General features: G+C 55.6%; 54 protein-coding genes, 1 other RNA gene, 1 pseudogene and 1 other annotated feature (1 of these 57 cut by a window edge). Of the genes and pseudogenes, 34 read left to right on the top strand and 22 right to left on the bottom strand.

Translation table 11 applies throughout. The annotated features are described in order from the left end of the window. The 3 genes in view from CRO87_RS16370 to CRO87_RS16360 are tightly spaced (at most 45 nt apart) and all read left to right on the top strand, a layout consistent with a single transcriptional unit that may run on beyond the window. Positions 1–11 carry the final stretch of an ABC transporter ATP-binding protein gene (locus CRO87_RS16370; protein ID WP_097163995.1) on the top strand. The gene continues 1,000 nt to the left of window position 1, outside the view, so only the last 11 of its 1,011 coding nucleotides appear in the window; its start codon lies off the left edge, out of view; the stop codon is at positions 9–11. Beyond that, positions 8–1,012, top strand: a complete 1,005-nt coding sequence (gene oppF, locus CRO87_RS16365; RefSeq protein WP_097163994.1) for a murein tripeptide/oligopeptide ABC transporter ATP-binding protein OppF — start codon at positions 8–10, stop codon at positions 1,010–1,012. Before CRO87_RS16370 ends, oppF begins: the two co-directional genes overlap by 4 nt. Before the next feature lie 45 nt (positions 1,013–1,057). Further along, positions 1,058–1,891: an ion transporter gene (locus tag CRO87_RS16360; RefSeq protein WP_255252516.1), complete on the top strand. Its 834-nt coding sequence runs from the start codon at positions 1,058–1,060 to the stop codon at positions 1,889–1,891. Positions 1,892–1,935: 44 nt separating this feature from the next. On the opposite strand, the gene CRO87_RS16355 is transcribed toward CRO87_RS16360, so the two are convergent. Together CRO87_RS16355 and cls are read right to left on the bottom strand one after the other, a co-directional pair. Continuing rightward, positions 1,936–2,265: an HI1450 family dsDNA-mimic protein gene (locus tag CRO87_RS16355; RefSeq protein ID WP_097163992.1), complete on the bottom strand. Its 330-nt coding sequence runs from the start codon at positions 2,263–2,265 to the stop codon at positions 1,936–1,938. A 34-nt stretch (positions 2,266–2,299) separates the two neighbouring features. After that, on the bottom strand, positions 2,300–3,760 hold the full coding sequence (gene cls, locus CRO87_RS16350; RefSeq protein ID WP_097163991.1) for a cardiolipin synthase: 1,461 nt from the start codon (positions 3,758–3,760) through the stop codon (positions 2,300–2,302). Positions 3,761–3,898: 138 nt separating this feature from the next. Here cls and CRO87_RS22595 point away from each other — a divergent pair, with 138 nt between their 5' ends. After that, positions 3,899–4,072, top strand: coding sequence for a YciY family protein (locus CRO87_RS22595; protein ID WP_097163990.1), 174 nt, complete (start codon positions 3,899–3,901; stop codon positions 4,070–4,072). A 47-nt stretch (positions 4,073–4,119) separates the two neighbouring features. On the opposite strand, the gene CRO87_RS16340 is transcribed toward CRO87_RS22595, so the two are convergent. Further along, the gene (locus CRO87_RS16340; protein ID WP_097163989.1) at positions 4,120–4,416 is read right to left on the bottom strand and encodes a YciI family protein; all 297 of its coding nucleotides are present in this window, start codon (positions 4,414–4,416) and stop codon (positions 4,120–4,122) included. Between the two features lie 221 nt (positions 4,417–4,637). Between CRO87_RS16340 and tonB the strand changes: the two genes are divergently transcribed. Continuing rightward, a complete protein-coding gene (gene tonB, locus CRO87_RS16335; RefSeq protein ID WP_217992674.1) occupies positions 4,638–5,357 on the top strand; it encodes a TonB system transport protein TonB in 720 nt (239 codons plus the stop codon). Positions 5,358–5,402: 45 nt separating this feature from the next. Here tonB and CRO87_RS16330 read toward each other — a convergent pair whose 3' ends face one another. The 3 genes from CRO87_RS16330 to pfkB all read right to left on the bottom strand — a co-directional run bounded on the left by CRO87_RS16330 (position 5,403) and on the right by pfkB (position 7,672). After that, positions 5,403–6,260: a fructosamine kinase family protein gene (locus tag CRO87_RS16330; RefSeq protein ID WP_097163987.1), complete on the bottom strand. Its 858-nt coding sequence runs from the start codon at positions 6,258–6,260 to the stop codon at positions 5,403–5,405. Positions 6,261–6,347: 87 nt separating this feature from the next. Further along, positions 6,348–6,650 (bottom strand): type V toxin-antitoxin system endoribonuclease antitoxin GhoS, encoded by a 303-nt coding sequence (ghoS, locus tag CRO87_RS16325; protein ID WP_097163986.1) that lies wholly within the window; start codon positions 6,648–6,650, stop codon positions 6,348–6,350. 89 nt (positions 6,651–6,739) lie between these two features. After that, on the bottom strand, positions 6,740–7,672 hold the full coding sequence (gene pfkB / locus CRO87_RS16320; protein WP_097163985.1) for a 6-phosphofructokinase II: 933 nt from the start codon (positions 7,670–7,672) through the stop codon (positions 6,740–6,742). 315 nt (positions 7,673–7,987) lie between these two features. Here pfkB and CRO87_RS16315 point away from each other — a divergent pair, with 315 nt between their 5' ends. Next, positions 7,988–8,746 (top strand): YdiY family protein, encoded by a 759-nt coding sequence (locus CRO87_RS16315; protein WP_097163984.1) that lies wholly within the window; start codon positions 7,988–7,990, stop codon positions 8,744–8,746. Between the two features lie 38 nt (positions 8,747–8,784). Here the strand turns inward: CRO87_RS16315 and CRO87_RS16310 are convergent, their stop codons facing one another. Further along, entirely contained in the window at positions 8,785–9,315 is a 531-nt protein-coding gene (locus CRO87_RS16310) for a DedA family protein (RefSeq protein WP_097163983.1), read from the bottom strand. A gap of 84 nt (positions 9,316–9,399) precedes the next feature. Between CRO87_RS16310 and CRO87_RS16305 the strand changes: the two genes are divergently transcribed. Then, positions 9,400–10,176, top strand: a complete 777-nt coding sequence (locus CRO87_RS16305) for a LamB/YcsF family protein (protein ID WP_097163982.1) — start codon at positions 9,400–9,402, stop codon at positions 10,174–10,176. Between the two features lie 15 nt (positions 10,177–10,191). On the opposite strand, the gene CRO87_RS16300 is transcribed toward CRO87_RS16305, so the two are convergent. Continuing rightward, positions 10,192–11,418: a mechanosensitive ion channel family protein gene (locus tag CRO87_RS16300; protein ID WP_097163981.1), complete on the bottom strand. Its 1,227-nt coding sequence runs from the start codon at positions 11,416–11,418 to the stop codon at positions 10,192–10,194. Positions 11,419–11,518: 100 nt separating this feature from the next. Between CRO87_RS16300 and CRO87_RS22960 the strand changes: the two are divergent. The 15 genes and pseudogenes from CRO87_RS22960 (at position 11,519) to selO (ending at position 24,596) form a co-directional block, all read left to right on the top strand. After that, positions 11,519–11,719, top strand: a pseudogene (locus CRO87_RS22960) (Cro/CI family transcriptional regulator). A gap of 253 nt (positions 11,720–11,972) precedes the next feature. Then, positions 11,973–13,901 carry a threonine--tRNA ligase gene (gene thrS, locus CRO87_RS16290; RefSeq protein WP_097163980.1) on the top strand — a complete coding sequence of 643 codons (1,929 nt, stop codon included), beginning with the start codon at positions 11,973–11,975 and terminating at the stop codon, positions 13,899–13,901. Positions 13,902–13,904: 3 nt separating this feature from the next. Beyond that, positions 13,905–14,447: a translation initiation factor IF-3 gene (infC, locus tag CRO87_RS16285; RefSeq protein WP_097163979.1), complete on the top strand. Its 543-nt coding sequence runs from the start codon at positions 13,905–13,907 to the stop codon at positions 14,445–14,447. Positions 14,448–14,543: 96 nt separating this feature from the next. Beyond that, positions 14,544–14,741: a 50S ribosomal protein L35 gene (gene rpmI, locus CRO87_RS16280; protein WP_003030583.1), complete on the top strand. Its 198-nt coding sequence runs from the start codon at positions 14,544–14,546 to the stop codon at positions 14,739–14,741. A gap of 53 nt (positions 14,742–14,794) precedes the next feature. Next, positions 14,795–15,151 (top strand): 50S ribosomal protein L20, encoded by a 357-nt coding sequence (rplT, locus tag CRO87_RS16275; protein ID WP_000124852.1) that lies wholly within the window; start codon positions 14,795–14,797, stop codon positions 15,149–15,151. 143 nt (positions 15,152–15,294) lie between these two features. Continuing rightward, positions 15,295–15,419, top strand: a sequence feature (Phe leader region). Beyond that, complete coding sequence (gene pheM / locus CRO87_RS22785) at positions 15,300–15,344, top strand: pheST operon leader peptide PheM (protein WP_001386830.1); 45 nt, start codon at positions 15,300–15,302, stop codon at positions 15,342–15,344. It overlaps the preceding feature by 45 nt. A 40-nt stretch (positions 15,420–15,459) precedes the next feature. Next, positions 15,460–16,443 (top strand): phenylalanine--tRNA ligase subunit alpha, encoded by a 984-nt coding sequence (gene pheS / locus CRO87_RS16265; protein ID WP_097163978.1) that lies wholly within the window; start codon positions 15,460–15,462, stop codon positions 16,441–16,443. A 15-nt stretch (positions 16,444–16,458) separates the two neighbouring features. Beyond that, a complete protein-coding gene (gene pheT, locus CRO87_RS16260; protein WP_097163977.1) occupies positions 16,459–18,846 on the top strand; it encodes a phenylalanine--tRNA ligase subunit beta in 2,388 nt (795 codons plus the stop codon). A gap of 4 nt (positions 18,847–18,850) precedes the next feature. Further along, on the top strand, positions 18,851–19,150 hold the full coding sequence (gene ihfA, locus CRO87_RS16255; protein ID WP_006820203.1) for an integration host factor subunit alpha: 300 nt from the start codon (positions 18,851–18,853) through the stop codon (positions 19,148–19,150). 101 nt (positions 19,151–19,251) lie between these two features. Next, on the top strand, positions 19,252–20,232 hold the full coding sequence (gene btuC / locus CRO87_RS16250; RefSeq protein WP_097163976.1) for a vitamin B12 ABC transporter permease BtuC: 981 nt from the start codon (positions 19,252–19,254) through the stop codon (positions 20,230–20,232). Between the two features lie 28 nt (positions 20,233–20,260). Then, on the top strand, positions 20,261–20,812 hold the full coding sequence (locus CRO87_RS16245) for a glutathione peroxidase (RefSeq protein WP_097163975.1): 552 nt from the start codon (positions 20,261–20,263) through the stop codon (positions 20,810–20,812). Position 20,813: 1 nt separating this feature from the next. Further along, complete coding sequence (gene btuD / locus CRO87_RS16240) at positions 20,814–21,560, top strand: vitamin B12 ABC transporter ATP-binding protein BtuD (protein ID WP_097163974.1); 747 nt, start codon at positions 20,814–20,816, stop codon at positions 21,558–21,560. Positions 21,561–21,639: 79 nt separating this feature from the next. Then, complete coding sequence (locus CRO87_RS16235; RefSeq protein WP_097163973.1) at positions 21,640–22,104, top strand: NlpC/P60 family protein; 465 nt, start codon at positions 21,640–21,642, stop codon at positions 22,102–22,104. Positions 22,105–22,378: 274 nt separating this feature from the next. Continuing rightward, positions 22,379–23,089 carry an EAL domain-containing protein gene (locus CRO87_RS16230; RefSeq protein WP_097163972.1) on the top strand — a complete coding sequence of 237 codons (711 nt, stop codon included), beginning with the start codon at positions 22,379–22,381 and terminating at the stop codon, positions 23,087–23,089. Positions 23,090–23,153: 64 nt separating this feature from the next. Beyond that, positions 23,154–24,596 (top strand): protein adenylyltransferase SelO, encoded by a 1,443-nt coding sequence (gene selO / locus CRO87_RS16225; protein ID WP_097163971.1) that lies wholly within the window; start codon positions 23,154–23,156, stop codon positions 24,594–24,596. 2 nt (positions 24,597–24,598) lie between these two features. On the opposite strand, the gene CRO87_RS16220 is transcribed toward selO, so the two are convergent. The 8 genes from CRO87_RS16220 to CRO87_RS16185 form a co-directional block, all read right to left on the bottom strand. Continuing rightward, positions 24,599–25,366 carry a heme ABC transporter ATP-binding protein gene (locus CRO87_RS16220; protein WP_097163970.1) on the bottom strand — a complete coding sequence of 256 codons (768 nt, stop codon included), beginning with the start codon at positions 25,364–25,366 and terminating at the stop codon, positions 24,599–24,601. Then, on the bottom strand, positions 25,359–26,348 hold the full coding sequence (locus CRO87_RS16215) for an iron ABC transporter permease (protein ID WP_097163969.1): 990 nt from the start codon (positions 26,346–26,348) through the stop codon (positions 25,359–25,361). Before CRO87_RS16215 ends, CRO87_RS16220 begins: the two co-directional genes overlap by 8 nt. Beyond that, complete coding sequence (locus CRO87_RS16210; RefSeq protein ID WP_097163968.1) at positions 26,348–27,166, bottom strand: hemin ABC transporter substrate-binding protein; 819 nt, start codon at positions 27,164–27,166, stop codon at positions 26,348–26,350. Before CRO87_RS16210 ends, CRO87_RS16215 begins: the two co-directional genes overlap by 1 nt. Then, positions 27,163–28,191, bottom strand: coding sequence for a hemin-degrading factor (locus CRO87_RS16205; RefSeq protein WP_097163967.1), 1,029 nt, complete (start codon positions 28,189–28,191; stop codon positions 27,163–27,165). The genes CRO87_RS16210 and CRO87_RS16205 overlap by 4 nt, the downstream gene beginning before the upstream one ends. A gap of 46 nt (positions 28,192–28,237) precedes the next feature. Further along, positions 28,238–30,217: a TonB-dependent hemoglobin/transferrin/lactoferrin family receptor gene (locus CRO87_RS16200; protein WP_097163966.1), complete on the bottom strand. Its 1,980-nt coding sequence runs from the start codon at positions 30,215–30,217 to the stop codon at positions 28,238–28,240. Positions 30,218–30,298: 81 nt separating this feature from the next. Next, a complete protein-coding gene (hemP, locus tag CRO87_RS16195; RefSeq protein WP_176504327.1) occupies positions 30,299–30,523 on the bottom strand; it encodes a hemin uptake protein HemP in 225 nt (74 codons plus the stop codon). Positions 30,524–30,694: 171 nt separating this feature from the next. Continuing rightward, positions 30,695–31,741 carry a 3-deoxy-7-phosphoheptulonate synthase AroH gene (gene aroH, locus CRO87_RS16190; protein WP_097163965.1) on the bottom strand — a complete coding sequence of 349 codons (1,047 nt, stop codon included), beginning with the start codon at positions 31,739–31,741 and terminating at the stop codon, positions 30,695–30,697. A gap of 153 nt (positions 31,742–31,894) precedes the next feature. Then, entirely contained in the window at positions 31,895–32,728 is an 834-nt protein-coding gene (locus tag CRO87_RS16185) for a pyruvate, water dikinase regulatory protein (protein WP_097163964.1), read from the bottom strand. Positions 32,729–33,068: 340 nt separating this feature from the next. On the opposite strand from CRO87_RS16185, the gene ppsA reads away from it, so the two are divergent. Together ppsA and CRO87_RS16175 are read left to right on the top strand one after the other, a co-directional pair. Next, positions 33,069–35,438, top strand: a complete 2,370-nt coding sequence (ppsA, locus tag CRO87_RS16180; protein WP_097163963.1) for a phosphoenolpyruvate synthase — start codon at positions 33,069–33,071, stop codon at positions 35,436–35,438. A gap of 183 nt (positions 35,439–35,621) precedes the next feature. Continuing rightward, complete coding sequence (locus tag CRO87_RS16175; RefSeq protein WP_097163962.1) at positions 35,622–37,991, top strand: glycoside hydrolase family 3 N-terminal domain-containing protein; 2,370 nt, start codon at positions 35,622–35,624, stop codon at positions 37,989–37,991. 3 nt (positions 37,992–37,994) lie between these two features. Here CRO87_RS16175 and rprA read toward each other — a convergent pair. Next, an RNA gene (rprA, locus tag CRO87_RS16170) (antisense sRNA RprA) lies at positions 37,995–38,102 on the bottom strand. Positions 38,103–38,294: 192 nt separating this feature from the next. Beyond that, a complete protein-coding gene (gene ydiK, locus CRO87_RS16165) occupies positions 38,295–39,419 on the bottom strand; it encodes an AI-2E family transporter YdiK (protein ID WP_097163961.1) in 1,125 nt (374 codons plus the stop codon). A 228-nt stretch (positions 39,420–39,647) separates the two neighbouring features. Between ydiK and CRO87_RS16160 the strand changes: the two genes are divergently transcribed. The 3 genes from CRO87_RS16160 (at position 39,648) to lpxP (ending at position 44,445) form a co-directional block, all read left to right on the top strand. Then, positions 39,648–42,704, top strand: a complete 3,057-nt coding sequence (locus tag CRO87_RS16160) for an FAD-binding and (Fe-S)-binding domain-containing protein (protein WP_097163960.1) — start codon at positions 39,648–39,650, stop codon at positions 42,702–42,704. Then, positions 42,701–43,111: a 1,4-dihydroxy-2-naphthoyl-CoA hydrolase gene (gene menI / locus CRO87_RS16155; RefSeq protein ID WP_097163959.1), complete on the top strand. Its 411-nt coding sequence runs from the start codon at positions 42,701–42,703 to the stop codon at positions 43,109–43,111. The genes CRO87_RS16160 and menI overlap by 4 nt, the downstream gene beginning before the upstream one ends. Positions 43,112–43,530: 419 nt before the next feature. Next, the gene (gene lpxP / locus CRO87_RS16150; RefSeq protein ID WP_097163958.1) at positions 43,531–44,445 is read left to right on the top strand and encodes a kdo(2)-lipid IV(A) palmitoleoyltransferase; all 915 of its coding nucleotides are present in this window, start codon (positions 43,531–43,533) and stop codon (positions 44,443–44,445) included. 29 nt (positions 44,446–44,474) lie between these two features. Here the strand turns inward: lpxP and CRO87_RS16145 are convergent, their stop codons facing one another. Then, entirely contained in the window at positions 44,475–45,656 is a 1,182-nt protein-coding gene (locus CRO87_RS16145; RefSeq protein WP_097163957.1) for a hypothetical protein, read from the bottom strand. Next, positions 45,653–47,464 carry an AAA family ATPase gene (locus CRO87_RS16140; RefSeq protein WP_097163956.1) on the bottom strand — a complete coding sequence of 604 codons (1,812 nt, stop codon included), beginning with the start codon at positions 47,462–47,464 and terminating at the stop codon, positions 45,653–45,655. The genes CRO87_RS16145 and CRO87_RS16140 overlap by 4 nt, the downstream gene beginning before the upstream one ends. A 369-nt stretch (positions 47,465–47,833) precedes the next feature. Between CRO87_RS16140 and sufA the strand changes: the two genes are divergently transcribed. From sufA to CRO87_RS16105, 7 genes are all read left to right on the top strand, one after another. Continuing rightward, positions 47,834–48,208: a Fe-S cluster assembly scaffold SufA gene (gene sufA / locus CRO87_RS16135; RefSeq protein WP_097163955.1), complete on the top strand. Its 375-nt coding sequence runs from the start codon at positions 47,834–47,836 to the stop codon at positions 48,206–48,208. Between the two features lie 2 nt (positions 48,209–48,210). Next, positions 48,211–49,698, top strand: a complete 1,488-nt coding sequence (gene sufB / locus CRO87_RS16130; RefSeq protein WP_097163954.1) for a Fe-S cluster assembly protein SufB — start codon at positions 48,211–48,213, stop codon at positions 49,696–49,698. 16 nt (positions 49,699–49,714) lie between these two features. Then, positions 49,715–50,461, top strand: coding sequence for a Fe-S cluster assembly ATPase SufC (sufC, locus tag CRO87_RS16125; RefSeq protein ID WP_097163953.1), 747 nt, complete (start codon positions 49,715–49,717; stop codon positions 50,459–50,461). After that, positions 50,436–51,707: a Fe-S cluster assembly protein SufD gene (sufD, locus tag CRO87_RS16120; protein ID WP_097163952.1), complete on the top strand. Its 1,272-nt coding sequence runs from the start codon at positions 50,436–50,438 to the stop codon at positions 51,705–51,707. The genes sufC and sufD overlap by 26 nt, the downstream gene beginning before the upstream one ends. Next, the gene (gene sufS / locus CRO87_RS16115) at positions 51,704–52,924 is read left to right on the top strand and encodes a cysteine desulfurase SufS (protein WP_097163951.1); all 1,221 of its coding nucleotides are present in this window, start codon (positions 51,704–51,706) and stop codon (positions 52,922–52,924) included. Before sufD ends, sufS begins: the two co-directional genes overlap by 4 nt. A gap of 12 nt (positions 52,925–52,936) precedes the next feature. Next, on the top strand, positions 52,937–53,353 hold the full coding sequence (sufE, locus tag CRO87_RS16110; protein ID WP_097163950.1) for a cysteine desulfuration protein SufE: 417 nt from the start codon (positions 52,937–52,939) through the stop codon (positions 53,351–53,353). 102 nt (positions 53,354–53,455) lie between these two features. Beyond that, entirely contained in the window at positions 53,456–54,460 is a 1,005-nt protein-coding gene (locus CRO87_RS16105) for a L,D-transpeptidase family protein (RefSeq protein WP_097163949.1), read from the top strand. An 85-nt stretch (positions 54,461–54,545) separates the two neighbouring features. On the opposite strand, the gene lpp is transcribed toward CRO87_RS16105, so the two are convergent. Together lpp and pykF are read right to left on the bottom strand one after the other, a co-directional pair. Then, on the bottom strand, positions 54,546–54,782 hold the full coding sequence (gene lpp / locus CRO87_RS16100; RefSeq protein ID WP_003029373.1) for a murein lipoprotein Lpp: 237 nt from the start codon (positions 54,780–54,782) through the stop codon (positions 54,546–54,548). Positions 54,783–55,091: 309 nt separating this feature from the next. Continuing rightward, positions 55,092–56,504 carry a pyruvate kinase PykF gene (gene pykF / locus CRO87_RS16095; protein WP_097163948.1) on the bottom strand — a complete coding sequence of 471 codons (1,413 nt, stop codon included), beginning with the start codon at positions 56,502–56,504 and terminating at the stop codon, positions 55,092–55,094. Positions 56,505–56,857 lie beyond the last annotated feature (353 nt).

Below are 56,857 nucleotides of genomic sequence, written 5' to 3'. Positions count from 1 at the left end.
ATCTGGTATGAATGCTGTGAGCGAAGAAAGAAAAGTACTGCTCGAAATTGCCGATCTGAAAGTGCATTTCGACATCAAAGACGGTAAGCAGTGGTTCTGGCAGCCGTCAAAAACCCTGAAAGCCGTGGATGGCGTCACGCTGCGTCTTTATGAAGGGGAAACGCTTGGGGTTGTGGGCGAATCGGGCTGCGGTAAATCGACGTTTGCGCGTGCTATTATCGGCCTGGTGAAAGCCACCGAAGGGAAAGTGGCGTGGCTGGGTAAAGATCTGTTGGGTATGAAGCCTGACGAATGGCGCGCCGTGCGCAGCGACATTCAGATGATTTTCCAGGATCCGCTGGCCTCCCTGAACCCGCGCATGAACATTGGCGATATCATTGCCGAGCCGCTGCGCACTTATCATCCCAACATGCCGCGCCAGGAAGTGCGTGACCGCGTGAAGGCGATGATGATGAAAGTAGGCCTGCTGCCAAACCTGATCAACCGCTATCCGCACGAGTTCTCCGGCGGCCAGTGCCAGCGTATCGGGATTGCCCGCGCGCTGATCCTTGAGCCAAAGCTGATTATCTGTGACGAACCGGTCTCGGCCTTGGACGTGTCGATTCAGGCGCAGGTCGTTAACCTGTTGCAGCAGCTACAGCGTGAAATGGGGCTGTCGCTGATCTTTATCGCGCACGACCTGGCGGTGGTGAAGCATATCTCCGATCGCGTGCTGGTGATGTATCTTGGTCATGCCGTGGAGTTGGGAACCTACGATCAGGTTTATCACAACCCGCTGCACCCCTACACCAAAGCGCTGATGTCCGCGGTGCCCATTCCTGACCCTGATCTGGAAAAGAACAAAACCATTCAGTTGCTCGAAGGTGAATTACCGTCGCCAATTAATCCGCCGTCTGGCTGCGTGTTCCGCACCCGCTGCCCGATTGCCGGGCCGGAATGTGCGAAAACGCGCCCCGTTCTGGAAGGCAGTTTCCGGCATGCTGTTTCCTGCCTGAAGGTGGACCCGTTATAATCTCAGGGGCTGACAATCGTCAGCCCTTTTTATTGTGAGGTTATTGTGTCTGCTGCACAGCACCCGTTACGCCAGCGCCTCTATCATATATTGTTCGACCAACGAACCCGCTCAGGACGCCGCTTTGAAGTCCTCTGTGGCGTTTTTGCACTGCTCAGCGTAGCCCTTATTTTTGTTGAATCTGCCTTTGGCACGCAATATCACCCGACGTTCGACGAGTGGCATATTTTCATGCTGCTCGAAATTGTCGTCACGCTGGTCTTCACAATTGAATATTTTCTGAGGGTGCTGTGCTGGCCGAATCCGGCAAAATATGTGTTCAGCTTCTGGGGCATTATTGATCTGATCACCACGCTGCCTTCGTACGTGCTGTGGCTCTGGCCTGAAATTGGCGTCAGCTATATTTTTGTCTGGCGGGCGATGCGAACGCTACGCATTCTGAAGCTGCTGCGCTATATGCCATCCCTGCAAATATTCTGGTTAGCTATTATCAGCGCCCGGCATCAGCTGATGGTGTTTTACTTTCTAATCGCTATCGTGATGGTGGTGTTCGGCGCCTTGATGTACGGCATTGAAGGGCCTCCAAACGGTTTCACCACGCTGGGAACGGCGGTGTACTGGGCGATAGTGACGGCGACCACTGTAGGCTACGGCGATCTCACACCGCACACGCCACTCGGGCGTGCCGTCAGTTCGCTGCTGATTTTAATTGGCTACTCGGTCATCGCTATTCCAACGGGGCTGATTACCACCCACATGAGCAATCAATATCAGGAAAGGCGCAGCAAGCGCAAATGCCCTCAGTGTCTGCACGTTGGACATGAAAAGGGCGCACACTTTTGCAGTGCCTGTGGAACAGCCTTGCCCGACGAGCAATAAAAAAGGCTGCCGATGGCAGCCTCTCAATTACCGTTTTGTGAAGATTACTCTTTCCACAGAATATGGCAGATCTTATGGTCTTTTTCGCGGCACAGCAGAACGCGTGCGAAAATATCGTTGATCTCGCCGCCGTCGGTGTCCGCCAGGCCGATGACCACTTCGGCGAAGAAGTCCGGATTCAGGTCGAAATCGACATGCTCCTGCCAGTCTTCCGCCGGGTCGAAAAGCTCAGCACCGCCACGTTCTTCAAACTGCAGGTTGAACAGAATGATATCGGCCGGGTCGAGGTTATCGCCCGCCAGTTCCAGAAAAATATCGTAGGCCTGTTCAAGCGTTTCGTCTTCGGTCAGACGATTATTTAAATCCATATCCATGATGACACCCTGGTTCTCAGCTAATGGGCACGTTTTACAGCAACGGGCTGAAGAAGTAAAACAGTCGCTCTGCGCCACGCTGCCACAGCGGGCGTTTTAACCAACGCTCGGGGTCCAGAAGGCGGGAGCGTGAAATATAGTCGTCCTGAACCGCGGCCAGATCGCCGCCAAAGCCCACGTCGTCGATGGCGAGCGTAATCTCGAAGTTCAGCCACAGGCTGCGCATATCGAGGTTCACGGTCCCCACCAGGCTCAATTCGCCGTCGACCAGCACGCTCTTGGTGTGCAGCAGGCCACCTTCGAACTGATAAATTTTAACGCCCGCGGCCAGCAGTTCGGTGAAGAAGGCGCGGCTGGCCCAGCCGACCAGTACAGAATCATTCTTGCGCGGCATAATAATACTGACGTCCACGCCACGCTGCGCTGCGGTGCAGATGGCATGCAGCAGGTCATCGCTCGGGACAAAATAGGGCGTGGTCATAATCAGGTATTCCCGCGCGGAGTAAGCCGCGGTCAGCAACGCCTGATGAATCAAATCCTCCGGGAAGCCCGGACCCGAGGCAATGGTGTGAATCGTGTGTCCGCTGGCTTCTTCGAACGGCATTATGTTGACGTCCGGGGCGGGGGGGAGAATGCGCTTGCCGGTTTCGATTTCCCAGTCACAGGAATAAACAATGCCCATCGAGGTCGCAATCGGGCCTTCCATGCGGGCCATTAAATCCACCCATTGCCCGACGCCCGCATCCTGCTTGAAGAAGCGTGGATCGACCATGTTCATACTGCCGGTGTAGGCAATATAATTATCTATCATGATCATTTTGCGATGCTGGCGCAGGTCCATGCGTCGCAGGAAAACACGCATCAGGTTTACCTTCAGCGCTTCCACCACTTCGATACCGGCATTGCGCATCATCGTTGCCCAGGGGCTGCGGAAGAATGCCACGCTGCCAGCGGAATCCAGCATCAGACGGCAATGCACGCCGCGGCGGGCAGCGGCCATCAGCGTTTCGGCCACCTGATCGGCCATGCCGCCGGGCTGCCAGATATAGAACACCATCTCAATATTGTGGCGGGCCAGCTGAATATCGCGGATCAGCGCCTGCATCACGTCATCGGATTCGGTGAGCAGCTGTAGCTGATTGCCTTTGACTCCGGCAATGCCCTGACGCCGTTCGCACAGTTTGAACAGCGAACTGGCCACCGGGCTGTTGGATTCAGCAAAAATATGATTGCAGGCTTTAAGATCGTTGAGCCATTTGGCGGTTGAAGGCCACATTGCGCGGGCACGCTCGGCGCGACGTTTACCTAAATGCAGCTCTCCCACGGAAAGATAAGCGATAATTCCAACCAGCGGTAGAATATAAATGATTAGCAACCATGCCATCGCTGATGGTACCGCACGGCGTTTCATCAGGATGCGTAACGTCACACCTGCGATTAACAACCAGTACCCCAGAATGACCAGCCAACTCACCACGGTGTAGAAGGTTGTCATAAAAAATCCTTTTGAAAGCCTGTTGTTAAGAGTGTACGCATCCGGATTCATCTGGCAAATAAAATGCGTAGGCAAAAGCGCTGGTCACCCGGGCACAAGAGTTTATAATGTGCGCTCTTTCATCTCAGAGATGTAGAAATGAAGCGTAGCAGAAACGAAGTGGGGCGCTGGCGGATGCAGCGGCAGGTGAGCCGTCGCAAAGCGCGGTGGCTGGAAGCCCAGTCGCGTCGCAACATGCGCATCCACGCAATCAGGAAATGTCTGGTGGCCCGGCAGCGAAATTCACTGCTTTTTGCCATCTACGAATTCTGAAAGCATATAAGGCACCGTTCGCGGTGCCTTATGCATTTTCAGCGTCTTCAGAAGACTTTTTTGTACGGACGAACCTTCACTTCACCATACACGCCTGCGGCCACGTAAGGGTCGGCTTCTGCCCAGGCCTGGGCTGTTTCCAGAGACTCAAATTCAGCAATCACGGTGGAACCGCTAAAACCGGCGACACCCGGATCGTTACTGTCTACGGCAGGCATTGGGCCTGCGGTCAGCAGACGACCTTCGTCCTGCAACAGCTGCAGGCGGGCGAGGTGAGCAGGGCGGACTGACAAACGCTTTTCCAGAGAGTCGGCGACATCTTCAGCATAAATGACGTAAAGCACGGGCACAGCTCCTTATGGGTAAAATATCGAAATACGGTATTTCAAAGCGCTGGCGACTGCAATGCAAAGATCCTGTCGCTCCGTAACCGGGGTCGCAAATGCATTTTTTTTACCCAATGGAGCCAGAAAGTTGACCGAAGATAAGATGGCTTATTGAATATGATTGCTATTTGCATTTAAAATCGGGGCATCATTTTTCAACCGCAACGATTATGACTTCAATGACCCTCGATTTACCTCGCCGTTTTCCGTGGCCCACGTTGCTCTCTGTGGTTATCCACGGAGCCGTAGTGGCGGGTCTGCTTTATACCTCGGTACATCAGGTTATTGAACTGCCCGCACCTGCGCAGCCTATCACGGTGACAATGGTCGCTCCGGCCGATCTGGAGCCGCCGCAGGCCGTGCAGCCGCCACCTCAGCCCGTGGTTGAACCCGAGCCTGAGCCTGAAGTGGTGCCTGAGCCGCCGAAAGAAGCGCCGGTGGTGATTCATAAACCTGAGCCAAAACCCAAGCCGAAGCCAAAGCCAAAACCCGTGAAAAAGGTGGAGGAGCCAAAGCGCGAACCAAAACCCGTCGAGCCACGGGAGGCGTCACCGTTTGAAAACACGACAACGCAGAGTCGTCCAGTGACCAATACGGCACCCGCAACCAGCAAACCGACTGTAACGGCACCGACAGGGCCCCGTGCGCTTAGTCGTAGCGAACCGCAGTATCCGGCTCGCGCGCAGGCGCTGCGTATTGAAGGTAAGGTTCGTGTGAAGTTTGACGTTACGCCGGACGGACGTGTGGACAATGTTGAAATCCTCTCCGCGCAGCCTTCAAACATGTTTGAGCGTGAGGTGAAAACGGCCCTGCGCAAATGGCGCTACGAGGCAGGCAAGCCGGGCAACGGCATCATCATGAACATTGAGTTCCGCCTGAAAGGCGTCTCCATCAGCTAAGCTGATGACTCATCGAAAAGAAGCCCCGAATTAACGGGGCTTTTTTTATGCCGCCAGCACGCGATCCAGCGCTTTTTGTGCGGTGACCAAATGCTGGCCGCCGAAGAGGATGGCGCGATTAATCAGCGTATAGAGCTGATAAATGGGCTGACGTTCAAGGAAGCCTGCGGGTAGCGGGGAGACAGACTGATAGCCGTCGTATATTTGCGGTGGCTGCTCCAGGTGCAGCGGCAGCATCGCCAGGTCGCACTCCCTGTCGCCCCAGTAGCAGGCCGGGTCGAAGATATACGGCCCGTTCGGCCCCAGCGCACAGTTGCCGGACCACAAATCGCCATGCAGGAGCGAAGGTTGCGGTTGATGTGAGCTCAGGCGCTGGTGGATGTGTTCGACAATGCTGTCGATGTTGCCGAACTCCAGCCCTTTTTCCGCTGCCAGTTCCAGCTGCCAGCCGATGCGCTGTTCGGCAAAGAACGTGGACCAGCGGCGCTGCCAGGCGTTGGGCTGCGGTGTGGTGGAAAGGTCATTATCGAAGTCGAGGCCAAACTGCGGCTGGTCGCTCCACTGATGAAGGCGCGCCAGCTGCTGACCCAGCAAAAAAGCGTTGTGGGCATCCAGCGGACGCGGTGGCAGAAATTCCATCACCACAAAGCTGTAATCCCTGTCGCTACCCACGGCGTACACCTCGGGTACGGCGACGGTTTCGCTTCTGGAAAGCAGCTCCAGCTGATCGGCTTCTGCGGTGAAGATGGGCAGCATCTCCCGCTCATCGCATTTGACGAAATAATCCTGACCGCTGATCCGCACATGCCAGGCGGCGTGGATCTCTCCGCCGGGCAGTTCGTTACGCAGCTCAATTTCTCCGTCTCCGTGCTCTTTCAACAGGCTACAGATCGCTTGCCACATGCTCTCTCTCCCCATGTTTTCTGCCAGATCATAAGGTTAGCGCATAAATGCGATGAAAAAACTCGAACTGACGCACAACTGTGCGCTTTAACTTGCCGTTCCTGCGACGTTATCCTGCAGCCACTGCTCAAACGTCGTCACGCTGACGTCGGGCTGCTGGCCGATTGCCGTTTCCGCCAGCCCCGAAGTCAGGGCCCTGACATCATCTTCATCTTGCGGGCTGACAAGCCCGAAAGTATTGGTACCCAGGTCATGCACTTTGCCTTCATCGTCCGTCAGCGTCAGGGTAAATCCGGCGCGGGTCAGATGATTATTCAACTCGTTGATTTCCGTCAGCGTTTGCTCCAGAAATTTTACCGTCACCACGTAACGCTTGATATCACCGCTCATCGGGAACCTCGTTGTTAACCATCGAGTTTTGATAGCATAGTCGAATACGGCTATTTTTCGACCTCCGCCGCATTGGCGACGGGAGGGGGCTAATTTCGGCAGAGATAGTCGTAAATGGTGTTTGTGTTTTCCAGGGAGCACAAACGCGTGCCTTTATTGATGGTTGCGGCGCTGCCTGCAGCCACCCCGTAACGAACCATATCCTCGAGCGAGGCACCTTCAGCCAGCTTCAGCGTCATGGCACCGACCATGCTGTCACCTGCGCCGACGGTGCTCTGACTTTTAATCGGCGGCGGTACCAGCTGCACGCTGCCGTTGGCATCGACGCCCAGGGCACCCTGAGGACCAAGGGAAACGACAACCCGCTTTGCTTTGCCGCTGCGGACAATCTCTTCAGCCGCTTTACGCACATCGTCGGGTCGCGTCAGGTCACGCTGGACGAGGGCGCTGAGCTCTTTCTGATTGGGTTTCACCAGTTCGATATTACCCACTTCCAGCGCGGCGGCCAGCGCGTCACCGGAGCTGTCGACCACGCAGCGGATACCCTGCTGCTGTGCGGAACGAATCAGCGCGACCAGTTTGTCCACACCGGTTCCGGGCGGCAGGCTGCCGCTGATGACCAGAATTGTGCCCACGCTAAGCTGCAGAACTTTTTGTTCGAGCTGCTGAAACTCATCTTCTAAGACGGCCGCGCCAGGCATAACAAAACGATACTGCTCGCCGCTGGTTTCAACATGCACGTGCAGGTTTTGACGCGTCCAGTCCTGAGCTTTTACGGTTTCTGTTGCTACCTGCTCATGCGCAAGGAGCGAAACCAGATGTTCACCGGTGGCGCCACCGGCCGGAAAAATGGCTGTGGCTTCGCCACCGAGAAAAGTGATGGCACGGGCAACGTTAATGCCACCACCGCCTGGCTCAAAAAGGGGCGCACTACAGCGCAGCTTACCCTCCGGGTAAATTTGTGGCGTGACGGTGGCGCTGTCGAGAGAGGGGGCCAGCGTAAGCGTATAGATACCAACCATTCGATTACCTCCATTTATGACGCTAATACGTCGTCGATATGATAGTCAGCGGTAAGCCTGGCACTTTCGGCAGGGAGGAGAAAGTACCAAAGATATGATTTTTCGCATTTTTACAATCCCGGAAAAGGCGGCGGCGATATAAAATAAAACGCCATTTGAGATCCTTCTTATTCAAAAAATGAAATAAGAATTCATTGCTATGTTATTCACGCCTTTTTATAATTTGTTACCTTTCTTAGGGCCGCAATCGTTGCTCCTCGCGAAAGTTTCCGGGACCGTAATGGTCTCTTTTTTTGTTGTACGGACTCTTAATAAATGAAGCTTTTCAAGACAGTACCCGCAGTTGTAGTGCTGGCGGGGGGCCTTTTTGCGTCACTGCACGCGCTGGCCGATAATACCGTTTTTACTGTCATGGATGACCCATCCACTGCGAAAAAACCGTTTGAAGGTAAGATCAACGGGGGATACCTCGCGCAATCTGGCAATACCAAAAGTTCTTCCCTGACCGCTGATTCCACGCTGACATGGTATGGCGATACTACCGCGTGGTCGCTGTGGGGGAATGCCAGTAATACCTCGTCTAACGATGAGCGCTCTTCCGAAACCTATCAGGTTGGCGGCCGTTCTCGTTACAACATGACTGACTATGACTATCTGTTCGGTCAGGCAAGCTGGCTTACCGACCGCTTCAACGGCTACCGCCAGCGTGATGTGTTCACCGCCGGTTACGGTCGTCAGATCCTCAACGGACCGGTGCACAGCCTGCGTTTTGAATTCGGTCCTGGCGTGCGCTACGACGAATACACTGACGGTGATACCAAAACTCAGCCGCTGGGTTACGCTTCAGGTACCTACGCCTGGCAGATGACGGACACCACCAAATTCACTCAGGGCCTGTCGGTCTTTGGCGCGGATGACACCACCATCAACTCCGAAACCGCGCTGGATGTTGCTATTAACGACAGCTTCGGTCTGAAATTGGCTTACAACGTTACCTGGAACTCCGAACCGCCGTCATCGGCACCGGAGCACACCGATCGCCGCACCACGGTGACGCTGGGCTACAAGATGTAATGATGCAGGCCGGAGCAATCCGGCCTGATTATTTTTAGCTACGTGAACAGCTCTGCAAGCTTGGGTATCCCGAGCGCGCCCGGCGCCAGAATGCCGAAGGCCCAGACCGCCGCAGAAGTGATGTTGGCAACCTGAAACTTCCCGACCCCCATCCGACAGATACCTGCGACGAGCGGCACCACGGCTCGTAACGGCCCAAAGAAACGGCCGATAAACACACCCCATGCCCCCCATCGTTCGAAAAAGAGGTGTCCACGTTGCACCAGCGCTGGCTTGCGCGACAGTGGCCAGACTTTGGTCATTCGGTAGCTATAGTGATAACCCAGCCACCAGGAAAGCCAGTCTCCGGCGAAGGCGCCTGCGGTTGCTGCAAGCCACACGGGGAAAAACTGTAATTCGCTTTCGCCAATCAGCGCCCCGCAGGCCAGGAGGATCACGGTGGCGGGAAGAAGCAGAGAAATAAATGCCAGCGACTCCCCAAACGCAAGAAGGGCTATCACGCCAAGTGCCAGCTGCGGATGCGCGCTGATAAAATCAGTGACGGTCTGTATCAATGCCGTAAAGTCCATTTTGTCTCTCTCGTGGTAAAACGGATTAAACAGTGATACACCGATAGACCTTAACGAAACGCTAACGGCCAGGAGATCCCCGCAATGTCAGTTGCGCCATGCATCGATTTAAACAGTGATTTGGGCGAGAGCTACGGCCAGTGGACCCTGGGCGATGACGCAGCCATTCTGCCGTTCATCAGCAGCGCCAACGTTGCCTGCGGTTTTCACGCGGGTTCCCCGGCCGGTATTCTCAACACGCTGCGGGGGGCGCAGCGGCTGGGCGTGGCCGTCGGCGCTCACGTGTCCTATCCGGATCTCGTCGGGTTTGGTCGTCGCAAAATGGACGTGGCCAGTGATGAACTGACGGCGGATGTGATTTACCAGATTGGCGCATTACAGGGGCTTGCCGCGGCGGCTGGCACGCGCGTGACCTACGTGAAGCCCCACGGCGCTTTGTACAACACCATCGCGGACGATAAGCGGCAGGCTATGGCGGTGATTGCTGCAATACAGGCCGTTGATCAATCATTATCGCTGGTTGCCCTGGCAGGGTCTCCGTTGATTGCGTGGGCGCAGGAGGCGGGCCTTCACACGGTGGCAGAGGCGTTTGCCGATCGCGCCTATCATCAGGACGGCTCCCTGGTTTCGCGTCGTGAGGCGGGGGCGGTGATTCACGACCCGGAAGCGGTGGCACAGCGGGTTATGCAAATGATCAGGGACGGCGGTGTGCTTTCAGTAGAAGGGACTTTTACCGCAATCGAGGCTCAGTCCGTTTGTGTGCATGGAGACACGCCTGATGCGGTAAACATGACGCGTAAACTTCGTCAGCGGCTTGAGGATGAAGGGATTGTGGTGCGTGCATTCGGACAGGGCGCATAAAGCGCCCTGAATCCATCAGCTGGCGAGCGCGTGTGGACGAAGGTCGTTCCCGGAAGGGCGCTGGTAAATTCGCAGGCCAAACTCCTCGATGACCGCATAGATATGGTCGAAAATGTCGGCCTGAATCGCTTCATACTTCAGCCATTCCACCGTATTGGTGAAGGCATAAATCTCCAGTGGTAACCCCTCTGCGCCCGGCGGCAGCTGGCGCACCATCAGGGTCATATCCTTACGCAGCTTTGGATGCTGATGCAGATACTCCGTCAGCCAGGCGCGGAAGGCGCCGATGTTGGTCATGCTCTCGCCATTCAGCAGGCTGCTTTCTGACTGACTGGAGGCCATTTTCTGACGGCGCTCTTCCAGCCAGGGCTTCAGCAGTGCAGCCTTGCTCAGATGCTGCTGTTCTTGCGGCGAAATAAAATGAATGCTGGTGCTGTCGATAAATATGCTGCGCTTGATGCGACGACCTCCGGAGGCCGACATATTGCTCCAGTTTTTGAAAGCATCGGAAACCAGCGCATAGGTTGGGATCGTCGTGATGGTATTATCCCAGTTCTGCACTTTTACCGTCGTCAGGCCAATATCGATAACCGTGCCATCCGCACCATATTTCGGCATTTCAAGCCAGTCGCCCATATGCAGCATGGCATTGGCGGAAAGCTGAATACCGGCCACCAGGCCCAGCAGAGGGTCTTTAAACACTAACATCAGCACCGCAGCCATGGCGCCAAGTCCGCTGAACAGGATCGCCGGAGATTTCCCGATCAGCAGCGAAATCATCAGAATAGCGGCAATCGATGCCGCCACTAGCTTCACGCCCTGGAAAATACCGCGCAGCGGCAGCTGGCCGGCAAATTTGTACTGATGTGAGAGCTTGTGCACCACGTCCAGCGCAGAGAAAAAGGAGAGCAGGGCGAACAACAGAATCCATACCTGCGCGCAGATACTGATCACCGTCCCGATATGGCTCCCCGCATGCAGCCACAGCATCAGCTGGAAGTTCAGCAGTACACCTTCGAATGTCATCGCCAGACGATGGAAAAGTTTACTTTGAGTGAAGCTACTGAGCCAGAGCGCGGTCCCGGAGGCGGCATGCTTTTCCAGTGATTTCAGCACGACGCGGTGCAGAATAAAATGCACGACCAGCGTGATGACAATCAGGTAGGTAAAGACCATAAACAGTGAAGAAGGGTGATTAAGATCGATGCCATACCGCTGTAGCATGGCCAGAAGTTCGCGCATAAATACTCCGGTCAAAACGGATATGCTCGGGAAAAAGAGGCGGCCTGGCAATCTTAAGGATGTATCAAGTCTTTTATTAAATTTCCGCGAGGCAGAAAACATGAAAATTTCACTTGCCCAGTACGTCAGTGAGGTGGGCCAGACAAATGCGGCTCGCGCCATCGGCGTCCATCAGACGGCGATCAGCAAAGCGGTTCGCGTAGGACGTTAGATTTTTATCGACAAGCTGCCAGACGGCGAGGTGAAAGCCATTGAGATTCGTGAGTTTCCTCACCAAAGGAAGCCACGTAGCCCTGTCTGAGCTGTTGCGGAACCCGGGTCCAAAGTTTTGACGGCTTCGTCATACGCCATCCTTTAATAACCACACAATGACGTGTACCATGTTGGTTCGTTATTAGCAGGCGAGGGCAGGTACATTTCGGATGTTGCACATCCTGATGTACAGAGTTTGCAGAGTGAAGCAGATAAAACCTTCTAACTTGCTGATATGAATACATTAATCAATTTTGTATGTGCTCTTTCGTGTGGGGCACCACTGCAAATAAGGATATAAAATGCCTGTAATTACTCTTCCTGATGGCAGCCAACGCCATTTCGATCATGCTGTAACTCCTATGGATGTTGCCCTGGATATCGGTCCGGGTCTGGCGAAAGCCACCATCGCTGGCCGCGTAGACGGTGAGCTGGTTGACGCATCCGATCTCATTGAACAGGACGCTAAGCTTTCGCTGATTACCGCGAAAGACGAAGAGGGCCTGGAGATTATTCGCCACTCCTGCGCGCACCTGCTGGGGCACGCTATCAAACAGCTGTGGCCGAACACCAAAATGGCCATCGGTCCGGTCATTGATAACGGTTTCTACTACGACGTTGATCTTGACCACACCCTGACTCAGGAAGATATCGACGCCCTCGAAAAGCGCATGCACGAGCTGGCGGAGAAAAACTACGATGTCATCAAGAAAAAAGTGAGCTGGCATGAAGCACGCGACACCTTCGTGACGCGTGGTGAGAGCTACAAAGTCTCCATTCTGGATGAAAACATCGCCCATGATGACAAGCCGGGCTTGTATCATCACGAAGAATACGTCGACATGTGCCGCGGTCCGCACGTGCCGAACATGCGTTTCTGTCATCACTTCAAACTGATGAAAACCGCAGGCGCCTACTGGCGTGGCGACAGCAACAATAAAATGCTGCAGCGCATTTACGGCACCGCATGGGCTGATAAAAAAGCGCTGAATGCCTACCTGCAGCGCCTGGAAGAAGCGTCCAAGCGTGACCACCGTAAAATCGGTAAGCAGCTCGACCTGTATCATATGCAGGAAGAAGCGCCGGGGATGGTGTTCTGGCATAACGATGGCTGGACCATCTTCCGTGAACTGGAAACTTTCGTGCGTTCCAAGCTGAAAGAGTATCAGTATCAGGAAGTGAAAGGCCCGTTCATGATGGACCGTGTGCTGTGGGAAAGAACCGGCCACTGGGACAACTACAAAGATGCCATGTTCACCACCTCTTCCGAGAACCGTGAATACTGCATCAAGCCGATGAACTGCCCGGGTCACGTGCAGATCTTCAACCAGGGCCTGAAGTCCTACCGCGATCTGCCGCTGCGTATGGCGGAGTTTGGTAGCTGCCACCGTAACGAGCCGTCAGGCGCGCTGCATGGCCTGATGCGCGTTCGTGGCTTTACCCAGGATGATGCACATATCTTCTGTACCGAAGAGCAGGTTCGCGATGAAGTGAACGCCTGTATTCGTATGGTCTACGATATGTACAGCACCTTTGGCTTCGAGAAAATCGTCGTCAAGCTGTCTACGCGTCCTGAAAAACGCATCGGCAGCGATGAGATGTGGGATCGTGCGGAAGCCGATCTGGCCGTGGCCCTGGAAGAGAACAACATCCCGTTTGAGTATCAGCTGGGTGAAGGTGCCTTCTACGGTCCGAAAATTGAATTTACCTTGTATGACTGCCTCGATCGTGCATGGCAGTGCGGAACGGTACAGCTGGACTTCTCCCTGCCGCAGCGTCTGAACGCCTCTTATGTGGGCGAAAGCAACGAGCGTCAGGTGCCGGTAATGATTCACCGCGCCATTTTGGGCTCCATCGAACGCTTCATCGGTATTTTGACCGAAGAGTTCGCCGGGTTCTTCCCAACATGGCTGGCACCGGTACAGGTCGTGGTGATGAATATCACCGATTCACAGTCTGAATACGTTAACGAATTGACCCGCAAACTCCAAAATGCAGGCATTCGTGTAAAAGCAGACTTGAGAAATGAGAAGATTGGCTTTAAAATCCGCGAGCACACTTTACGTCGTGTCCCTTATATGTTGGTTTGTGGCGACAAAGAGGTTGAGGCCGGCAAAGTTGCCGTGCGCACCCGTCGTGGTAAAGACCTGGGAAGCATGGGCGTAGAGGAAGTGATTGAGAAGCTGCTACTGGAAATTCGTAGCCGCAGTCTTCAACAACTGGAGGAATAAGGTATTAAAGGCGGAAAACGAGTTCAAACGGCACGTCCGAATCGTATCAATGGCGAGATTCGCGCCCAGGAAGTTCGCTTAACGGGTCTGGAAGGCGAACAGCTGGGTATTGTGAGTCTGAGAGAAGCTATCGAAAAAGCTGAAGAAGCTGGCGTCGATTTAGTTGAAATCAGCCCTAACGCCGAGCCGCCAGTTTGTCGTATCATGGACTACGGCAAGTTCCTTTATGAGAAGAGTAAGTCTACGAAGGAACAGAAAAAGAAACAAAAAGTTATCCAGGTTAAGGAAATTAAATTCCGTCCTGGTACTGACGATGGCGATTACCAGGTAAAACTCCGCAGCCTGGTTCGCTTTCTGGAAGATGGCGATAAGGCTAAGATCACGCTGCGTTTCCGCGGTCGTGAGATGGCCCACCAACAGATTGGTATGGAAGTGCTTAACCGCGTCCGTGACGATCTGAGTGAACTGGCAGTAGTCGAATCCTTCCCAACGAAGATCGAAGGCCGCCAGATGATCATGGTGCTCGCTCCTAAGAAGAAACAGTAAGGCCTTCAAGTAACAATCACAGTGGGGCTTTCGGGTCTCACAGTGATTGTTCGCCTACGTTTCGTTTATTAACAATGCGAAGTGGAAGTTATTAAGATGCCAAAAATTAAGACCGTACGCGGTGCTGCTAAGCGCTTCAAAAAAACCGGTGGTGGTGGATTTAAGCGTAAGCACGCAAACCTGCGTCATATTCTGACCAAAAAATCAACTAAGCGTAAACGTCACCTGCGTCCAAAAGGCCTCGTTTCTAAAGGCGATCTGGGTCTGGTAATCGCGTGCCTGCCGTACGCATAAGCCGTTAACGTTTAACATTTTTTCACTAAGAATATAGATACAGGAGAGCACATATGGCTCGCGTAAAACGTGGTGTAATTGCACGTGCACGTCACAAGAAAATTTTGAAACAAGCTAAAGGCTACTACGGTGCGCGTTCACGCGTATACCGCGTTGCCTTCCAGGCTGTTATCAAAGCAGGTCAGTACGCTTACCGTGACCGTCGTCAGCGTAAGCGTCAGTTCCGTCAACTGTGGATTGCGCGTATCAACGCAGCAGCACGTCAGAACGGTATTTCTTACAGCAAATTCATCAACGGCCTGAAAAAAGCCTCTGTTGAAATCGACCGTAAGATCCTGGCTGACATCGCAGTATTCGACAAAGTAGCGTTCACCGCTCTGGTCGAAAAAGCGAAATCAGCGCTGGCATAAGCCAGTTGAAGAGGGAGGCTTGCCTCCCTCTTTTCGTTTCTGATCGAGCACTAACATCAGCAAGACGTTGACTTTTCAGCGTGAAGACTTTTCAATAAGCACTTCACAGACCTTTTCAGACAAGCTTTTCATACAAGGTAATGCAAGCATGAATGCTGCTATTTTCCGTTTCTTTTTTTACTTTAGCACCTGAATTCAGGAGGCTAGCGCGTGAAAGACGAAACGAAAAACAGCGCCAGAAAGCCTCCCCAGTGGAGGCTTTTTTTGTATCCGCCGTTGATGAAAATCGCTAAATAACGAGGAAAACCATGTCACATCTCGCAGAGCTGGTTGCCAGTGCAAAGGCAGCCATTAATGACTCTCACGATGTCGCCGCACTGGACAATGTGCGCGTCGAATATCTGGGCAAGAAAGGGCATCTGACCCTTCAGATGACCACCCTGCGTGAACTGCCGGCGGAAGAGCGCCCGGCTGCGGGTGCGGTCATTAACGAAGCGAAAGAGCAGGTTCAGCAGGCGTTAAATGAGCGTAAAGCGGCTCTGGAAGGTGCGGCTCTGAACGCACGCCTTGCAGCAGAAACCATCGACGTTTCCCTGCCGGGCCGCCGCATTGAAACCGGTGGCCTGCATCCGGTGACGCGCACCATCGATCGTATTGAAAGTTTCTTCGGTGAGCTCGGCTTTACCGTGGCGACTGGCCCGGAAATCGAAGATGACTATCACAACTTCGATGCCCTGAACATTCCAGGCCACCACCCGGCACGTGCTGACCACGACACTTTCTGGTTTGATGCAACCCGTCTGCTGCGTACCCAGACTTCCGGCGTACAAATCCGTACCATGAAAGATCAGCAGCCGCCAATCCGTATCATCGCGCCGGGCCGCGTCTATCGTAACGATTACGACCAGACCCACACCCCAATGTTCCATCAGATGGAAGGCCTGATCGTTGACACCAACATCAGCTTCACCAACCTGAAAGGCACGCTGCACGACTTCCTGCGCAACTTCTTTGAGGAAGATCTGCAGATTCGTTTCCGTCCTTCGTACTTCCCGTTCACTGAGCCATCCGCAGAAGTGGACGTGATGGGCAAAAACGGCAAGTGGCTGGAAGTGCTGGGCTGCGGCATGGTGCATCCGAACGTGCTGCGCAACGTTGGCATCGATCCGGAAGTTTACTCTGGCTTTGCCTTCGGCATGGGCATGGAACGTCTGACGATGCTGCGCTACGGCGTTACCGATCTGCGTGCGTTCTTCGAAAACGATCTGCGTTTCCTCAAACAGTTTAAATAAGGGCAGGACAGAACAATGAAATTCAGTGAACTGTGGTTACGCGAATGGGTTAACCCGGCGATTGACAGCGAAGCGCTGTCGGGCCAAATCACCATGGCTGGCCTCGAAGTGGACGGCGTGGAGCCAGTCGCAGGCGCGTTCAACGGTGTGGTTGTTGGTGAAGTGGTTGAATGCGGTCAGCATCCTAATGCGGACAAACTGCGCGTGACCAAAATTAACGTCGGCGGGGAGCGTCTGCTGGACATCGTCTGCGGCGCGCCAAACTGCCGTCAGGGCCTGAAAGTGGCCGTGGCGACCGTCGGTGCCGTACTGCCGGGCGATTTCAAAATCAAAGCGGCGAAGCTGCGCGGCGAGCCTTCTGAAGGCATGCTGTGCTCCTTCTCTGAGCTGGGTATTTCAGACGATCACAGCGGCATTATCGAACTGCCAGCGGATGCCCCGCTTGGCACCGATATTCGCGAATACCTGAAGCTTGACGACAACACCATCGAAATCAGCGTCACGCCGAACCGTGCCGACTGCCTGGGCATCATCGGCGTGGCTCGTGACGTCGCGGTACTGAACAAGCAGCCGCTGAACGTGCCGGAAATGGCCCCTGTGGCAGCCGCCATCAGCGATACCTTCCCGATTAAAGTGGAAGCCACCGAAGCCTGCCCGCGTTACCTGGGCCGCGTCGTGAAAGGCATCAACGTAAAAGCCGCCACGCCGCTATGGATGAAAGAGAAGCTGCGCCGTTGTGGCATTCGCTCCATCGATGCCGTTGTGGACGTGACCAACTACGTTCTGCTGGAGCTGGGTCAGCCGATGCACGCCTTCGATCTGGATCGTATCGACGGCGGGATCGTTGTCCGTATGGCGAAAGAAGGCGAAACCCTGGTGCTGCTGGATGGCAGCGAAGCCAAACTGAAAGCGGACACGCTGGTTATCGCAGACCACAACAAAGCGCTGGCCATGGGCGGCATCTTTGGTGGCGAGCATTCCGGCGTGAACGGCGAAACGCAGAACGTGCTGCTGGAGTGCGCCTTCTTCAATCCGCTGTCCATCACCGGTCGCGCACGTCGTCATGGCCTGCACACCGATGCTTCCCACCGCTATGAGCGTGGCGTGGATCCTGCACTGCAATACAAAGCAATGGAGCGTGCCACCCGCCTGCTGATTGATATCTGCGGCGGCGAAGCGGGTCCGGTGATTGATGTCACCAACGAAGCCACTCTGCCGAAGCGTAACACCATCACGCTGCGTCGCAGCAAGCTGGATCGTCTGATTGGTCATCACATTGCCGACGAGCAGGTGAGCGACATTCTGCGCCGTCTGGGCTGTGAAGTGACCGAAGGTCAGGACGAATGGCAGGCCGTAGCGCCAAGCTGGCGTTTCGATATGGAAATCGAAGAAGACCTGGTGGAAGAAGTGGCCCGTGTTTATGGCTACAACAATATTCCGGATGCACCGGTTCAGGCAGGCCTGATCATGGGGTCTCACCAGGAAGCGAACCTGTCACTCAAGCGTGTAAAAACCATGCTTAATGACAAAGGCTACCAGGAAGTGATCACCTACAGCTTCGTCGACCCGAAAGTTCAGCAGCTGATTCATCCTGCTGAAGAGGCGCTGATCCTGCCAAGCCCAATCTCCAGCGAAATGTCCGCCATGCGTCTGTCGCTGTGGACTGGCCTGCTCGGCACGGTGGTCTACAACCAGAACCGCCAGCAGAGCCGCGTGCGCATTTTTGAGAGCGGTCTGCGCTTTGTGCCGGACACCCAGGCTCCGCTGGGCATCCGTCAGGACGTGATGCTGAGCGGCGTTATCTGCGGTAACCGCTACGAAGAGCACTGGAACCTGGCGAAAGAGACAGTTGATTTCTATGATTTAAAAGGCGATCTCGAATCCGTACTGGATCTGACCGGCAAATTGGGTGATATCCAGTTCAGGGTCGAAGCGAATCCGGCACTGCATCCGGGCCAGTCTGCGGCGATTTATCTGAAAGGCGAACGCATTGGTTTCATTGGGGTTGTTCACCCTGAACTGGAGCGTAAGCTGGATCTCAACGGTCGCACGATGGTGTTCGAGCTGGAGTGGAACAAGCTCGCAGACCGCGTGGTGCCTCAGGCGAAGGAGATTTCTCGCTTCCCGGCAAACCGTCGTGATATCGCGGTGGTGGTGGCAGAAAACGTCCCCGCAGCCGATATTCTCGCAGAGTGTAAGAAAGTTGGCGTAAATCATGTAGTTGGCGTAAACTTGTTTGACGTGTACCGCGGTAAGGGTGTTGCGGAGGGGTATAAGAGCCTCGCCATCAGCCTGATCCTTCAGGATACCAGCCGTACACTCGAAGAAGAGGATATTGCCGCTACCGTTGCCAAATGTGTAGAGGCATTAAAAGAGCGATTCCAGGCATCATTGAGGGATTGAACCTATGGCGCTTACAAAAGCTGAAATGTCAGAATATCTGTTTGATAAGCTTGGGCTTAGCAAACGGGATGCCAAAGAACTGGTAGAGCTGTTTTTCGAAGAGATCCGTCGCGCTCTTGAAAACGGTGAGCAGGTAAAACTCTCCGGTTTTGGTAACTTCGATTTGCGCGATAAAAATCAACGCCCCGGGCGCAACCCGAAGACGGGCGAAGATATTCCCATTACAGCCCGGCGCGTGGTGACCTTCAGACCCGGCCAGAAGTTGAAAAGCCGTGTCGAAAACGCTTCGCCCAAAGCAGAATAATTTCTGATTAACCAAAAAGGTCGCTTTTGCGGCCTTTTTTCTTTCCTGTTGCCGCCAGGCACAATAAAATCAGACACTTCACCTCTTCAGTTCAGGACGCCATGCAACCACTTGCTCAACGCCAGCAGCAACGAAACCAGCGATGGCTGGGCGGATTTATGCTGTTGCTGCTGTCAGCCATTTTTATCAGCCTCTGCGCGGGCGAACAGTGGATTGCACCCGCTGAGTGGTTTACGGCCCGTGGCGACCTGTTTGTGTGGCAGATTCGCCTGCCGCGAACCCTGGCCGTGGTGCTGGTTGGCGCGGCGCTGGCGGTGTCCGGCGCTATCATGCAGGCGCTGTTTGAGAATCCGCTGGCGGAGCCCGGGCTGCTCGGCGTGTCCAATGGCGCGGGCGTCGGGCTTATCGCCGCCGTATTGCTGGGGAAAGGGCTGCTGCCCGGCTGGGCGCTGGGGCTGTGTGCGATTGCCGGAGCGTTGATTATCACCGTGATCTTGCTACGTTTTGCCCGGCGACATCTCTCAACCAGCCGTTTACTGCTGGCGGGCGTGGCGCTCGGAATAATTTGCAGCGCGGCGATGACCTGGGCGGTGTATTTTTCTACCTCCTTTGATCTGCGCCAGCTGATGTACTGGATGATGGGCGGCTTTGGCGGCGTGGACTGGCATCAGGGCTGGCTGATGGTGGCGCTGCTGCCTGTTATTGCCTGGGTATGCCTGCAATCGCAGCCGCTTAATTTGCTGTCGCTCGGGGAAATCTCAGCCCGCCAGCTTGGCCTGCCGCTCTGGCTCTGGCGCCGTCTGCTGGTGCTGGCGACGGGCTGGTTGGTGGGCGTAAGCGTGGCGCTTTCCGGGGCCATTGGCTTTATTGGGCTTGTGATCCCGCACATATTGCGCTTATGTGGATTGACCGATCACCGGGTTCTGCTACCTGCCTGCGTGCTGGCGGGTGGTTCTGCGCTTTTGTTTGCCGATATCGTCGCGCGTCTGGCGTTGGCTTCGGCAGAATTACCGATAGGCGTTGTCACGGCCACGCTCGGCGCACCCGTTTTTATATGGCTATTATTAAGGGCTGGCCGCTAAGTGCCGGCTGATAACCAAAGAGGACGCTATGCAACACGATATTCTCAACACAACGGTCACCACCATCGACGGTGAAAGCATCAGTCTGGAAAAATATAAAGGTGAAGTGCTGCTGGTGGTGAACGTCGCCTCCCAGTGCGGCCTGACCCCACAGTATGAGCAGCTGGAAAATATTCAGGAAGCCTGGGGCAAAGAGGGCTTTAAAGTGCTGGGCTTCCCATGCAACCAGTTTTTAGGCCAGGAGCCGGGCAGCGACGAAGAGATCAAAACCTTCTGCAGCACCACCTACGGCGTCACCTTCCCGATGTTCAGTAAAATCGACGTGAACGGCGAGCATCGCCACCCGCTGTACCAGAAACTGACCGCGGCCGCGCCTGTCGCGGTGGCACCTGAAAACAGTGGTTTTTACGAGCGCATGGCGAGCAAGGGCCGCGCGCCAAAAGTGCAGGGTGATATTCTGTGGAACTTTGAAAAATTCCTGATCGGCCGCGATGGTGAGCTCGTGCAGCGCTTCTCGCCAGACATGACGCCGGAAGATCCGATTGTCATGGAATCCATCAAACTGGCGCTGGCGAAGTAACGTGCCGCTGATGCAGCTGCAGGGCGTGGAAGAAGCAGGGCGGCTGCACCCGCTCAGCGTGGAAGTCCGACAAGGGGAGATGATTCATCTTGTCGGGCCAAACGGAGCAGGAAAGAGCACATTGCTTGCCCGTATGGCGGGTCTGACGAGCGGGAAAGGGCAGATTACGCTGGGTGGGAAGTCATTGTCTGACTGGCCCGCACCGGAGCTGGCCCGCCAGCGGGCGTACCTTTCGCAGCACCAGACGCCGCCGTTTGCCATGCCGGTCTGGCACTACCTGACGCTGCATCAGGCGGATAAAACGCAGCACGCTTTGCAGCAGGAAATTGCTGAAAAGCTGGGGCTGGAGGACAAACTCGCCCGACCGGTGAATCATCTCTCCGGCGGAGAGTGGCAGCGCGTTCGCCTGGCGGCGGTTGTGCTGCAAATCCACCCGCAGGGAAATCCGCAGGGACAGCTGCTGATGCTTGATGAGCCCATGAACAGCCTTGACGTGGCACAGCAATCAGCGCTGGACAGGCTGCTTGCACAATTGCGGCTGGCGGGGATCACCATTGTGATGAGCAGCCACGACCTGAATCACACGCTGCGCTTTGCCAGCACGACGTGGCTGATGAGGCGGGGAAAACTGCTTTCAGGCGGCGAAACGGCGCACGTTTTGACGATCGAAAATCTGACGGCTGCGTATGATATGCCGTTTAAAATGCTGCATGCGGATGGCGTTCAGATGCTGGTTTCTGCGCTATAACCGCAAGGTTGCTTGCAACTTTGCAAATTCGCGGGCTAAATTTATTTCTATAAAAAAATAGCAGAGGAAACGCCAGGATATGCGTCTCTTATTTATTTTCGTGGCCGCGTTAATTTTAGCAGGGTGCAGTAGCCATCGTGCGCCGCCGCCAAACCCCAGGCTTTCTGATTCCATCACCGTTATTGCCAACCTTAATGACCAGTTGGCTAACTGGCGCGGCACGCCTTATCGCTATGGCGGCACCAGCCGCGGCGGCGTGGACTGCTCCGCATTCGTGATGATGACCTTCCGCGATAAGTTCGATTTGCAGCTCCCGCGGGATACCGAGCGGCAGTCGGAAATCGGCACGGAAATAGATAAAGATGATCTGTTGCCGGGGGATCTGGTGTTCTTCAATACCGGCTCCGGGGGCAGCGGTCTGCACGTTGGCATTTATGATACTGACAATCAGTTTATCCATGCCTCGACCAGCCAGGGCGTCACCCGCTCGTCGCTGGATAATGTTTACTGGCGAAAGCACTTCTGGCAGGCCAGAAGAATTTAGTCGAAAAAAAGGGCCAATGGCCCTTTTTGTTTACGGAAATAAAAGTCAGAGCCATTAGCGGAATAATTATCGCTTAACCTCCCATTTTTCGGCGGTGCGCCGCGGATTGTGCGACTGCACGAATATGGATTACAATCACCCGAATGATAACGTAAAGGAATTCCTGAATAACAAAGGAACGAATGAAATTAATCTTTTTAAAATCAAAGATTTTGTTTTTTACTGGAAGCACGCAGCAACGACCAGGGATGTCCCTTGAGCCGGAGGGGACGCAATGATAGTGACACTGGAAAAAGCCTGGAAGAGTGAGTTGTTATTCCTCCCTGCCAGAAATGGGGAAGGAAAGCTTATCGGGCTGGAAATTATCACCAACTTTGTCGGGTCCGATGATAACGTGCGCACGCCCGCAGCACTGGTGATGTCCCGCCTGAATGCCGCCCAGGAAATCGAACTGTTTCGGGAAAAACTGGCGCTGCTCGAAAGCTGTCAGATCTTTTTTATTCAGCAGCAGTTAATTGCCTGGATAAATATTACGCCTGCAATCTCTGATGCTCTGTTAACACAAAAAACGCTGGCGGAAGAAACAGCACGTTTTTCTTTTCTTGAATTGACCGTTGAGGAAAGTTTTCCTGAGTTGAATTCGCTGGGGGAAAATCATTGTCTGGTGCAACTGGCGAAACACTTCCCGCTGGTGCTGGCTAATTTTGGTGCCGGCGATGCTTCAACCCGGGCGGTATTTTCCGGATTGTTTACACGGGTTGCACTCGATAAAAACTTTATTCAGCAGCAGGCGTTATTATTATCCTTCGACCCTTTTATGCGGGCGATTACCGCGCAGCTCAAGCCCTGCTGTCAGGCGATAATGGCCGCTGGCGTCGATTCCCCGCAGCTCCTCGAACGCCTTACGCCATGGGGGTTTAGCGCGTTTCAGGGCGCATTGTGGCCCGCAGTGGATGCTGCGTCATTGACGCGCCTGATGCAGTAATAACCCTGCATCCCGCCCGTATTTATCTCCTCAATCAGGCACTACACTACAGGCAGGAGGAACCATGACCCTGTCTTTTACCCATCACTGGCGCGATGAGCTGCCAGGTTTTTATAGCGAACTGTCACCAACGCCGCTCGCTAATGCGCGCCTGATCTGGCATAACGCCCCGCTGGCAGAGAGCCTTGCGCTTCCGGCCTCATTATTCGCCCCGGAGAAAGGCGCAGGTGTCTGGGGCGGTGAGGCGCTGCTGCCCGGCATGCTGCCGCTGGCGCAGGTTTACAGCGGACACCAGTTTGGCGTCTGGGCCGGACAACTCGGCGACGGGCGAGGCATTCTGCTCGGCGAGCAGCAGCTGGCCGACGGTCGCCGCTACGACTGGCACCTTAAAGGCGCTGGCCTGACGCCGTATTCCCGCATGGGCGATGGGCGCGCGGTGCTGCGCTCCACGCTGCGCGAAAGCCTGGCTTCAGAGGCGATGTTCGCCCTGGGCATACCCACCACGCGTGCACTTTCAGTGGTGACCAGCGATACACCTGTTTACCGTGAGACGGTTGAGCAGGGCGCTATGCTGATGCGGTTGGCGGAAAGCCACCTGCGCTTCGGCCATTTTGAGCACTTCTATTACCGTCGCGAGCCTCAGAAGGTCCAGCAGCTGGCGGACTACGCCATTCGTCATCACTGGCCGGTTTTGCAGCAGGAGGCGGATAAGTACGTGCTCTGGTTCCGTGACGTTGTCACAAAAACCGCACAAATGATTGCTCGCTGGCAGGCGGTAGGTTTTTGCCATGGCGTAATGAATACCGACAACATGTCGCTCCTTGGGCTGACGATGGATTACGGCCCGTTCGGTTTCCTCGACGATTATCAGCCCGATTTTGTCTGCAACCACTCCGATCACCAGGGGCGATACAGCTTTGATAATCAGCCTGCGGCGGCGCTGTGGAACCTTCAACGGCTGGCTCAGTCGCTCTCGCCGTTTATCCCTGTGGATGCGCTCAATGATGCCCTGGACGGCTATCAGGAAGCGCTGCTGGTGGAATACGGCAAGCTGATGCGACGCAAGCTCGGGTTGTTCAGCGAGCAGAAAGGAGACAATGAATTACTGAACGCCCTGTTCAGCCTGATGGCAAGTGAAAGAAGCGACTATACGCGCACCTTCCGGATGCTCAGTGAAACCGAGCAGAACAGTGCCGCCTCCCCGCTGCGGGATGAGTTTATCGACCGTGCCGGGTTTGACGCCTGGTTCAGTGGCTATCGCGCCCGATTGCAGCAGGAGCAGGTGGATGACGCCACGCGCCAGCAAAGCATGAAGCAGGCTAACCCGGCGATGGTCCTGCGTAACTGGCTGGCACAGCGGGCGATCGAGCAGGCTGAACGGGGTGACTACGCTGAGTTTGAGCGTTTGCATGAAGCACTGCGCGACCCGTTCGCCGATCGTGACGATGACTACGCCAGCCGCCCGCCAGAGTGGGGCAAGCGGCTGGAGGTCAGCTGTTCAAGCTGACGCTAAGGGGCGAGAAAGACCTGGGGCGTCGGGCTGCCGGGGTGCTGGCCAATATGCACCTCGGCACCGTACCAGCGGCTCAGCATTTGCGCCTGAAGCACGTGGGCTGCGCTGCCCTGGGCAACAATTTCGCCCTGATGCAGTAGTACCAGCCTGTCGGCCCACAGCGCCGCCAGATTGAGATCGTGCAAGACAGCGCAGACGTGCAGTTGCCCGCCAGTGGTCAGCTGTTTCAGCAGGCGCAGCAGATGCTGTTGGTGATAGAGATCCAGCGCTGAAGTGGGCTCATCAAGAAAGAGCCAACCCTGCGGCGCGTTATCGACCCACAGCTGCGTCAGGGCCCGGGCGAGCTGCACGCGCTGCTGTTCTCCACCGGACAGCGCATTATACTTGCGCCCAGACAGCGGCGAGCATCCCGTCAGATCCATCACCTCACGAACGATCTTCGCGCTGTTTACCTGTTGCCAGGGCGCGCGTCCCATCGCCACCACATCCTCAACGGGCCAGTCAAAGCCGAGCTGACTTTGCTGACGCATCACGGCCCGCCTGCGGGAGAGCGCCTGCGGCGACCATTCGGCCAACGATTTGCCGTTTAAAACGCACTGACCGTTGTCCGGCGGCAGATAACCCGTCAGCATGCGAAGCAGCGTGGATTTCCCCGCGCCGTTAGGGCCAATCAGTGCGACCAGTTCGCCGGGCTCGAGCGTCAGGCTGATGTCGCGCAGCACCGGCGACCAGAAAAGATTCACGGCCTGTAAGCATTCAGCCATGCTGTCCTCCACGACGGAAAATCATCCATAAAAACCACGGCGCGCCAAGCAGGCTCGTCAATAAGCCTACCGGCATTTCTGCGGGGGCCACCAGCGTGCGCGCCACCGTATCAGCAACCAGCAACAAAATGGCACCCAGCAGCACGGAGCCGGGAATCACCGCCCGGTGATCGGCCCCGAGCCACATGCGTAGCAGATGTGGCACTACCAGTCCGACGAAGCCAATCACGCCACTCACCGCCACCGCCGCCGCGACCAGCAGGGCGCTGCACATGAGCAGCCGACGCTGAATTTGCTTCACGTTTACGCCGAGGTAGTGTGCCTCTTCATCGCCCAGCTGGAGCAGATTGAGCTGTTTTGCCAGCCGCCAGATAATCACGACCGTCGGCAGCATCAGAGAGGCGGTAGCGAGCAACGTTGGCCACTGCGCCTGGCCGAGGCTGCCCATGCCCCAGAGCGAAAGCTGACGCAGCTGCGCATCGTTGCTAAGCCACGACAGCACGCCCACGGCGGCCCCGCAGAGCGCATTGATGGCGATGCCCACCAGCAGCAGGCGGGAGAGCGAATTGTCGTGACGCTGGCTGAGAACAAAAATGACCATCGTCACTGCCAGGCTGCCGATAAAAGCCGCTAACATGGGGGCGTAGAGCATCAGAGCCAAAGGCAGAGAGAAGGGCAAAACCACCCACAATGCCACGGCCAGAGCGGCTCCGCTGCTGATGCCAAGCAGACCCGGATCGGCCAGGGGATTGCGGAAGAGGCCCTGCATCACACAGCCCGCCAGCGCCAGCGAGCCACCGACGGTCAGCGCCAGCAGCACGCGGGGCAGACGAATGGTGAGCCAGATTTGGCGCAGCGCGCTGTCGCCGTGCCAGAGGATGTCTAACGGCAGCTTCATTGCGCCAAAAGTGGTGGCCGCGAGCGTCAGAAGCGTTAACAGTCCGAGCAGCGACCACAGCGAGCGGGAAACCCACGGCAGCATCAGGGTGTCTGCTCCGCTTTCTGGCGCAGTTGCAGAATGGCTTCCGGCGTGCGGATACTGAAGCCGAGCAGCGCCATATCATCGACCAGCAGCACTTGCTTATTGCGTCCGGCAGGCGTTTGCGCCAGCCCCGGCAGTTTCCACAGCCCGGTTTCGCCACCCATGCCTGTCACTCCTTCGGCTGAAATCACCACCAGGTCCGGCTGGCTGGCAATCACGCCTTCCTGAGAAAGCGGCTGATAGCGGCTGAAGCCCTGCATCGCATTTTGCAGACCGGCGGCACGAATGGCGGCATCCGCCCCGGTTTGCTGTCCGGCGGCCATGGCGGTCATTCCGCCGTGGCTGAGAATAAACAGTACGCGTTTGTTCAGCGGCGTTTTCGGCAGCCCGTCCAGCGACTGCTTCATCCGCAGACGAAGCTTTTCTCCTTCGGCGTCTTTATGCAGCGCAGCGGCGATAATTTTTATCTTTTCGTCGATGACTGCCACATCATTGCTTCCCGGGATGGTGACGATCTCAACGCCGTTCTGTTCGACCTGCTTGAGCGCCAGTGAGGGCTGTGCCTGGACGCTTGCCAGTACCGTAGTGGGGCGAATGGCGAGGATGCCTTCGGCGTTCAGTTGACGCAGATAGCCGACGTCCGGCAGCTTTAAGGCTTCCGGAGGCCACTGACTGGTGCTGTCGCGCGCAACGAGGGCGCTCTGCGCCCCCAGTGCATAGACAATCTCCGTCACGTCGCCGCCAAGCGTCACCACTTTTTGTGCCGCCGCCCCGGCCAACAGAGGCAGGGCGGCAATTAACGCGACGACGGCTTTCATGCGGCCAGGCCTTTGGCGATCAACGCTTCCACCTGCGCCCGCCACTGAGTCTGTTCCGGCTCGCCTTCGGTGCGCTGCCCATAAAGCTGCGCAATCTGCGTCCCGTCGGCAGCAAAGAGTTCCAGGCTGGTCACATGCCCATCGGCGGTAGGTTTACGCGTCACCCAGGTTTCAGCAATGGTGTCTTCACGCAGATGCAGAGTGAACGCCGGATTGAAGATATTCAGCCAGCCCTTCATCGGCACCACTTTATCGATAGCGCCGGTGAAAATCTGCACGCAGCCACGGTTGCCGACGAAGATCATGATTTCGTTTGCATCCTGATGCGCGTTTGCCAGCAGGCGCGCAACGGCATCGTTATCGACCTGACACGCCAGATCGTCGCCCACCAGGCGGAAAGCCTGCTGCCGGCTGAGATTGTGACGTTTCAGCAGCGTGAAGAACTGGTGGACGTCGGTCATGGCGCGCCACTCGGCATCAAGCACTTTTCCGTCGATGCTGTCGCTGGTGGCGGGCACTTCGGCCGCTTTCCGTTCCAGTGGCAGGTTTTCTGCGTGAATAAAGCGGGTCAGAATATCGGCCCACGCACTCATGTCCGTTGTATCGGTGGTGTAAACCTTCAGCAGCGCGTCGCCCTGATGGTCAAAAAATTGAATGCTCTGGCGTTCGCCGCGGGCGCTGGCTTCGCTGATGTGAAAAACGCTTGCCCACTGATTAAGGAACAGGCGCAGATCCAACGCGCGCGGGTTCAGCACCAGCCCGGCGTGTCCGCTGAGGTGATGATTGGCAAAAGTGCCGACCTGCTCGTGAACCGCGTATTCATTGCGGCAGATGCATTTCACATCGCCCGCGGATTCCAGGGCGGCCAGGATGTCGCGAGTTTCGCCCTGCAGGCGCCAGGCATCGTGGCCCACGCGGGCCCAGGTGAGTTCGGCTTCGCTGATGTGCATCATCGCGGCAATATCACGGGCGTAGTGACCCGGGTTTTCTTCTTTCAGCGCCAGCCAACGTGTGTAGTGATTCATGCTCTCTTCCTTCCGAATAAACGCCCCGGCGAACCGGGGCAGGTGATTACCACTGATAACTTACGAAAATCTTGCCGTTCTGACCGTCCTGCGGAATGCCCTGCGGCGAGTAGTACTCTTTGTCGAAGGCGTTGCCGAAGACCAGCGTTGTGGTCAGGCCGCGTAAGGCCTGCTGGCCTTTATAGCTGACGTAGAAGTCGTTCACGCCGTAGCCCGCCTGCGGCGTGGTGCTGATGCTCTTTGTGTCTTCCGCGAAGGTGCCAATCCAGCCCACGGAGAAACCGCTCTGCGCCAGCGGCACGTCGAGGCGGGAGGTGACGGTGTCCGGGTTGATGGAGGTCAGCCAGTCGCCGGTATCGGTGTCTTTACCGCGGGTGCGGTTGTAGGCCACGTCAAGGCTGAACAGGTCGGCGGTGTATTTGGTCATCACGTCCCAGCCCCAGATTTTGGCGTTTGGCACGTTGATGGAGGTAGTGGTCGCTGCGGCGAAATCTACGGAGGTGGTGATGTAATCCTTCGCGCTGGTGTCGAAGTAGCTAGCCTTGAATTCGAGGCCATCGTTCGCCATCAGCAGGTCGTCAAAGCGCAGACCAAAGCCGTATTCCTGGGTTTCGTTAGTTTCCGGACGCAGGTTCGGGTTTGGCACCCAGTAGTTGGTGTAGAAGCTACCAATCGAGAAGTGTTTGGCGTCGTTGTACATTTCACCCATGGTCGGCGCGCGGAAGGCCTGTGCGTATGAGCCAAACAGCATCAGCCAGTCGGTCGGGCTGATGGTCATGCCCGCGCGGGAGGACCATTTGTCGGCATCGACGTCGTCATAGCCATCGCTGCTGCCGCGATAGTTGTCGTAGCGCGTCCCGCCGAGGATCGTTACCGGCAGGTCGCGCAGGGTGATCTCATCCTGCAGCCAGCCGGAGCTGAAGTTGATGCGTGCGTTCGGGAAGCCGGTGGTTACGCCACCTGGATTTTGCTCCTGGCGGTAATACTCGCCGCCGTAGGTCAGCAGGTGAGAGGCAAAGCTGTCGGTGAACAGGCGGGTGCGGTTTTCCACCTTGCCGCCTTTGGTGGTCTGCTTGCGGAATTCTCCGGTGTCATCAAGGTTCTGCGCATTGATACGCGCTTCTGACCAGTAACCTTTGACCTCCGCGTTCAGCCAGTCGTTGCCTTCTGGGGCGATGTTGTAAGTGACCTGGGCATCACGCTGAATGGTGGAGCGATCGGTCATCGGGTTGCTGCTGTCGGAGGCCTGCGGCGTTTGCGGGTTCTTCGGCTCCTGCGCGGCGTTGTTGTAGTAACGCAGGGAACCGCTCAGCTTCTGCGCCGGGTCGATTTTCCAGCTGCCTTTGGCGAGAAAGTTATTGATGCTTTCGTCGTTAGGGGCGGTTAATCCGTCACTTTGCTTCAGATCGCCACGATCGCGGCTGGACCACGAGACGATCCCGTCGAGGGTATCGGTGCGGCCAAAGGCGCTGGCGCCCATGCCAATGCTGTGATCGGCGGTCCCGCCGGTGCCAAACACGCGATAGCCGCTGTTCTGACCGTCGCTCAGCAAGTCAGCCGCGTCAACCGTGTCGTAAGAGATAACGCCACCCAGCGCGCCGCTACCGTACAGCAGCGCCGCCGGGCCACGCACGACTTCGATACGTTTGATCAAAGCCGGGTCGAGGAAGGTGCTATTGAGATGCCCGGTGTCGGTGCCCTGACGGATTCCGTCGACCAACACGAGTACGCCGCGGCGATCGTAGCCGCGCAGATTTACGTCCTGACCATTGGTGCGGCCCGTGCCGTCTATAGTCAGGCCTGGTACCTGGCGCAGCATGTCAGCGGCGCTGCTCGCGGTCTGGCCTTCAGGCGTATCGGCATCGATCACGGTGACCATCATCGGGGCTTCAAACGCGCTGCGTTCGTTGCCCGTGGCGGTCACGGTCATCTGCTCAGAGGCGGCGAAGGCCGGGGAAGTGATAGCGCCGAAAACAGCCAGGGCGACCAGGGTTGGGCGCAGCGACGCGGAATGCAGGTGTAGCATGCAACTCTCCATAAGAAGTGAAAAGCGCTGGCTGCCTTGGCATCGGGTCCTGGGTGGCTGGCGAAATGTTGTGTAGTGAACTTATTTTGTCAGAATGAGTTTTCCGGCATGGGTCTGACGCAGCAGATAGTGCTGGCCGTCATGCTCGATGATGATGCGGCCTTCAGCGCCGAGCAGGCTTTTGCTGCTGATGCGGCGATCGTCGGGCTGAGGGTGCGGCTTGTGCGATGTACTGTCTGTTACGACGGTGTTGTCCAGAGATGTCATAGTGTTAAAAATAGTTATCAATGTAACAATGATAATCATTATCAACAAATCAAAAAGCTCGGCAACCCCTTTTGTGAAAAATAGGTGACTGGATCAAAAAATAGAGATGACGAAAGGGGAGTGGATGTTGCATTGCCGGGCGGCACTGCGTTTGCCCGGCCTACAAGACAAAGTAGGCCCGGTAAGGCGTCAGCGGCCACCGGGCAATGATTAGAAGCGTGTATCCACAGCTGCAGCCAGTTTGTCCAGCAGCAGCTCGCTGTCTTCCCAGCTCAGGCAAGGGTCGGTGATGGATTGCCCGTAAACCAGCGGCTGACCCGACACAATTTTCTGTGTGCCTTCACGCAGGAAGCTTTCAGCCATGATCCCGGCAATCGCCGTGGAACCGTTGCGGATCTGCTGACAAATGTCATCGCATACGTCCAGCTGGCGGCGGTGCTGCTTCTGGCAGTTACCGTGGCTGAAGTCGATAACAAGATGCTCCGGCAAATCGAACTCGTGCAGCGTATCGCAGGCGGCGGCGATATCTGCGGCGTGATAGTTCGGCTTCTTGCCGCCGCGCATGATGATGTGCCCGTACGGGTTGCCGCTGGTCTGGTAAATCGTCATCTGACCGTTTTTATCAGGTGACAGGAACATGTGGCTGGCGCGTGCGGCACGAATCGCATCGACGGCGATACGCGTGTTGCCGTCAGTGCCGTTCTTGAATCCTACAGGGCAGGAGAGCGCCGAAGCCATTTCACGGTGGATCTGACTCTCGGTGGTGCGTGCGCCAATCGCGCCCCAGCTGATGAGGTCGGCAATAAACTGCCCGGTCACCATATCGAGGAACTCAGTCGCCGTCGGCACGCCAAGTTCGTTGACCTGCAAGAGCAGCTTCCGGGCAAGCTCAATACCATGGTTCACACGGTAGCTGCCATTCAAATCCGGATCGGAGATCAGGCCCTTCCAGCCCACCACGGTGCGCGGTTTTTCAAAGTAGGTGCGCATCACAATTTCAAGACGCGACTGGTGCTTCTCGCGCAGCGCCTGCAGGCGACGGGCATAGTCCATTGCCGCATCCAGATCGTGAATGGAGCAAGGACCTATCACCACCAACAGGCGTTTGTCTTCGCCGTTAAGGATTTTTTCAATGCGGCGGCGGGAAGCGGTTACGTGGCTTGCAACGTCAGCGGATACAGGGTGGCGCTGCGCCAGTTCAGCAGGCGTTACCAGGCTGTCGATGCGCGCCGAACGCAGTTCATCAGTTTTGTTCATTGGGACTCTCAGAATTGGGTTACTTTCGCGGCCGAAGTGCCGGAAGTGATGCGCATCACGATAAACCAATCCCTGTTTTATTCAAGGCAGAATGTGACGCACATCTAATTACGGCGCTAATAGTATCGCATTTTGCTACGTTGTACTAGTGTATTAGTACATGCGGCGACTGAGGCCCATGATGTCGAGGATTTTAGTGGCAATCTCTTCCACCGAATAGTTGGTGCTGTTGAGCCACGGGATCTGATTTTTGCGATACAGCGCTTCGACTTCGGTGACCTCCATTCGACACTGGCGCATTGAGGCATAGCGGCTGTTCTCACGACGCTCCTCGCGAATGGCGGCGAGGCGCTCCGGGTTAATGGTCAGCCCGAATAATTTATGCTGCAACGGTTTCAGCGCGGCGGGCAGCACGAGGTTGTCCATATCGTCGGCAATGAACGGATAGTTGGCGGCACGAATACCAAACTGCATGGCCAGATAGAGGCTGGTGGGGGTTTTGCCGCAGCGCGATACGCCGAGCAGAATGACCTGTGCCTGATCAAGGTTGCGCAGCGAAATGCCGTCATCGTGCGCTAACGTGTAGTCAATGGCAGCGATACGGGCGTCATATTTCGCGAGGTTGCCAGAGGTTAAGCCGTGAGTCCTGTGGGCGACGGGCGTTGGGTCCAGCTTCAGTTCTTCCTGCAACGGTGCCACCAGCGCCTGCACGATGTCCTGACAGAAGCCTTCACTTTGCAAAATGATGGTGCGAATTTCCGGCAGGACGATGGAGTAAAACACCAGCGGACGCACGCCGGACTGCTGGAAGATGGCGTCAATTTGTTCCTTGACCGCCTTTGCCCGGCTTTCGGTCTCGACAAACGGCAGGGTGATGCTGTTCACCGATACCGGGAACTGCGACATCACCGCATGGCCGAGCACTTCGGCGGTAATTGCGGTGCCATCGGAAATGTAAAAGACCTGGCGATCGACATTATTATCCATTTTTGACCATCCGGTAAGAGTAAGTTAATACGGCTTAAGCATCTGTTTATTTTAATCACAACTGCATCATCCGTGTCTTAAAAATAATATCGAAACAGTGTTTTTATTTTTAATGAAATGGGGTGTTCATTTTTACCCTGGCGACCTATAAACCGCAAAATTATGTGGGATTGCTGATGAATCATGGGGTTACATTGATGAGGGGATCAGTCTGAAAAACAGGAAAATAAATTTGCTTGAACGATTCACCGTTTTTTCAACACGACGAATTATGGCAGGATAATTAACGACGCCAGTGATGTTTCTGGCACTTTTCTTAATTAATGAAAGGATTGTTTCGATGTCTGACAATGCTCTGGTGCTCTGGTACAACCAACTCGGCATGAATGATGTAGACAGCGTTGGTGGCAAAAATGCTTCCCTGGGTGAAATGATTACGAATCTGTCCGATTTGGGCGTTTCCGTGCCGAACGGATTTGCCACCACGGCTTATGCTTTCAATCAGTTTCTCGACCAGAGCGGTGTAAACCAGCGCATCTATCAGCTGCTGGATGAAACCGACATTGACGACGTGACCGCGTTGGCGAAGGCCGGGGCGCAGATCCGTCAGTGGATCATCGACACACCTTTTACCCCGGAACTGGAGCAGGCCGTTCATCAGGCCTATGACAAGCTCTCTTCTGACGATGCCGAAGCGTCATTTGCTGTGCGTTCATCTGCCACCGCAGAAGATATGCCAGATGCCTCTTTCGCCGGGCAGCAGGAAACCTTCCTCAACGTGCAGGGCTACGATGCAGTGCTGGTCGCCATCAAGCACGTGTTTGCCTCCCTGTTTAACGATCGCGCCATTTCTTACCGCGTGCATCAGGGCTACGACCATCGCGGCGTGGCGCTTTCCGCAGGCGTGCAGCGCATGGTGCGCTCCGACCTCGCTTCTTCCGGCGTCATGTTCTCCATCGACACTGAATCGGGCTTCGATCAGGTGGTGTTTATCACCTCTGCCTTTGGCCTGGGCGAAATGGTGGTACAGGGCGCGGTGAACCCAGACGAATTCTATGTCCACAAACCGACTCTGGCTGCGGAGCGCCCGTCGATTGTGCGCCGCACCATGGGTTCGAAAAAAATACGCATGGTTTATGCACCAACCCAGGAGCACGGCAAGCAGGTGCGTATTGAAGACGTGCCGCAGGCCGACCGCGACCGCTTCTCTTTGACCGATGCCGAAGTGCAGGAGTTGGCGAAGCAGGCGGTGCAGATCGAAAAACACTACGGTCGTCCGATGGACATCGAATGGGCGAAGGACGGCCACACCGGCAAACTGTTTATCGTGCAGGCGCGCCCGGAAACCGTACGTTCCCGCGGCCAGGTGATGGAGCGTTATACGCTGCATTCCCAGGGCAAAATCATTGCCGAAGGCCGTGCCATCGGGCATCGCATTGGCGCGGGTCCGGTGAAAGTGATTCACGATATCAGTGAGATGAACCGCATTGAGCCAGGTGACGTGCTGGTAACTGACATGACCGACCCGGACTGGGAGCCGATCATGAAGAAAGCGGCGGCGATCGTCACTAACCGCGGCGGTCGTACCTGTCATGCGGCGATCATCGCTCGTGAGCTTGGGATTCCGGCGGTTGTGGGCTGCGGTGATGCCACCGAACGCATGAAGGATGACGAAAAAGTTACCGTCTCCTGCGCCGAAGGCGATACAGGCTATGTCTACGCCGAGATGCTCGATTTCAGCGTGAAAAGCTCCAGCGTCGATACCATGCCGGACCTGCCGCTGAAAATCATGATGAACGTCGGCAACCCCGATCGGGCCTTTGATTTCGCCTGCCTGCCTAACGAAGGCGTGGGGCTGGCGCGTCTGGAATTCATCATCAACCGTATGATTGGCGTGCACCCGCGTGCGCTGCTGGAATTTGATGACCAGGACGCGAAGCTGCAAAACGAAATCCGCGAAATGATGAAGGGCTACGACTCACCGAAAGAGTTTTACGTCGGTCGTCTGACGGAAGGGATCGCCACACTCGGCGCGGCGTTCTATCCAAAACGCGTCATCGTGCGTCTCTCCGACTTTAAGTCCAACGAATACGCCAACCTCGTCGGCGGCGAGCGCTACGAGCCGGAAGAAGAGAACCCGATGCTGGGCTTCCGCGGCGCCGGGCGCTACGTGGCTGACAGCTTCCGCGACTGCTTCGCGTTGGAGTGTGATGCGGTCAAACGCGTGCGTAACGAAATGGGCCTGACCAACGTGGAAATCATGATCCCGTTCGTGCGCACCGTCGATCAGGCGAAAGCCGTTATTGACGAACTGGCGCGCCAGGGACTCAAGCGCGGTGAGAACGGCCTGAAGGTGATCATGATGTGCGAAATCCCTTCCAACGCCCTGCTGGCGGAGCAGTTCCTCGAGCATTTCGACGGCTTCTCTATCGGCTCGAACGACATGACCCAGCTGGCGCTTGGCCTCGACCGCGACTCCGGCGTGGTGTCTGAGCTGTTCGATGAGCGCAACGAGGCGGTGAAGGCGCTGCTGTCGATGTCAATTCGCGCGGCGAAAAAGCAGGGCAAATACGTCGGCATCTGCGGCCAGGGCCCGTCGGACCACGAAGACTTTGCCGCCTGGTTGATGGAAGAGGGCATCGACAGCCTCTCTCTGAACCCGGACACCGTGGTGCAAACCTGGCTCAGCCTTGCTGAACTGAATAAGTAATCTCTCAATCCCCGGTTCGCCGGGGATTTTTTTGTCTGCTGTTCAGCCAGTTGCGCCCGATCACACTTCGCACAGAAAACAAAAAATCGTAAATCCGCTGGTTAATTCTGCAATTGTCCCCTGACGGCTGCTTTCCAATACTGAGTGCCAGAATTTTCCCTTCACCGTATTCAGGAGTTCAATATGACCCCTCTTTATAAAGATCCGCAGCGCCCGATTAACGAACGCGTGGCTGATTTACTGGCGCGAATGACGCCGGAAGAGAAGTTTGCGCAGATGCACGCATACTGGCTGGTGCTGAGCGAAAATGGCGAGCATCGCGAACGCAGCGACATGAGCGATGAGTTTGCGGGCGTGTCTGAGCAGGCGGCCCTTAGCGAGCGACTGATGCTCGGCGTCGGGCAAATCACGCGCCCGCTCGGCACGCATATCGTTGATGCAAAAACCGGCGTGCGTGCGGCCAACCGGCTGCAAAAAATGCTGATGGAGGAGACGCGACTCGGTATTCCTGCACTGTTTCATGAAGAGTGCCTGGTGGGCCTGTTGTGCAAGGACGCCACGCTGTTCCCTTCCTCACTGAACTACGGCTCCACATGGGATCCTCAGTTGATTCGCCATGCCGCGGAATGCATTGGCGAAGAAGCGCGCATGACGGGGTGCCATCAGGGACTCGCCCCGGTGCTGGACGTCTCCCGCGACGTGCGCTGGGGCAGAACGGAAGAAACCTTCGGCGAAGATCCGTGGCTGGTGGGCGTGATGGCCTGCGCCTATGTCGAAGGATTGCAGGGCAAGCAGCGCGATCTGCTGGCAACGCTAAAGCACTACGTCGGGCACTCCTTTAGCGAAGGCGCACGCAACCACGCCCCGGTCCATCTGGGTTTCTGTGAACTGAACGACACCTTCCTGCTGCCGTTCGAAATGGCTGTCAAACTTGCCAACGCCGGGTCGGTGATGCCCGCGTATCATGATATCGACAATCAGCCCGGCCACAGCGATGCGTTCCTGATGACGCAGATCCTGCGTGAGCAGTGGGGCTTCGACGGCATTATCGTTGCTGACTACGGCGGCATAAGCCTGCTGCATCAGCATCACGGCGTCTCGCACGATGCGGCAGAATCGGCAGCGCTGGCGTTTAACGCCGGGCTGGACGTTGAACTGCCCAAAGATGACTGCGCGCGCCATCTCGGCGAAGCCGTCGAACGTGGGCTGATTTCGATGAGCAAAATAGATGAAGTTGTGGCGCGCACGCTCACAGAAAAATTCAGGCTTGGGCTGTTTGAGAAACCGTACGCGGACGAAACTCAGATTGAACTGCAAAGCGCTAAGGCCCGCCAGGCCGCGCGGGAAGTCGCCACGCGAAGCATGACGCTGCTGGAAAACAACGGCGTACTGCCGCTCACCGGCAAGCCTCGCGTGGCGGTAGTGGGCCCGACGGCGGACGATCCGCTGGCGCTGCTGAGCGGCTACAGCTTTCCGGTGCATCTGATCATCAGCGACATGCTGGAGCAGACTTCACAGGTCACCACGCCGCTGGAAGCCCTGCGGCAAGCGCTCGGTGAGCAGAACGTTCAATACGCCAAAGGCTGCCACATTATCGAAAAACGGATGGCGGGTGCGCCCGTGTTCCCGGGCGACAGCAGCGGTAAACCGATGCAGCAGTCGCCGGTGTCGCAGGATACTTCACTGATTTTAGAATCGGTAAGCGTGGCGCAGGCCAGCGACGTGGTGGTGGTTTGCGTGGGAGATCTTGCCGGGCTGTTCCAGAGCGGGACGGTGGGGGAAGGCTCCGATACCGATTCGCTCAATTTACCGGGCGTCCAGCAGCGGCTGATCGAAGCTCTGGTGGATACCGGCAAACCGGTGATTGTGGTGATGACCGGCGGCAGGCCATACAACCTGCAAGGGCTGGAGGACAAAGTTGCGGCCCTGCTGATGGCATGGGCTCCCGGCCAGGAGGGCGGCTACGCGATTGCCGATGTGCTGACCGGGCGGGCTGAGCCGCAGGGGCGGCTGGTAGTGAGTGTGCCCAAAAGCGCCGGGGCGATGCCGTATTACTACAACCATAAGCTGAAAAGCGGCGGTACGCCGTATGCGTTCCACTTTGGCAGCCGTTATCCGTTTGGCTACGGCAAAGGCTGGACGCAGTTTCGCTGGAGTGAACTGATGTTGCTGACGCCGGAAGTGAACATCGACTGCGAGATTGCCGTGAGCGTGACGCTTACCAACACAGGCGATCGTCGGGGGAGCGAAGTTGTGCAGCTTTATGTCCACGATAAAGTCGCCTCAATGGTGCGACCGGTAAAAGAGCTAAAAGCCTTCCAGCGCGTGAGTCTCGCGCCGGGCGCAGCGGCAACGCTGACGTTTTACGTGCCCGTGGATATGCTGAATTTCACCGCTCGCGACGGGAAGCGCATCGTCGAACCGGGCGAGTTTACGTTTATGGTCGGGGCATCTTCGGAAGATTTTCACGGTTCGGTGACGGCCAGCGTCATCGGGGAAACGCGTGCGTTAGCAAAAGCGTGGCGAATGATGAGCCGCTGTGAACTGAAATAGAGGGTAAAAAAAAGCCCATCGTGGGAGATGGGCAAAGACTACACACAGCAATTCGTTGTTTCACTCAGGGGATTTCCATGCTTATAAATCAAGGTGTTGATTTATAACCGTGACCTAATAGTAGGCATGGGCAGTTTTTGCGTCGATCGGATTGCTCTTAATCGTTAAAAAATCGTAAAGATTCTATGGGGTATATCATGCCAGGCTGGGCGATTTGGCGAGAAAAGAGGCAGTAATGCGGTGTTAAAGGTTAGTGTTACTTAACAATGTAGCCCGATGCGGGTGGCATCGGGCTGGCGTGAATCAGTTGTCCAGTTTCTGATGGCTGGCTTCGGGGACTTCTAACTCCTCAAGCACTTCTTCAGGGTCGCTTGACGGCGGCGGGACTTCCCGCACCCAGGCGTCAAACAGTCGCCAGGAGACGGCCAACAGCACCGGGCCGATAAACAGGCCAATCATGCCGAAGGCGATCAAACCACCGATAACGCCGGTAAGAATCAGTACCATTGGCAAATCAGCACCCATGCGGATCAGCAGTGGGCGGATAAAATTATCCATCGTGCCGACCACGCAGCTCCATACCAGCAGCACGGTGCCCCAGGTGGTATCGCCGCTCCAGTAGAGCCAGATTATGGAAGGGATCAGCACCACCAACGGACCAAGCTGCACCAGGCAGGAAAAGATCATCACCACGGTCAGCAAGGTTGCATAAGGCACGCCGGAAATAGCAAGGCCAATCCCCCCCAGCACCGCCTGAACCAGCGCCGTGACCACCACGCCGAGCGCCACGGCACGAATGGCCTGGCCCGCCAGCAGCACGGCCGCATCACCTCGCTTGGCCGCCAGACGCGTGGCGAAGTAGCGCACGCCGTAGGCGACTTTCTCACCCTGCCAGTACAGCAGGGCGCTGAACAGCAGCATCAGGCCGCAGTGCATCATAAAGCGACCAATGTGCGCGGCCTGACCGACAAACCACGTGGTGGTGGTCCCGATGTACGGGCGAACTTTGGCCATAATCGCCGTGCCGCCCATATCCAGCAGGCTGTGCCAGCCGGCGTAAAGCTTTGCGCCAACCAGCGGAATGCTGTTGAGCCACGCAAAATCGGGCAGCGTCAGATTGCCGGAGGTGACGGCGTGTACCAGCGGCGTACTGCCGTCAACCAGGCTATTTATCAGCAACGCAACGGGGATCACGAAGAGTAAAAACAGCAGCAGGGTCATCACGAGTACCGCCAGCGAGCGGCGGCCAAACAGCAGGCGCTGGAGCTTGATCAGTACCGGCCAGGTGGCAATAACAATGGTCGCAGCCCAGGCAAAGCCTAAGACGAAAGGCTGAACTATCCACAAGCACGCCACAATCATGAGCGTTAAAAACAGTACCGAGAACAGTAGCTGCGGTATATCACGGGGCCGGTGAAGGGTTGTCATACGTTTCTTACCTTTAAAAATGCACCCATTCGGGTGCAGAGGATAAATCCGTTTACTGATAATAATATCAACAATTTCGCGAACATGATCGCCCTGAAATCCGATAAGCGCATAAGTAAAAAATGTGATACAACGATGAGACGACACGCAAACGATAAAACAGAAACCAAAGCGTTGTACAACACACCATCATCTTCAACACAACATAGTCAGGCAGGGTCGAGCGTCATGATCCCACAAATTTCTCAGGCACCCGGCGAAGTCCCGCTGGTGATGAACTTTTTGCAGGCACTGGAGCAACAAGGATTTACCGGCGATACCGCCACGCGTTACGCCGACAGGCTGACGATGGCCACGGATAACAGCATCTATCAGCTTCTTCCCGATGCCGTCGTTTTCCCACGATCCACCGCTGATGTGGCGCTGCTGTCGCGTATTGCCGACGAAGAGCGCTTTCGTTCACTGGTCTTTACCCCTCGCGGCGGCGGTACGGGTACCAACGGCCAGGCCCTGAATCAGGGTATCATCATCGACATGTCCCGCTACATGAACCGCATTATTGAGATCAACCCCGAAGAGGGTTGGGTGCGCGTTGAGGCCGGGGTTATCAAAGATCAGCTTAATCAGTTCCTGAAGCCCTACGGCTATTTTTTCGCCCCGGAGTTGTCAACCAGTAACCGCGCCACGCTCGGCGGGATGATTAATACCGATGCTTCCGGGCAGGGTTCTCTGGTTTATGGTAAAACCTCCGATCATGTGCTCGGCGTGCGCGCGGTGCTGATGGGCGGGGATATCCTCGATACCCAGCCGGTGCCGGTCATACTGGCCGAAACGCTGGCCAGGGAGCAGTCGGCGAGCGGTCGGATTTACCGCACCGTGTATGAGCGCTGTAAAGAGAACCGTCAGCTGATTATCGACAAGTTCCCAAAGCTGAACCGCTTCCTGACCGGTTACGATCTGCGTCATGTGTTCAACGATGAAATGACCGAGTTTGACCTGACGCGCGTACTTACCGGTTCAGAAGGCACGCTGGCATTCATAACTGAGGCGCGGCTGGACATCACGCGGCTGCCGAAAGTGCGTCGGCTGGTGAACGTCAAATATGACTCTTTCGACTCTGCGCTCCGCAACGCGCCGTTTATGGTGGAGGCGCGCGCGCTGTCGGTGGAAACCGTCGATTCCAAAGTGCTGAACCTGGCGCGGGAAGATATCGTCTGGCACTCGGTGAGCGAACTGATTACCGACGTGCCGGACAAAGAGCTGCTCGGCCTGAACATTGTAGAATTTGCCGGCGATGATGAGACGCTGATCGCAGGCCAGGTCAGTTCACTCTGTCAGCGTCTGGACGCGCTGATCGCAGCGGGTGAAGGCGGCGTTATTGGCTGGCAGCTTTGTGAAGAGCTGGACGGTATTGAGCGCATCTACGCGATGCGTAAAAAAGCCGTGGGGCTGCTGGGCAATGCCAAAGGGGCGGCAAAGCCGATACCCTTTGCCGAAGATACCTGCGTGCCGCCGGAGCATCTGGCGGACTACATTGTGGAATTCCGCGCGCTGCTGGACGGCCACGGTTTGAGCTACGGGATGTTCGGCCACGTCGACGCCGGGGTGCTGCACGTGCGTCCGGCGCTGGACATGTGCGATCCGCAGCAGGAAATCTTAATGAAGCAGATTTCCGACCAGGTGGTCGCGCTGACGGCGAAATATGGCGGTCTTCTCTGGGGTGAACACGGTAAGGGCTTCCGCGCGGAATACAGTCCGGCGTTCTTTGGCGACGTACTTTACGGCGAACTGCGTAAAGTGAAGGCCGCGTTTGACCCGAACAACCGCCTCAATCCAGGAAAAATTTGCCCGCCGGAAGGCGTTGATGCCCCGATGATGAAAGTGGATGCCGTGAAGCGCGGCACCCTCGATCGCCAGATCCCGATTGCGGTGCGAACTTCCTGGCGTGGTGCGATGGAGTGTAACGGCAACGGGCTGTGCTTCAACTTCGACGCCAAAAGTCCGATGTGCCCGTCGATGAAAATTACCAGTAACCGAATGCATTCCCCGAAAGGGCGCGCGACGCTGGTACGCGAATGGCTGCGTTTGCTGGCCGACCGCGGCGTCGATCCGCTGAAGCTTGAAAAAGCTCTGCCCGAAAAGCGCGCCAGCCTGCGCTCGCTGATTGAGCGGACGCGAAACAGCTGGCACGCGAACCGGGGGGAGTATGATTTCTCGCATGAGGTGAAAGAGGCGATGTCGGGCTGCCTGGCCTGTAAGGCCTGCTCCACCCAGTGTCCGATTAAAATTGACGTCCCGGATTTCCGTTCACGCTTCCTGCAGCTTTATCACACCCGCTACTTACGTCCGCTGCGCGATCACGTGGTGGCCACCGTGGAAAGCTATGCGCCGCTGATGGCCCGCGCGCCAAAAACCTTCAACTTTTTCATCAGCCAACCCTGGGTGAAAGGCCTGTCGAGAAAGCATATCGGCATGATCGACCTGCCGCTGCTCTCTGCGCCGTCGCTGCAGCAGCAGATGGTCGGGCATCGTTCGGCGAACATGACGCTGGAACAGCTCGAAGCACTTAGCGAAGAGCAGAAAGCGAAAACGGTACTGGTGGTACAGGATCCGTTCACCAGCTACTACGACGCCGGGGTGGTGGCCGATTTCATTCGCCTGGTGGAGCGCGTGGGTTATCAGCCCGTAGTGCTGCCGTTTTCGCCGAACGGCAAAGCGCAGCACATTAAAGGTTTCCTCGCGCGCTTTGCGAAAACCGCGCAGAAAACTGCCGATTTCCTCAACCGGGTCGCGCAGCTTGGCATGCCGATGGTTGGCGTCGATCCGGCGCTGGTGCTCTGTTACCGCGATGAATACAAGCAGGTGCTGGGCGAAGAACGCGGCGACTTCCACGTACAACTGGTGCATGAATGGTTGCCAATGGCGCTGGAAAATATCGCGACCCAGGACGTCAGCGGTGAACCCTGGTATCTGTTTGGTCACTGCACAGAAGTTACGGCATTGCCGATGGCACCGAAGCAGTGGGCGTCAATTTTTGCACGCTTTGGCGTGAAACTGGAAAGCGTGAGCGTAGGCTGCTGCGGTATGGCAGGCACCTACGGTCATGAAGTCACAAACTATGCCAATTCGCTCGGGATTTATGAGCTATCGTGGCAACAGGCGATGCAGCGTCTGCCGCGCAATCGGTGCCTGGCGACGGGCTACTCCTGCCGGAGTCAGGTCAAACGCGTGGAGGGTAGCGGCATGCGCCATCCGCTGCAGGCATTACTGGAGATTATCGGATGATCTGGAAACGTAGTGCGACCCTCGAAAAGCTCAATGCGATGGGCGAGGGTAATATGGTGGGTTTGCTCGACATTCGCTTTGAGCGCCTTACCGACGACACAATCGAAGCCACCATGCCGGTGGACAGCCGGACCCATCAGCCGTTTGGTCTTTTGCACGGTGGCGCCTCAGTGGTACTGGCTGAAACGCTGGGATCGGTGGCGGGTTATCTCTGCACGCAAGGCGATGAGAAAGTGGTTGGCGTTGAGGTGAACGCCAACCACCTGCGTTCGGTGCGCAGTGGCCGCGTGCGCGGCGTCTGTAAAGCGCTGCACGCGGGGCGCCGCCAGCAGGTGTGGCAGATAGATATTTTCGATGAGCAGAATAAATTGTGCTGCACTTCGAGACTGACCACTGCCGTCGTTTAGAATATCTGAACAAAAAAACAGCGCTCAATGCTGCGGATTGCGGCGCTTTTCTCCCAGGTTTCTGCCGAATTGTCTTAATAAACAGCATTCGCGGAATTAATAATGATTAGTGCGGTAATGAATAGCGTTATTACATCGGATTGCTCCCGGTTTATTCCTCAGCAATTAAGGTTAGCTTCAGATTTATTCACTATCTTTTTTTTAACAGATGTAGCATTCTGCTCTTCGCAGCGCATCTGCACGTACGGACAACACCTTTGACTCTATAAATGGACTCATCGTCCATAGAGTTTTTTAACGCTTTGGTTGAAAATGACGTTTAACCCGCGTGAAATTTCAACACGTATCGCCTAAAGATTGATGAATTTCTTCTTTTTTTCCTTATGCGTTACTGGTTCACATGCTGACAGGAATTAACGATGGCAAAAGCCTTCGACACATCACTGCTCCACCCGCGTAACTGGTTAACCTGGTTTGGTCTCGGGGTGCTGTGGCTGATGGTTCAACTCCCTTATCCTCTGCTTTACATTCTCGGTTCCTCTCTGGGTCGCGCATCTCGTCCATTTTTGAAAAGAAGAGAAAAGATAGCGTCAAGAAATTTAACGCTCTGTTTCCCTGATATGAGCGCCGAGGAAAAAGAGAAGTTAATTGAGCAGAATTTTATTTCGCTCGGTATGGGCTTAATTGAAACGGGCATGGCTTGGTTCTGGAGCGATGCCCGGGTCAAAAAATGGTTTGATGTGGAAGGCTATGAAAATCTGACCAAAGCGCTGGAAGATAATAAAGGCGTGATGGTGGTCGGGGTGCATTTCATGTCGCTCGAACTCGGGGGCAGGGCAATGGGGCTGTGTCGGCCAATGATGGCGACCTACCGCCCGCACAACAGCAAAATGATGGAGTGGGTGCAGACCAAAGGTCGGCTGCGCTCCAATAAAGCGATGATTGACCGCCGCAACCTGCGAGGCTTGGTGAGCGCGCTGAAGGATGGGGAAGCGGTCTGGTTCGCGCCCGATCAGGACTACGGCCCGAAAGGCAGCACCTTCGCACCGTTCTTCAACGTCCCTCAGGCCGCCACGACTAACGGTACCTTCGTGCTTTCCCGCTTGTCCGGTTCGCACCTGCTGACGGTGACTATGGTGCGCAAAGCCAACAACCGGGGCTACACCCTGCATATCAGCAAAACGATGTCGGATTATCCGTCTGAAGATGAATTCCTGGCCGCCAGCTATATGAACAAGGTGATTGAGAAAGAGATCCTGCGTGCGCCGGAACAGTACCTTTGGGTGCATCGTCGCTTTAAAACGCGTCCGGCTGGACAGGCTTCCCTGTACTGAGAAGTGAAACTGCCCTGGTCGCAGGGCAGCTAAAACGGAGGGGTTAGCGTTGTTAACCGCCTGAGAAAATCGTACTTCAGCTTCTTGTGCTGATGCTTTAGCGCCGGGCGCAACGGATGATACAAAAAGCAGATGAGATAGTTTGTGTTGACATTTAAGATCGTTTGGTATGCACCTGCGCTAAATGCCAGCTCCGCGTAATCCTTCAGATTCTGAATGTTTTGTGAGCTTCTGTAACGAGTCTGAATGCTGAAGATATTTAGGTTATTGTCCAGCGGTGTTCCCTGGGGAATAACTCTCAGCCCCAAATTCTCCATTCTGCCGTTGCCGTGCATATACGCCAGCGGATCATAGTCAAAATCAATTAGTGGATGCGCTGACACCCCATACAGGAACGGGTGTGCATAGCCGTTATGAAAAGTGTCGATTTCCTGCTTGTAGTTGCTGTTGCATTTGTCGCAACTGGGAACGAAGTTGTAGAGACTTATGCCCAGAAACGGATACAGTGCTTTTGGATAGAAGTGATCGATCGCCGGGCGATAATCCACGCTGCCGTCGATTGCGGTTAATTTTTCAATTTCTTCTTGGTTGCAGTAGGGGCAGATGGTGATATCCAGATGGTTAATCAACTCCACAGCAACGGCCTGAGTGACGTCCCCGTAGCTAAAAAGTTTATGCAGATTGTTTACCCAGGCTGGAAAAATGCTGGCGTCGATGCGGCCCGAGCCGTACAGGCAGCTTGCGAATGAGGCTATCGCATCGCGAAAGGTCGCCAAATCCGGGCCGGTCGGTGGGTCAGTTAAAATAGCGGCAATCAGGTGACTGCCTTTGTTCAGATTGTAAGCGTGAAGCTGTGCTTTCAGAGTGCTGCTAATACTTTGCGCCTGCGCTCGATGGCTCCGCAGATCCAGCGACGTGAAATTATCCAGCGCCTGGGTGGTACAGGGAAAGTCGGCGAAGAAAACCTTCGGCAGATAGCGCTCCTGCAGCACGGGAAAACGGCCGTGTAGCTGGCTAATCATTCTGCCAAGCCTCGGCGGAGGCGCAAAGGCCAGCTGCAGGAGCCGCATGTCGCTGAAGTAATTGATGACCGACGTAGGGGCCGGATGTCGGTTGAAGAAACTTGCTCGCCGCTGCAGCGCTTTGTCCACCACCGCCTGGCGGAAGCTGAGCTTTATCGCTTTGCTGTAGGTTTTATCGATCAGGATCATGCCGTATCACCCCGGTCTTTTTTGTATCCTTTGTTTCCCTTGTCTTTTTTCTCTTGCTTGTCTTCTTTGTCACTTTTGATGACGCGCAGCAGGAATTCATTGGTCACCTGGCCGATAATGGAGCGTTCGGTCTCACCCCGAAGGCTGTTTTTATCCGTCAGATGCCTGAGCCACTGCATCGCATGATCGCCGATGGTGTATTTAACAAAAAAGCCGCCAGTGTAATATTCCGGCAGCGGCGAACCAAAGCCAAATGCGGGATTTTCGACCACAAACGTCAGGCCGCCAGTGTGTTTATCGAGGCAGACAATATCCCGGGGCAAGAAATCGCTGGCGATAATCGGCGAGTGGGTGGTGAAAATAAATTGTACCTGGCGATTTCCCGCGCTCTCCTTAATAAAGCTGATTAGCTCGCTTATAAACAGCCTCTGCCATTCGGGATGCAGATACAAATCCACTTCATCGATCAGGAAAATAAGCGCTTGGTCAGAAGAGTGGCGCAGATAGTGATAAATCTGGCTGAATAAGAAGGCCTGGGCAAATTCGCCGGAGCTGATGCTGCTCCAACCGAAGTCAATGCGATCGCGCAGATATTCGGGTATTTTCTGGATAATATTCCCGAGCCTGACGATATCTTCAGCATTATAAAATACGGCGGAGTTATCGCCGTTTAACGGCGGGGTCTGTTCAACCAGCTGAATAATCTCCAGCAGTTTCTTTTGCGTTACCCGCCATTCCCAACGCTCCGTTGGAAGACGAAGGGAGAGTTTTTGATAACGATCCCGGGCATGCTTTTTCAGCCAGCTCTGAATCTGCTCCAGCACGTCACTGTCTCTGGAAAAGTAGAGCGAGATCAGAAGCTCAGGATAGAGATCGTCGACAATTTGTTTATCTTTTATCAGTTCGCTGAGTGCGCCCCAGGCGTAAGCAGGGATAAAGCGCCACAGCTGCCGCTCTGGCGAATTGGCTTTGTTGTCCACTTTGGTCAGCAAAGAGAAAATTTCAGCGAGGGAATCATATTGGCCGGAATCAATACGGCTCGCACATTCCTGAACGGTTTGCGGATCGCAAAAAGGAAAAGCGCGGTAGTTCGCGTTGATTTTATAGTCGCTGTAAATATCATAAAACCATTGAATCATTCCCTCGGCCCATTTGGGATTTTCGCTCTGGTGATTTCTGGCGATCGTCGACAACCTGTAGGCGGAGGGCTGCAGCAGTCTGACGTGAAAGCCGTGATCGACATCCGGCATTTTTTTCTGCAGCCAGTCGCTGGTAGAAATAAATGCGCTGAACCTGCTGATAACCTCGTTGCGTCGGGCGCGGCTGCCTTTTACGTAGCGGGACAGGGATGCATCCTCAAAGTAGCCCCGGGTCGGGTATTTATTGCTGGAAAAAAACAGGGAATTAAAATCGACGGCATTATTCAGCGTCACCAGGGTTGTCTGATGTTCCTGAAGATAAGCAGGAAGCTCAGCAATAAGGCGAACGGGGAGATTAGAGATAATGTCCAGCTGCGGGTGGTTGCAGAAAAGAATATACAGCTCGCCCTGATGATGGAAAATAGCCCATGCGCTGCATCGCTCGTATGAACACATTTCCTGCAGGCAGTCGAGAATGGAGGTTTTACCCACGCCGTTTTTACCAAGGATTAGCGTCATGGGAATATGCTGATAATAGACGTCCGGATGGGAGACCTGGTCGATACGGAGCGTCCGGCGATCGTGAGTTACGTCAAACTGGCCGTGCAGTGGCACGGAGATATCATGCAGTTTTTTGTATTCGTTGATGTATAAAAAGACGATTTCCATGAGTGAAACCCATTTTTATTATTTATTTTCAAATAATTACGGCTGATGTTATCACATCTGATGTAAAGCGGAAGCTCGCTGCTGCTGGCTTTTCCGAATTGTATCTGCGCTATCGTATAAATCGGTATTTTCGATACATCTTTTCATTGTCCGCTTTTCTGCCGCCATCTTCTGTTAAAGCACTTATTTTTCAATATATTGAACAATTTTTCTCTGCGCTGTTCAGCTCACGCACAGGGTCTATGCTTAGTAAAAGCCTGCAAAAAGGCCGATCCTGCGGAAAGCCCCTGCTGACAAGGGGTTGAAGTGATAATCATTATCACTACCATAGGGGGATGCTCTAGTGGCTTTAACTCATAAGGTGGACCTATGGAATTGCAATCAGAAACCTTTAATCCAGCCGATTTCGCCTGGCGAGGCATCAGCATGACAACCCAGGCCGCCGCGCACGTGCGCGACCTGGCCGAGAAGCAGCACGTGTTGGGCATTCGCCTCGGGGTGAAAACCTCCGGATGTGCGGGCTTTGCCTACGTTCTGGATACCGTGTCCGAGCCTAAACCTGACGATCTGTTGTTTGAGACAGACGGGGCGAAGCTGTGGGTGCCGCTGCAGGCGATGCCATTCATCGACGGAACGGAAGTCGATTATGTGCGGGAAGGCCTGAATCAGATTTTCAAGTTTCATAACCCGAAAGCCCAGCACGAGTGCGGCTGTGGCGAAAGTTTTGGGGTGCAGGCGGAGTAACTATGTCTCGAAATACTGAAGCAACTGACGATGTCAAAACCTGGACCGGTGGGCAGCTCAACTATAAAGAAGGGTTCTTCACCCAACTGCAAACCGACGAACTGGCCAAAGGGATCAGCGAAGAGGTAGTGCGCGCCATCTCGGCGAAGCGCAATGAGCCGGAGTGGATGCTGGAGTTTCGCCTGAACGCTTACAAAGCGTGGACTGAGATGGAGGAGCCGCACTGGCTGAAGGCCCATTACGATAAGTTGAATTACCAGGATTACAGCTATTACTCTGCACCTTCGTGCGGAAACTGCGACGAGACTTGCGCTTCTGAGCCTGGTGCCGTGCAGCAAACCGGAGCCAACGCGTTCCTAAGTCAGGAAGTGGAAGAGGCCTTCAACCTGCTCGGCGTGCCTGTACGCGAAGGGCGTGAGGTGGCCGTAGATGCTATTTTTGACTCCGTCTCCGTCGCCACAACCTACCGTGACAAGCTGGCCGCGCAGGGCATCATTTTTTGCTCCTTTGGTGAGGCTATTCACGATCATCCGGAGCTGGTGCAGAAATACCTCGGCACAGTGGTGCCTGGCAACGACAACTTCTTTGCCGCGCTGAACGCTGCGGTGGCCTCCGATGGCACCTTTATCTATGTGCCGAAGGGCGTGCGCTGCCCGATGGAGCTCTCCACCTATTTTCGCATCAACGCCGAAAAAACCGGCCAGTTCGAACGCACCATTCTGGTGGCCGATGAAGGCAGCTACGTCAGCTACATCGAAGGCTGTTCCGCTCCGGTGCGTGACAGCTATCAGCTCCACGCCGCGGTGGTGGAAGTTATCATCCACAGAGACGCTGAAGTGAAATATTCGACGGTGCAGAACTGGTTCCCTGGCGATAACAATACCGGCGGCATTCTGAACTTCGTCACCAAGCGCGCGCTGTGCGAAGGCGAGAACAGCAAAATGTCCTGGACGCAGTCGGAAACCGGCTCTGCTATCACCTGGAAATACCCGAGCTGCATCCTGCGCGGCGACAACTCCATCGGCGAATTCTTCTCCGTGGCGCTGACCAGCGGGCACCAGCAGGCCGATACCGGTACCAAAATGATTCACATCGGCAAGAACACCAAATCGACGATCATCTCGAAAGGGATCTCCGCCGGGCACAGCCAGAACAGCTACCGTGGCCTGGTAAAAATCATGCCGACCGCCACCAACGCCCGCAATTTTACCCAGTGTGATTCAATGCTGATTGGCCCGGACAGCGGGGCGCACACCTTCCCGTACGTGGAGTGTCGTAACAACACCGCGCAGCTGGAGCATGAAGCCACAACCTCGCGCATCGGGGAAGACCAGCTGTTCTACTGTTTGCAGCGCGGCATCAGCGAGGATGACGCCATCTCCATGATTGTGAACGGTTTCTGTAAGGACGTTTTCTCAGAATTGCCGCTGGAGTTTGCGGTTGAAGCACAAAAACTGCTGGCGATTAGCCTCGAACACAGCGTCGGTTAAGGATTAAGGGACACACATGTTAAGCATTAAAGATTTGCAGGTTGCGGTAGAAGACAAAGAGATCCTGCGCGGGCTGAACCTTGAAGTTCGCCCGGGTGAAGTGCACGCCATTATGGGGCCGAACGGCTCCGGGAAAAGTACGCTTTCCGCAACGCTCGCCGGGCGTGAAGATTACGAAGTCACCGGCGGTTCTGTGGAATTTAAAGGTAAAGACCTGCTGGAGCTGGCACCAGAAGACCGGGCCGGAGAAGGCATTTTTATGGCTTTTCAGTATCCGGTCGAAATTCCCGGCGTCAGCAATCAGTTTTTCCTGCAAACGGCACTCAACGCCGTGCGCGGGTACCGCGGCGAGGAAACCCTCGACCGCTTTGATTTTCAGGACCTGATGGAAGAGAAAATCAAACTGCTGAAGATGCCGGAAGACCTGCTCACCCGTTCCGTGAACGTCGGCTTCTCCGGCGGGGAGAAGAAGCGCAACGACATTCTGCAAATGGCGGTTCTGGAACCTGAGCTGTGCATTCTTGATGAGTCGGATTCCGGGCTCGACATCGACGCCCTGAAAATTGTTTCCGACGGCGTGAACGCGCTGCGGGATGGCAAAAGGGCGTTCATCATCGTCACGCACTACCAGCGCATCCTGGATTACATCAAACCCGATTTCGTTCACGTGCTGTATCAGGGGCGAATTGTGAAGTCCGGCGATTTTACGCTGGTGAAACAGCTGGAGGAGCAGGGCTATGGCTGGCTTACCGAACAGCAGTAACGCGCTGCAGCAGTGGCATCATCTGTTTGAAGCCCGGGGTGAGGCGCGCACGCCGCATTCGGAACAGCATCTGCAGCAAATGCTGCGGCTTGGCCTGCCCACGCGTAAACACGAGAACTGGAAATACACGCCCCTCGACGGCATGCTGAACAGCCAGTTCGTTAACGCCGAAGCCACAATCAGCGAAGCGCAGCGTGATGCGCTGGCGCTGCCGGTGGCTGCGCTGCGGCTGGTGTTCGTCAACGGACAGTACAGCAAAGCGCTAAGCGACAGCCTGGACGACAGCGGTTTTCACATCGTCGTTGATAACGCACGCGAATCGCTGCCCGCGCCCGTTCAGCCGGAAGTGTTCCTGCACCTTACCGAAAGCCTGGCGCAGACGGTGACGCACATTCAGGTGGCGCGTAATCAGCGCCCGGCAAAACCTCTGCTGCTGATGCATCTGACTCAGGGTACTGCGGGTGAGGAGATGAACACCTCGCACTACCGTCATCACCTGGAGTTGGCGCAGGGTGCAGAGGCGACGATTATTGAGCATTACGTCAGCCTGAATGACGCGCGGCACTTCACAGGCTCGCGCCTGACGATGCATGTGGCGGATAACGCGCATCTGCATCATATCAAGCTCGCGTTTGAGAATGCGGCCAGTTACCACTTTGCTCATAATGATATCCATCTGGGGCAGGACGCGAGCGCCGCCAGCCACAGTTTCCTGCTGGGCGGCGCAGTGCTTCGGCATAACACCAGCACGCAGCTGAACGGTGAGAACACGACGCTTCGCATCAACAGCCTGGCGATGCCGGTGAACACGGAAGTGTGCGACACCCGCACCTGGCTTGAGCACAACAAAGGCTTCTGTAACAGCCGTCAGCTGCACAAAACCATCGTCAGCGACAAGGGCCGCGCGGTGTTCAACGGGCTAATCAACGTGGCGCAGCACGCCATTAAAACCGACGGGCAGATGACCAACAACAATCTGCTGCTCGGGCGACTGGCGGAAGTGGATACCAAACCGCAGCTCGAAATCTATGCCGACGACGTGAAGTGCAGCCACGGCGCAACAATTGGTCGCATAGATGACGAACAGCTGTTTTATCTGCGCTCGCGCGGGATTTCGCAACAAGCCGCGCAGCAGATGATTATCTACGCGTTTGCCGCAGAGCTGACGGAAGCCATCGAGGATGAGATCCTCAGGCACGAAATCCTGGCCCGCATCGGCCAGCGTTTACCGGGAGGCGGCGTATGACATTTTCAATCGAACGGGTGCGCGCAGATTTTCCATTGCTTGCTCGTGAGATCAACGGTCAGCCGCTGGCCTACCTCGACAGCGCCGCCAGCGCGCAAAAACCGAATGCGGTGATAGACGCCGAAGCGGAGTTTTATCGTCACGGCTATGCGGCGGTGCATCGCGGGATCCACACCCTGAGCGCTGAAGCGACGGCGCGAATGGAGCAGGTGCGCCAGCAGGCGGCCACTTTCCTTCATGCCCGTTCTGCGGAAGAGTTGGTGTTCGTGCGCGGGACCACCGAAGGCATCAACCTGGTGGCCAACAGCTGGGGCGGCAGTAACGTCGGCGCGGGCGATAACATCGTCATCAGCCAGATGGAGCACCACGCTAATATTGTGCCCTGGCAAATGCTATGTGCGCGTACCGGAGCCGAACTGCGGGTGATCCCGCTGAATCCGGATGGCACATTGCAGCTCGACGCAGCGCCGGGCCTGTTTGATGCGCGGACGAAGCTGCTCGCAATAACTCAGGTGTCCAACGTTCTGGGCACGGAAAACCCGATCCAGGCGTTAATTGAACTAGCCCATCAGCACGGCGCGAAGGTGCTGGTGGACGGCGCACAGGCGGTGATGCATCACGCCGTGGACGTGCAGGCGCTGGACTGCGATTTTTACGTCTTCTCGGCGCACAAGCTGTATGGCCCGACGGGTATCGGTGTCCTGTATGTCAAAGAAGAAATTTTGCAGGAGATGCCACCGTGGGAAGGTGGCGGCTCGATGATAGCCACCGTCAGCCTGACCGAAGGCACCACCTGGGCCAAAGCGCCCTGGCGTTTCGAAGCGGGCACGCCGAACACGGGCGGAATTATTGCGTTAGGTGCGGCGCTGGATTACGTCAGCCAGCTTGGGCTGGACAATATCGCGGACTATGAGCAAACCCTGATGCATTACGCTCTCACGGAGCTGGCAAACGTGCCGGATTTGACGCTTTATGGTCCCGCAAACAGGCTCGGCGTTATCGCGTTCAATCTCGGCAAGCACCATGCCTACGACGTCGGCAGCTTCCTCGATAACTACAGCGTGGCGGTGCGCACCGGGCACCACTGCACAATGCCGCTGATGGCGTTTTACAACGTTCCGGCGATGTGTCGTGCGTCGCTGGCGATGTACAACACCGTTGAAGAGGTGGACCGACTGGTGGCAGGATTAAAACGTATTCACCGCTTACTGGGCTGACAGGGAGGCTCCATGGCCGCATTGCCGGACAAAGAAAAACTGCTGCGCAACTTCACGCGTTGCGCCAACTGGGAAGAAAAGTATCTCTATATTATTGAACTGGGCCAGCGCCTGGCGCCGCTCAGCGACGAAGCGCACAAGCCTGAAAACCTGATTCAGGGCTGCCAGAGTCAGGTCTGGATAGTCATGCAGCGCAACGCGGAAGGGCGCATTGAGCTGCAGGGCGACAGCGATGCCGCTATCGTAAAGGGGCTTATCGCCGTGGTGTTTATCCTTTATCACCAGATGACCGCCCAGGATATTCTTGCCTTTGACGTACGTCCGTGGTTTGAAAAAATGGCGCTCACCCAACACCTCACGCCCTCGCGTTCGCAGGGGCTCGAAGCGATGATCCGCGCAATTCGCGCGCAGGCGCTCAGTTTTAGCTAAACTAAAAATACTGCTTTCATTCTGTTACGCGGGGTGGCGTTGTCGCCCCGTGGGTGGTTCGGCTTTCTGGCGTTCTGTCAGTGACTAAAAGGGAAACTCAGTATGAAACGCGCATCTTTCCTCACGCTTATGCTTTTAGCTGCTCTCGGCACGTCTCAGGCCGCCAGAGCGGTGGAATATACCTTACCGGCCAACGGTAGCCGTCTGGTGGGCCAAAACCAGACCTACACCGTACAGGAGGGGGATAACAGCCTGCAAACCATCGCCCGACGCTTTGACACCGCCGCGATGATCCTGCTGGAAGCTAACAACACCGTCGCGCCGGTGCCACAACCGGGGACGCAAATGCTGATCCCGCTTCAGCTATTGCTGCCGGACGTGCCGCAGGAAGGGATTGTGGTCAACCTTGCGGAGCTGCGGCTTTACTACTTCCCGCCGGATGGCAACACGGTGCAGGTCTATCCGCTAGGCATCGGGCAACTCGGGCTGGAAACGCCGGAGATGACCACCCGCGTCGGCCAGAAAATCCCTAATCCGACATGGACGCCAACCCCAGGCATCCGTCAGCGCTCTCTTGAAAAAGGTATCACGCTGCCGCCGGTGGTCCCTGCTGGGCCGAATAACCCGCTCGGGCGCTTTGCGCTGCGTTTAGCCTACGGCAATGGTGAATACCTGATCCACGGCACTAACGCGCAGAATAGCGTTGGGCTGCGGGTGAGTTCAGGCTGCATGCGGATGTTTACCGACGACATCAAAGCGCTGTTCGCGCAGGTTCGCGTGGGTACGCCGGTGCGGGTGATCAATCAGCCGGTCAAATTCTCCGTCGAGCCTAACGGAATGCGTTATATGGAAGTGCATCGCCCGATGACGCAAAACGAAGTCCAGAATCCGCAGACCATTGCTTATGTGCTGCCGGAAGGCTATGCGCAGTTTGCTGCGGATAAAGGCACTGATAAAATGATGGCGGATAAAGCGATGCATCGGCGTATGGGGGTACCGGTAGCGGTATCGGCCGGGGCGACGCCTGCTGTGAGCGGGGTGACGCCGGTGCAGTCTGCGCTGAACGGTGCGCCATCATCGGCGACGGAAACGCAGGTAACGCAATAGGGAAGAGTGAAGCGGGGCAGGGAATCAGAGATAAAAAAAATGGCGCACAGAGTGCGCCATTTTTACAACACAGCTACAAATACTATTACTTACGGTATTTGGTAGCAGCGTTGTCCAGGCGCTGGTTAGCGCGTGCTGCGTCGTCTTTAGCAGCCTGAACGTCGGAACGCATTGCGTTCACGTCGTTGCTCAGCTGGTCAACTTTAGCGTTCAGAGTCTGAACGTCAGAAGACAGCTGATCGATTTTAGCATTGCTGGAGCAACCTGCCAGCAGAGTAGAACCCAGGATTACCGCGCCCAGTACCAGTTTAGTACGATTCATTATTAATACCCTCTAGATTGAGTTAATCTCCATGTAGCGTTACAAGTATTACACAAAGTTTTTTAGGTTGAGAATATTTTTTTATGAGAAGACGCTTATTTTTGATCGTTCGCTCAAAGAAGCATCGAAAGCGAGGCGGGTGAACAAAAAATGCTGTGAAAACAGCGCAGTTTAATCGGATTCATCTTAAATAATCACAAATTAAATAGTGCATTCCTATTTGCTTTTTATTGCGATGGGAGCCTGGCAGGAATAAAAAAAGCGCCGCGAGGGCGCTTTTTTAACATTTAATGACGTCGAGCGTAATAATTACAGGACGTGAACAGATGCGGTGTTGGTGGTGCCGCTTGGTACCAGTGCACCAGAAACCATCACAACCACGTCGCCTTTCTGCGCCAGACCGCTCTGCAGAGCAACTTCTTTGCCCAGACGGTAGAAATCATCGGTAGAGGAGATCTCTTTCACCAGCTGCGCGTTAACGCCTTTAGACAGCACCAGCTGACGGGCGGTCAGTTCGTTGGTGGTCAGCGCCAGAATGGTTGCGTCCGGGAAGTATTTGCGGATAGCGCGAGCAGATTTACCGCCCTGGGTTGCCACGACGATCAGTGGAGCTTCCAGCTTCTCAGCAGTTTCTACCGCACCACGGCATACCGCTTCGGTGATGCGCAGCTTGCGGCTGTCGTTGTTGAAGTCCAGACGGCTGGTCATCACACGGTCGGTACGCTCACAGATGGTTGCCATTATGGTGACGGCTTCCAGCGGGTATTTACCTTTTGCGGATTCGCCGGACAGCATCACTGCATCAGTACCGTCGAGGATGGCGTTCGCCACGTCGCCTGCTTCTGCGCGGGTTGGACGTGGGTTCTTGATCATAGAATCCAGCATCTGGGTCGCGGTGATAACCACTTTGCGAGCGCGGACGCATTTTTCGATGATCATTTTCTGCGCGAAGATAACTTCTTCAACCGGGATCTCAACGCCCATATCACCACGAGCAACCATGATGCCGTCAGACGCTTCGAGGATTTCGTCGAAGTTGTTCAGGCCTTCCTGGTTTTCGATTTTGGAGATGATCTGGATGTTTTCGCCGCCGTGGGCTTTCAGGTGCTCACGGATTTCCAGCACGTCGGAACGCTTACGGATAAAGGATGCCGCAACGAAATCAACGCCTTGCTCGCAGCCGAAGATCAGATCCTGCTTGTCTTTCTCAGCCAGGGCTGGCAGCGCGATAGAAACGCCCGGCAGGTTAACGCCTTTGTTTTCGCCCAGGTCGCCGTTGTTCAGCACTTTACAGATAACTTTGTTGCCTTCGATGGCGGTCACTTCCATGCCGATCAGGCCGTCGTCAACCAGAATGGTGTTGCCGACTTTCAGATCGCTGGTGAAGCCTTCGTAGGTCACAGCGACGGTTTCGCTGTTGCCGACAACGGTTTTGTCGGTGGTGAAGGTGAAGGTCTGGCCTGCTTTCAGGGAAACGTCATTGCCGCCTTCCAGCTTAATGGTACGGATTTCCGGACCTTTGGTATCCAGCAGGATAGCCGCTTTCTTACCGGTTTTACTCATCACGTTGCGCAGGTTCTGGATGCGCTGACCGTGTTCAGCATAGTCACCGTGAGAGAAGTTCAGACGCATAACGTTCATGCCTGCGTCCAGCATTTTGGTCAGCATCTCTTCGGATTCGGTTTTTGGACCGATGGTGCAAACAATTTTGGTCTTTTTCATGACAGTCTTAGTCTTTAAGTTGAGAAGGATTAGGGAATCTGTGTCCGTGGGCGCACTGCCACGACGTAAAGCCTGTATTACGAAAATTGCTATGCCACGAGATAAGGATAGGTGACATCAAATAAGCGTGCAGAGGAAAGTGAGCCTGGTTTACAGCTACGTGGGAAGGATGACATTTTGGGTTGTTTTTTATGCAGTCCAATGCGCTGAAACCATTCAAGAAAGAATCGGGGCGTATTATACGAGGTTACGGGTAAAAAGGAAAATGAAAACGCCGTTTCAGAACAAGACGATAGCGCTTAACAAAATCCCTACGCTTTGATCTTTTCGCTTTAACACAATGGCGGGGAAGC

The sequence above is a fragment of the Enterobacter sp. CC120223-11 genome (genome assembly GCF_900215375.1).
Classification (GTDB): Bacteria; Pseudomonadota; Gammaproteobacteria; order Enterobacterales; family Enterobacteriaceae; genus Scandinavium.
This window is presented reverse-complemented; position numbering and strand designations above follow the sequence as displayed.

What these genes read in the sequence shown, in the direction of transcription:
- oppF (WP_097163994.1), top strand. Translation starts at nt 8, where the DNA reads ATGAATGCTGTGAGCGAAGAAAGAAAAGTACTGCTCGAAATTGCCGAT.
- CRO87_RS16355 (WP_097163992.1), bottom strand. Translation starts at nt 2,265, where the DNA reads ATGGATATGGATTTAAATAATCGTCTGACCGAAGACGAAACGCTTGAA.
- cls (WP_097163991.1), bottom strand. Translation starts at nt 3,760, where the DNA reads ATGACAACCTTCTACACCGTGGTGAGTTGGCTGGTCATTCTGGGGTAC.
- CRO87_RS22595 (WP_097163990.1), top strand. Translation starts at nt 3,899, where the DNA reads ATGAAGCGTAGCAGAAACGAAGTGGGGCGCTGGCGGATGCAGCGGCAG.
- tonB (WP_217992674.1), top strand. Translation starts at nt 4,638, where the DNA reads ATGACCCTCGATTTACCTCGCCGTTTTCCGTGGCCCACGTTGCTCTCT.
- CRO87_RS16330 (WP_097163987.1), bottom strand. Translation starts at nt 6,260, where the DNA reads ATGTGGCAAGCGATCTGTAGCCTGTTGAAAGAGCACGGAGACGGAGAA.
- ghoS (WP_097163986.1), bottom strand. Translation starts at nt 6,650, where the DNA reads ATGAGCGGTGATATCAAGCGTTACGTGGTGACGGTAAAATTTCTGGAG.
- pfkB (WP_097163985.1), bottom strand. Translation starts at nt 7,672, where the DNA reads ATGGTTGGTATCTATACGCTTACGCTGGCCCCCTCTCTCGACAGCGCC.
- CRO87_RS16315 (WP_097163984.1), top strand. Translation starts at nt 7,988, where the DNA reads ATGAAGCTTTTCAAGACAGTACCCGCAGTTGTAGTGCTGGCGGGGGGC.
- CRO87_RS16310 (WP_097163983.1), bottom strand. Translation starts at nt 9,315, where the DNA reads ATGGACTTTACGGCATTGATACAGACCGTCACTGATTTTATCAGCGCG.
- CRO87_RS16305 (WP_097163982.1), top strand. Translation starts at nt 9,400, where the DNA reads ATGTCAGTTGCGCCATGCATCGATTTAAACAGTGATTTGGGCGAGAGC.
- CRO87_RS16300 (WP_097163981.1), bottom strand. Translation starts at nt 11,418, where the DNA reads ATGCGCGAACTTCTGGCCATGCTACAGCGGTATGGCATCGATCTTAAT.
- thrS (WP_097163980.1), top strand. Translation starts at nt 11,973, where the DNA reads ATGCCTGTAATTACTCTTCCTGATGGCAGCCAACGCCATTTCGATCAT.
- rpmI (WP_003030583.1), top strand. Translation starts at nt 14,544, where the DNA reads ATGCCAAAAATTAAGACCGTACGCGGTGCTGCTAAGCGCTTCAAAAAA.
- rplT (WP_000124852.1), top strand. Translation starts at nt 14,795, where the DNA reads ATGGCTCGCGTAAAACGTGGTGTAATTGCACGTGCACGTCACAAGAAA.
- pheS (WP_097163978.1), top strand. Translation starts at nt 15,460, where the DNA reads ATGTCACATCTCGCAGAGCTGGTTGCCAGTGCAAAGGCAGCCATTAAT.
- pheT (WP_097163977.1), top strand. Translation starts at nt 16,459, where the DNA reads ATGAAATTCAGTGAACTGTGGTTACGCGAATGGGTTAACCCGGCGATT.
- ihfA (WP_006820203.1), top strand. Translation starts at nt 18,851, where the DNA reads ATGGCGCTTACAAAAGCTGAAATGTCAGAATATCTGTTTGATAAGCTT.
- btuC (WP_097163976.1), top strand. Translation starts at nt 19,252, where the DNA reads ATGCAACCACTTGCTCAACGCCAGCAGCAACGAAACCAGCGATGGCTG.
- CRO87_RS16245 (WP_097163975.1), top strand. Translation starts at nt 20,261, where the DNA reads ATGCAACACGATATTCTCAACACAACGGTCACCACCATCGACGGTGAA.
- CRO87_RS16235 (WP_097163973.1), top strand. Translation starts at nt 21,640, where the DNA reads ATGCGTCTCTTATTTATTTTCGTGGCCGCGTTAATTTTAGCAGGGTGC.
- CRO87_RS16230 (WP_097163972.1), top strand. Translation starts at nt 22,379, where the DNA reads ATGATAGTGACACTGGAAAAAGCCTGGAAGAGTGAGTTGTTATTCCTC.
- selO (WP_097163971.1), top strand. Translation starts at nt 23,154, where the DNA reads ATGACCCTGTCTTTTACCCATCACTGGCGCGATGAGCTGCCAGGTTTT.
- CRO87_RS16220 (WP_097163970.1), bottom strand. Translation starts at nt 25,366, where the DNA reads ATGGCTGAATGCTTACAGGCCGTGAATCTTTTCTGGTCGCCGGTGCTG.
- CRO87_RS16215 (WP_097163969.1), bottom strand. Translation starts at nt 26,348, where the DNA reads ATGCTGCCGTGGGTTTCCCGCTCGCTGTGGTCGCTGCTCGGACTGTTA.
- CRO87_RS16210 (WP_097163968.1), bottom strand. Translation starts at nt 27,166, where the DNA reads ATGAAAGCCGTCGTCGCGTTAATTGCCGCCCTGCCTCTGTTGGCCGGG.
- CRO87_RS16205 (WP_097163967.1), bottom strand. Translation starts at nt 28,191, where the DNA reads ATGAATCACTACACACGTTGGCTGGCGCTGAAAGAAGAAAACCCGGGT.
- CRO87_RS16200 (WP_097163966.1), bottom strand. Translation starts at nt 30,217, where the DNA reads ATGCTACACCTGCATTCCGCGTCGCTGCGCCCAACCCTGGTCGCCCTG.
- hemP (WP_176504327.1), bottom strand. Translation starts at nt 30,523, where the DNA reads ATGATTATCATTGTTACATTGATAACTATTTTTAACACTATGACATCT.
- aroH (WP_097163965.1), bottom strand. Translation starts at nt 31,741, where the DNA reads ATGAACAAAACTGATGAACTGCGTTCGGCGCGCATCGACAGCCTGGTA.
- CRO87_RS16185 (WP_097163964.1), bottom strand. Translation starts at nt 32,728, where the DNA reads ATGGATAATAATGTCGATCGCCAGGTCTTTTACATTTCCGATGGCACC.
- ppsA (WP_097163963.1), top strand. Translation starts at nt 33,069, where the DNA reads ATGTCTGACAATGCTCTGGTGCTCTGGTACAACCAACTCGGCATGAAT.
- CRO87_RS16175 (WP_097163962.1), top strand. Translation starts at nt 35,622, where the DNA reads ATGACCCCTCTTTATAAAGATCCGCAGCGCCCGATTAACGAACGCGTG.
- ydiK (WP_097163961.1), bottom strand. Translation starts at nt 39,419, where the DNA reads ATGACAACCCTTCACCGGCCCCGTGATATACCGCAGCTACTGTTCTCG.
- CRO87_RS16160 (WP_097163960.1), top strand. Translation starts at nt 39,648, where the DNA reads ATGATCCCACAAATTTCTCAGGCACCCGGCGAAGTCCCGCTGGTGATG.
- menI (WP_097163959.1), top strand. Translation starts at nt 42,701, where the DNA reads ATGATCTGGAAACGTAGTGCGACCCTCGAAAAGCTCAATGCGATGGGC.
- lpxP (WP_097163958.1), top strand. Translation starts at nt 43,531, where the DNA reads ATGGCAAAAGCCTTCGACACATCACTGCTCCACCCGCGTAACTGGTTA.
- CRO87_RS16145 (WP_097163957.1), bottom strand. Translation starts at nt 45,656, where the DNA reads ATGATCCTGATCGATAAAACCTACAGCAAAGCGATAAAGCTCAGCTTC.
- CRO87_RS16140 (WP_097163956.1), bottom strand. Translation starts at nt 47,464, where the DNA reads ATGGAAATCGTCTTTTTATACATCAACGAATACAAAAAACTGCATGAT.
- sufA (WP_097163955.1), top strand. Translation starts at nt 47,834, where the DNA reads ATGGAATTGCAATCAGAAACCTTTAATCCAGCCGATTTCGCCTGGCGA.
- sufB (WP_097163954.1), top strand. Translation starts at nt 48,211, where the DNA reads ATGTCTCGAAATACTGAAGCAACTGACGATGTCAAAACCTGGACCGGT.
- sufC (WP_097163953.1), top strand. Translation starts at nt 49,715, where the DNA reads ATGTTAAGCATTAAAGATTTGCAGGTTGCGGTAGAAGACAAAGAGATC.
- sufD (WP_097163952.1), top strand. Translation starts at nt 50,436, where the DNA reads ATGGCTGGCTTACCGAACAGCAGTAACGCGCTGCAGCAGTGGCATCAT.
- sufS (WP_097163951.1), top strand. Translation starts at nt 51,704, where the DNA reads ATGACATTTTCAATCGAACGGGTGCGCGCAGATTTTCCATTGCTTGCT.
- sufE (WP_097163950.1), top strand. Translation starts at nt 52,937, where the DNA reads ATGGCCGCATTGCCGGACAAAGAAAAACTGCTGCGCAACTTCACGCGT.
- CRO87_RS16105 (WP_097163949.1), top strand. Translation starts at nt 53,456, where the DNA reads ATGAAACGCGCATCTTTCCTCACGCTTATGCTTTTAGCTGCTCTCGGC.
- lpp (WP_003029373.1), bottom strand. Translation starts at nt 54,782, where the DNA reads ATGAATCGTACTAAACTGGTACTGGGCGCGGTAATCCTGGGTTCTACT.
- pykF (WP_097163948.1), bottom strand. Translation starts at nt 56,504, where the DNA reads ATGAAAAAGACCAAAATTGTTTGCACCATCGGTCCAAAAACCGAATCC.